Here is a 57009-nt window from a genome sequence, read left to right as displayed (position 1 = left end):
CGGTCTTCATCACCGAGCGGGGTGAGGTGCTGACGGAAACGATGGCTATCGCGGCCTGGTTAGAGGCCAGGGACGTCGAGCGGCGGATCAGCTTCGATCCGCTGTCGCGGCAAGCCGATCGCATGCATCAGTTCATGGCGTTCGTGAATACCGGTTTCACCGCCGCCTTCGCGCCGCTGTGGGCCGCAATGGAAGCCGAAGCCATGGAGCCCGCCACGAAGTCGGTCCTGCGTGCTTTTGGCACAGCAAGGGTCATCGAGCGTCATGACAAGCTCGAAGCGATGATCGAAGCGCGGCAATTCCTGCTCGGGGAGCGGCCGACCCTCGCCGACGCCGTGCTTGTCGGCGTCGCGCGCTGGCTCGACTTCCACGCAGTTGCGGAGAAGAGCCGCTGGCCGAAGCTGGCAGCGCTGCGAGCTCGCCTCGAAGCCGATCCCGCGGTCCTCTACGCCACCGCTCTGGAGGACGGCGGGTCTGATCCGGGAACGGGATCGTGCACAGGCCACGTCGCGCTGGCCGAATTGATCGCGCAGTTCGGCAAATAGCGGCCGGTGCGCACGCCTCGTTCTTCGAAACGACGCTGACGCGCCTCCTCAGGATGAGGCTCATCAGCTCAGGCTCGTTGAAAACTGCTGCCGCGCACTCCGCCTCATCCTGAGGAGCCCGCCCTAAAGCGGGCGTCTCGAAGGATGGGCCGCAGGGAATGCTCTCAAATGCGATAGCGCTCCTACTTCACCGGCCGCTTCTCGAGCTTCCTTGCCAGCGTCCGCCGGTGCATGCCCAGCCGGCGGGCCGCTTCCGAGATGTTGAAGTCGGTCTCGATCAAGGTCTGGTGGATGCGTTCCCATTCCAACGTCTTGATCGAGGTCGGCCGCGAATCGAGCGCGACCTCGGCGTTGCCTTCGGCCTTGTGGAAGGCGGCCTCGATGTCGTCGGTGTTCGACGGCTTTGCCAGATAGTGGCAGGCCCCTAACTTGATCGCCTCGACCGCGGTGGAGATGCTGGCAAAGCCGGTCAGCACCACGATCAGCATGTCCGGGTCATGCGTGTGCAGGAGCTCGACGCAGGCAAGGCCCGAGGCGCCGCCGAGCTTGAGGTCGACCACGGCATGACCGAAAGAGCGTTCCTCCAGCACCTGGCGCACCTCCTCGATCGAGGCGGCGAGTATCACCTCGTAGCCGCGGCGCTCGAACGAGCGCTTCAGCGTGCGGGCAAAACCCGCATCGTCCTCGACGACGATCAGCGAACGGTCAGGCGTCAAAATTCCCTCCGATCGCCAATGTTGCGAGCGGCAGCGTGAGGCGCACCGTGGCGCCGCGCTTCCTGTGATTCTTGGCGCTCACGGTGCCCCCCAATTTGCGCACGACGTTCACCACCAGGAACAGGCCGAGCCCGCCGCCGGCGCGGCCCTTGCTCGACTGGTAGGGCTTGCCCAGCTGCGCCAGCATCTCCGACGCAAAGCCCGGGCCGCGGTCGGAGATCGACAGCACGAGATTGTCGCCCTCGCGCTCGGCGACGAGCTCGACCCACTCGCGCGAGACCTCATAGGCGTTGTCGAGCACGTTGAAGATCACCTGCTTCAGCGCGACGTCGGAGACGATTGCGACGTCCTCGCCGAAGGTGTTGACGAAGTAGAGCGTGCGGGCGGAGCGCGCATTGCGCCATTCGTCGACCAGCGCGGTGACGAAGGCCGTCACCGTCGTCGGTGAGGAGCCTTCACCGCGCGCTTCGCCCGCCGACACCAGGATGCCTGTCACGATCGACTTGCAGCGCTGCAACGAGGTTTCCATCTCCGCGAGGTCCTCGGCAAGCTCCTGATCGGCGGCAAGATCGGGCATGCGGCGCCAGTCGCTGAGGATTACCGAAAGCGAGGCGAGCGGCGTGCCGAGCTCATGCGCCGCACCGGAGGCGAGCAGGCCCATGCGCACGATATGGTCCTGTTCGGCGGCATGCTGGCGCAGCGCCGCCAGATGCGCGTCGCGCTCGCGCAAATTCCTGTTGATGCGGGTGACGAACACGACGAGCAGCACGGCGTTGAGCACGAAGCCCAGGAGCATGCCTGTTACGGTGAGCGTATAGGTCTCGCTCAACGGATTGGGCGGCAGATCGAGCGGCCGGTAGGCCAATGTCAGCCAGACGAAGCTGGCGCAGGTCAGCGCCACCAGCGACCAGGTCGATCGGGCATCGAGCAGCACCGCACCGAGCGTCACCTGGAGCAGGAACAGCGAGGTGAAGGGATTGGTGGCGCCGCCGGAGAGATAGAGCTGCGCGGTCAGCGCGGCGACGTCCAGTATCAAGGCGACCAACAGCTCGTTGTTGGTGATCGCAGCGCGATGGCGCACCCAGACCAGGCTGGAGACGTTGAGCAGCACCAGCGCGCCGATCACCGCGCCCATCCGCTCCAGCGGCAGGGGGATGCCGAGGCCGAAATGCACGGCACCGATGGTCACGATCTGGCCGACCACCGCGGTCCAGCGCAGCTGGATCAGCAGCACCATGTTCTTGCGGTTGGTCTCGTCCTCGGTCGGCATGGTGCCGATCAGCTCGCTGCGCGCATCGGCCTGCGATTGCAGCGTGACGGCTTGCCCGTCACGCCCAAGCGTCTGGGAAAGCGTCTTCCCGTCGTCAGGTCGGCTCGACGATCGTTCCAGCATCTGATCCCGTCCTGCGGGCGACGGCATCCGAGCCGCCGGCCTTGTCGTGGACGAAGCGCTTGCGGCGGAACAGCCCGCCGCCGAATATGACGAAAAGTCTGCCGGCCAGCATGAAAGCCAGGGCAAACCACGTCAGCGCGTAGATCAGGTGGTTATTGGGAAAGCGGATCACGGTCAATCCGCCGATTGGGCCGCCGGCGATTTGTGATCCGGCGTCGGCGTCCACGAAGAAGGGCGCGACCTCGCCAAGGCCGCGCGCCGCCGCAATGGCGGCGACGTCCCGCGAGTACCAGCGGTTGTGCTGGGGCACGTTGGTCCGCAAGAAGCCGCCCTTCGGCTCGGTGATGCGCAGGAGGCCGGTGATCTCGACCCGACCTTGCGGATTGCCGTCCCGGCGCGTCGATGCGTCGCGGCGCTCGGACGGCACGAAGCCGCGATTGATCAGAACCAGCGTGCCGTCGTCGCGCTGAAGCGGCGTCAGCACCCAATAGCCGGGGCCTTCCTCGGTGACGGCCTGAACCAGCGTCTCGCTCTCATGCAGGAAGCGCCCGCTGAGGCTGACGTGCCTGTATTCGTCGCTTGTGGCGCTGACGGTGGACCACGAAGCGGGCGAGGGGATCGGCTGAGCCGGCGCGTGGACGCGCTGCTCGACCCGGTCGATCAGCGCCAGCTTCCAGGCGCGGCGCTCGATCTGCCAGACGCCAAGCGCGATCAGAAGCACGAAAGTAATGAGCGAGAGGACCGTGAGCCACAAGGACGGCGACCGCGCAGCCTTGCTGCGCGCATCTCCGTCCTCGCTCGTCACGGTCCTGGTTTCGCTCACTTCATTCCGCTCATCTGGTGCATCGGCATCATGTTGCTGTTGAGGTGGCTCATCACCCACAGCGAACCCGACAGCGCGATCACCACCATCACGATGGTGAAGATCAGCGCCATCATGGTCCAGCCGTTCTCGGAGGCCGTGTTCATGTGCAGGAAGTAGACCATGTGCACGACGATCTGCACGATTGCGAAGGCCATGATCACCAGCGCGGTGATCTGCTTGCTCGGCAGCGCGCCGCTCATCACCAGCCAGAACGGGATCGCGGTGAGCACGACCGAGAGCACGAAGCCGAGCATGTAGCCCGAGAACGTGCTGTGGGCGTGGCCGCCCTCGTGGTGGTGGTCGTGCGCGCCGGCTGCGTGGGTATCGGTGCTCATCGCAGAACTCCCAGGAGATAGACGAAGGTGAAGACGCCGATCCAGACCACGTCGAGGAAGTGCCAGAACATCGACAGGCACATCAGGCGGCGGCGGTTGGCCTCGATCAGGCCGAACTTTCCGACCTGCACCATCAGCGTCACCAGCCAGATCAGGCCGCAGGTGACGTGCAGGCCGTGGGTGCCGACCAGGGTGAAGAAGGCGGAGAGGAAGGCGCTGCGCTGCGGCGTGGCGCCCTCGTGGATCATGTGGGCGAACTCGAAGAGCTCGATGCCGATGAAGGCGAGGCCGAACAGGCCGGTGATCGCGAGCCAAACCTGCGTCTGCGCGACCTTGTTCTGCTGCATCGTCAGCATCGCAAAGCCGTAGGTGATCGACGACAGCAGCAGCATGGAGGTGTTCACCGCGACCAGGGTGAGGTCGAACAGGTCCTTCGGCGCGGGGCCGGCGGCATAGTTGCCGCCGAGCACGCCGTAGGTGGCGAACAGGATCGCAAAGATGAGACAGTCGCTCATCAGATAGATCCAGAAGCCGAGCGAGGTGCTCCAGCCTTCCGGATGCGGATGCTCGTCAGCGAGGTAGAAGACCGGCTCGCCGGTCTGCGAGGGATTGACGGCAACGGTCATTTACTTGGCTCCGGCGAGCAGCTTGGTGCGCGCGTCCTCGGTCCGGATGACGTCGTCAGCCGGAATGTCGAAGTCGCGGTGATAGTTGAAGGTGTGGCCGATCCCGACGGCGAGCATCGCGATGAAGCTCAGGGCGGCGAGCCACCACATGTACCAGACGAGAGCAAAGCCCATCGCGGTGGCGAAGCCGGCGAGGATGATGCCGGTGCCGGTGCTGCTGGGCATGTGGATCGGCTTGAACCCGGTGAGCGGACGCTGATAGCCGCGCCGCTTCATGTCCCACCACGCGTCATTGTCGTGAACGACAGGGGTGAAGGCGAAGTTGTAGTCCGGCGGCGGCGAGGAGGTCGCCCATTCCAGCGTGCGCGCGTCCCAGGGATCGCCGGTGACGTCCTTGAGCTGCTCGCGCTTGAGCAGGCTGACCGCGAACTGCATCAGCATCGCGAGGATGCCGATGAAGACGAACACGGCACCGATCGCGGCGATGACGAACCAGATCTGCAAGGACGGATCGTCGAACACGCGCAGGCGGCGGGTCACGCCCATCAGGCCGAGCACGTAGAGCGGCATGAAGGCCAGGTAGAAGCCGGTGACCCAGAACCAGAACGACATCTTGCCCCAGAACGGATCGAGCTTGAAGCCGAACGCCTTCGGGAACCAGTAGTTGATGCCGGCGAACGCGCCGAACACCACGCCGCCGATGATCACGTTGTGGAAGTGCGCGATCAGGAACAGGCTGTTGTGCAGCACGAAGTCGGCCGGCGGCACCGCGAGCAGAACGCCGGTCATGCCGCCGATCACGAAGGTCAGCATGAAGGCGATGGTCCACATCATCGGCAGCTCGTAGCGGATGCGGCCGCGATACATCGTGAACAGCCAGTTGAACATCTTCGCGCCCGTCGGGATCGAGATGATCATCGTGGTGATGCCGAAGAACGAGTTGACGCTGGCACCCGAGCCCATCGTGAAGAAGTGGTGCAGCCAGACCAGGTAGGACAGGATGGTGATGACCACCGTGGCGTAGACCATCGAGGTGTAGCCGAACAGCCGCTTGCCCGAGAAGGTCGAGGTGACCTCGGAGAAGATGCCGAAGGCCGGGAGAACCAGGATGTAGACCTCGGGGTGCCCCCAGATCCAGATCAGGTTCACGTACATCATCGGGCTGCCGCCGAAATCGTTGGTGAAGAAGTTGGTGCCGACATAGCGGTCGAGCGACAGCAGCGCGAGCACCACGGTCAGGACCGGGAAGGAGGCGACGATCAGCACGTTGGTGCAGAGCGAGGTCCAGGTGAACACCGGCATCTTCATCATGGTCATGCCGGGGCAGCGCAGCTTGACGATGGTGCAGATCAGGTTGATGCCTGACAATGTCGTTCCGACGCCGGCGACCTGCAGCGCCCAGATGTAATAGTCGACGCCGACGTCGGGACTGTAGCCGATGTTCGACAGCGGCGGGTAAGCCAGCCAGCCGGTGCGGGCGAATTCGCCGATGAACAGCGAGGCCATCACCAGCACCGCGCCGCCGACCGTCATCCAGAAGCTGAAATTGTTCAGGAACGGGAACGAGACGTCGCGCGCGCCGATCTGCAGCGGCACGACATAGTTCATCAGGCCGGTGACCAGCGGCATCGCCACGAAGAAGATCATGATCACGCCGTGGGCGGTGAAGATCTGGTCGTAGTGATGGGCGTTGAGATAGCCTTCGGAGCCGTTGAACGCGAGCATCTGCTGGCCGCGCATCATCAGCGCGTCGGCAAAGCCGCGCAGCAGCATCACGATGCCGAGGATCATGTACATGATGCCGATGCGCTTGTGGTCCACCGTGGTGAACCATTCGCGCCAGAGATAGCCCCAGAGGCGGAAATAGGTGAGGCCGCCGAGCAGCGCGGCGCCGCCGAGCGCGACCACTACGAAGGTGCCGACGACGATCGGCTCGTGCAGCGGCAGCGATTCGAGGCCGAGCCGGCCGAAGATGAGCTTGAGAAGATCAGGAGACATGCGCGTTCTCTTTAGGAATCTGACTTCAGGAATCGGACTTGGGACGCTGTCCGAGGAAGAAGGACGAGGACTTCAGCGGCGTGAACGACGGCCGCTTCAGGCCGGCACCCAGGAGCGGCGCGAAATCGGTCGGAGCCTTGATCGAGGCGGTGGTCTGCCCCTGCGGCGCATCCGGCGTGCAGGTGCCGGCGACAAAGGTCGGCTCGGGTCCGAGCACCGTGCCGCGGCGGGCATACTTGTCGTAGGCGAGCGGCAGGGTGTTGTTCAGGCCCTGATGGCCGTTGCCGCCCTTGGCGTCGATCGCCATCATCTCGCTCTGGCACATCTTGCCGGTCTCGACGCACATGTTGAGGATCAGGCGGTAGAGATCGGCATCGACGGCGCCCCAGCGCCGCACCGGCTCGTTCTGGCTGGGCTTCTCCAGCTGAAGATATTCGGCGCGGCCGAGCGAGCCGCCGGCCGACTTGGCGCTGGCGATCCAGGCGTCAAAACCCTTGTCGTCGAGCCCCTTAAAGTTGAAGTGCATGCCGGAGAAGCCGGCGCCGCTATAGTTCGCCGAAAAACCCTTGTAGGTGCCGGCGTGGTTGACGACGGCGTGGAGCTTGGTCTCCATGCCCGGCATCGCATAGATCTGGCCGGCGAGCGCGGGGATGTAGAACGAGTTCATCACCGAGGACGCAGTGATGCGGAAGGTGATCGGGCGATCGACCGGAGCTGCGAGCTCGTTGACAGTGGCGATGCCGTAGTCCGGGTAGATGAAGAGCCACTTCCAGTCGAGCGCGACGACGTCGACCTCGAGCGGGGCCTTGGACTTGTCCACGGCGCGCTCGGCATGAATGCGGCCGAGGGTGCGATAGGGATCGAGCAGATGCGTGCCCATCCAGGTCAGCGCGCCCAGGCAAATGATGATGAGAAGCGGCGCCGACCAGATCACCAGCTCGAGCTTGGTCGAGTGATCCCAGTCCGGCTCGTAGCGGGCCTCGGTGTTGGACTGGCGGTAGCGCCAGGCGAACAGCACCGTCAGCGCCATCACGGGCACGACGATCAGCAGCATCAGGACGGTGGAGATGATGACGAGGTCGCGCTGTTGCGCTGCGATATCGCCGGCTGGCGCCAGCACGACATAGTCGCAGCCGCTGAGCGCAGCAGCCAGAGGTAGTAGCGCCAGGATCTTGAGACGAGACACGGGCCGAGCCTTATGAGAATGAGTTTCCTTTGCGGGGCCAAGGGGTAGCTGCGGCGCAACAATCCGGACATTGGACAATTTGTCCAATGTTGCAGTGCGGGAGCTTGCGCCAGACAGGGTCAGATTGCCTGGCGCCCCGCCGGGCGGTCAGCTTTGGTTTTCAGGACGTTAAGGGCGCACGAATGGCGACGGCACAGACCCCCGCAATGGCAAACCTCCACACGGGCGAGCACGGCCACGACCAGGCCAGTCCCGGCGAGATCGCCATCGGCGTCATCATCGGCCGTACCTCGGAATTCTTCGACTTCTTCGTCTTCGCGATCGCCTCGGTGATCGTGTTTCCGCGCCTGGTGTTTCCGTTCGCGAGCGAGCTGACCGGGACCCTCTATTCCTTCATGGTCTTCGCGCTGGCCTTCATGGCCCGTCCGATCGGCACCGTCATTTTCATGACGATCGACCGGGAATACGGCAAGACGGCCAAGCTGATCTCGGCGCTATTCCTGCTCGGCACCGCCACCGTCGCGCTCGCGTTCCTGCCCGGATATCAGGAGATCGGCGTCGCCGCGATCTGGCTGCTGGCGCTGGCGCGCATCGCGCAGGGTCTGGCCTGGGGCGGCGCCTGGGACGGCATGGCTTCGCTGCTGGCGCTGAATGCGCCGGCCTCGCAGCGCGGCTGGTACGCGATGGTGCCGCAGCTCGGCGCCCCGCTCGGGCTGATCGTGGCGAGCGCGCTGTTCGCCTATTTCGCCGGCCTCCTCTCGGCCGATGACTTCTTCGACTGGGGCTGGCGCTATCCGTTCTTCGTCGCCTTCGCCATCAATGTCGTCGCGCTGTTCGCGCGTCTGCGTATGGTGACGACGGAAGAATACGCCACGCTGTTCGAGACGCGCGAACTCCAGCCGGCGCGGATCTCCGAGACGGTCGCGCGCGAAGGCCAGACCATCATGCTAGGGGCCTTCGCGCCGCTGGCGAGCTTCGCGCTGTTTCACATGGTCACGGTGTTCCCGCTGTCCTGGGTGTTCCTGTTCACCCACGAAAGCCCGGTGCGCTTTTTGATCATCGAGATCGTCGCCGCCGTGTTCGGCGTCGCCGCGATCGTGGCCTCCGGCATCATTGCCGACCGCGTCGGGCGCAAGTCGCTGCTGATGGGATCGGCGATCGCGATCGCAGTCTATAGCGGCTTCGCGCCGCAGCTGCTCGACGCCGGCGCGTTCGGCGAGACCATCTACATGGTGATCGGCTTCATCCTGCTCGGCCTGTCCTTCGGCCAATCCTCCGGTGCTATCGCCTCGAACTTCCGGCAGGCCTATCGCTATACGGCGTCGGCACTGACCTCCGACATGGCCTGGCTGTTCGGCGCCGGCTTCGCCCCGCTGGTCGCACTGCTGCTCGCCACCAATCTCGGCGTCATTGCCTCGGGTGCGTATCTGCTGTCCGGCGCGTTCTGGACCCTGCTAGCGCTCTGGCTCAGCGGCCAGCGCGAGGCGGGGGATATGGACGCAGGGCGCTGATCAAGCGGCGAAAGGGTGGGCAACGGCGCTGGTGGCGCCGGGCCCATCTCACCCCTGCCGCTGCCGCAACAGCGCTTCGACATCCAGCCGCTTGGTGAACATCGCGAGCTTCCCGTCAGGCCCGAACGGCCATTGCTCCCGCGGCTTGTCCCAATACAGCTCCACGCCGTTCTGGTCGGGGTCGCGCAGGTAGAGCGCCTCGCTGACGCCGTGATCGCTGGCGCCATCGAGCGCAATGCCGGCCGTGAGCACCCGATGCAGCGCATCCGCCAGCGCAGGGCGCGTCGGAAACAGGATCGCGGTGTGATAGAGCCCGGTCGCATCAGGCGGCGGCGGTGAGCCGCCCTTGCTCTCCCAAGTGTTGAGCCCGATGTGGTGGTGATAGCCGCCGGCCGCGATGAAGGCCGCCCCCGAGCCCATCCGCTGCATCAGCTCGAAGCCGAGCACGCCGCAATAGAAGCCGAGCGCACGATCGAGATCGGCGACCTTGAGGTGGACGTGGCCGATCCTGGTGCCGGCAGGAATGGTGGGGCTTTGCGACATGTGAATGCTCCCTCGAAAACATGCACGTAAGCCCCGCTTCGAGCCAGTGCTACGGCCAAACTCGAAACCCATCGTTTCTGAATGGGAAACTAAGCCAGCTCCGACACCTCGCCCTCGGGCAGGCCGAACTCGAACGTGTTCAGCGTCATCGACACCAGCGTGTAGTAGCCGCACAGCCCGATGACCTCGACGACGCCGCGCTCGCCGAGCAGCTTGACCGCTTCGTCGTAGAGACCTTTCTCGACGCCGTGGCCCTCGTGCAGCGACTTCGCGAGATCGTAGATCATCTTCCCCATGGGATCGTCGAAGTCGGGGGTGCGGCGGTCGCGGATCGCGTCGATAATCTCGGGCTTCATGCCGCCGGCGAGCGCGAGGCGCTTGTGCGCATACCATTCGCAATGCGCGGTCCAGTGCCGCGCCGTGACCAGGATCGCGATCTCCGAGAGTTCTGCGGGGAAGATCGTGTCGAAGCGCATCACCTCGCCGAGCCGCGTGGCATGCCGGGCCATCTCGGGGCTGTTCAGCCAAGCCATCATCGGAGGCGGCGGCTTGCCGCGCTTGCCGGCGATCGACTCGTCATAGGTCTGCCGCTGGCTCTCGTTCATTTCGCCAGGCGAAAGAAGTTTTAGGCGCATTGTCGTTTCCTCTTTGTTTTCAAGGCTCGCTGTCGCCGCGACTATAAATGATAAGTGGTTGAATTCCGCGGGGGCTTGGCCCAGACTCGCTGTCAACAATTCGAATGTTGGGTGATGGAAACGACCAATGACCGATCTCAAGACCAGCGATTCTGAATTCGCCGATCTCGAAACATTCCGCAACGAGACCTGCGCCTGGCTGGAGGCCAATTGCCCGCCGGAGATGCGCAAGCCCGCAACGTCCGATGCCGACGTGTTCTGGGGCGGACGCAACGCGAAATTCTCGTCCGAGCCGCAGCGCATCTGGTTCGAGCGCATGCGCGACAAGGGCTGGACCGTGCCCGACTGGCCGAAGGAGTATGGCGGCGGTGGCTTAAGCGCTGCCGAGCACAAGGTGCTGCGCGCCGAGATGGCGCGGATCGGCGCGCGGCCGCCGCTGTCGAGCTTCGGCATCTGGATGCTCGGGCCGGCGCTCTTGAAATACGGCAACGAGGCCCAGAAGAAGGAGCATCTGCCGAAGATCGCCGCGGGCGAGATCCGCTGGTGCCAGGGCTATTCGGAGCCGAACGCCGGCTCCGACCTCGCCTCGCTCCAGACCCGCGCCGAGAGCGACGGCGACGACTTCATCATCAACGGCCAGAAGATCTGGACTAGTTACGCCAATTACGCCGACTGGATCTTCTGCCTGGTGCGCACCGATCCGGCTGCGAAGAAGCACGACGGCATCAGCTTCATCCTGTTCGACATGACCTCCAAGGGCGTCTCGACCAAGCCGATCCTCTTGATTTCCGGCTACTCGCCGTTCTGCGAAACCTTCTTCGACAATGTCCGCGTGCCGAAGTCGCATGTGGTCGGCACCATCAACCGCGGTTGGGACGTTGCGAAATACCTGCTCCAGCACGAGCGCGCGATGATCTCGGGGATGGGCGAGCGCGGCGTCGGCCGGCCGCTCGGCCAGATCGCGGCCGATTCAGTCGGCACCGATGGGCAAGGCAAGCTCGACGACGCCATGCTGCGCGGGAAGATCGCCAGCTTCGACGTCGATGAAGCCGCGCTGGCTGCCTGCGCCGAGCGCGCGGTCGATCTCGCCAAGGCCGGGCAGGCGCATCCGGCGTTCTCCTCGGCGATGAAATATTACGGCACCGAGCTCAACAAGCGCCGCCACGAGATCCTGATGTCGGCGGGCGGCGTCGATGCGCTGGAATGGGAGAGCGAGCGCTCCAGGCAGGGCGCGCGCCCGCGCGCCTGGCTGCGCACCAAGGCCAACTCGATCGAGGGCGGCACGTCCGAGGTCATGCTCGGCATCGTCGCCAAGCGCATCCTGGATCTGCCGGGGGCGTGAGGTTTCCGTCATTCCGGGGCGCGACGAAGTCGCGAGCCCGGAATCCATTCATCCTCCCCCTCTGCCGCCCGATGGATTCCGGGCCTGCGCCTGCGGCGCATCCCGGAATGACGAACCAGATAGATTTCGAATCGGAAACACGCATATGGCCCTCGTCCTCACCGAAGAACAATCCATGCTCCGCGACTCCGCGCGCGGGCTGATCAGCGACAAGGCGCCGGTGTCGCACCTGCGCCACTTGCGCGACAGCAAGGACCCCACCGGCTTCTCCAAGGATCTTTGGCATTCCTTCGCCGAGATGGGGTTTGCCGGCTTGCTCGTGCCGGAAGAGTTCGGTGGCAGCGGTCTCGGTTTCGTCGAAGCCGGAATTATCATGGAGGAGATCGGCCGCACCTTGATGCCGTCGCCCTTCCTGGCGACGTCAGTGGTGGCGGCATCAGTGCTGACCCGCGGCGGCAATGCCGCGCAGAAATCGGAATATCTGTCAAAGATCGCGAACGGCTCGCTGCTCGCGACGCTCGCGATCGACGAGGGCGCCAAGCATCGCCCGCTGCAGACCAGCCTCAAGGCTGTGCGCGCCGGCAACGGCTTCAAGCTCTCCGGTGCCAAGGCGCTGGTGATCGACGGTCATGTCGCCGATCTCCTCATCGTCGCCGCGCGCACCGCGGGCTCTGCCGGCGAACGCGAGGGCCTGACGCTGTTCCTGGTCAACCCCAAGGCCAAGGGCGTTGCGATCGAGCGCACCATCATGGTCGATGCGCACAATGCGGCGCGGATCGAATTCGCCAATGTCGAGGTCACCGCCGACAGCGTGCTCGGCGAGGTCGACCAGGCGGCCGGCCTGCTCGATGGCGTGCTCGACATCGGCCGCGGCGCGGTCGCCGCCGAAATGGTCGGCCTTAGCGACGAGGTGTTTGGCCGCACTGTCGAGTATCTGAAGAGCCGCAAGCAATTCGGCAAGCTGATCGGCGAATTCCAGGCGCTGCAGCATCGCGCCGCCGAGCTCTACATCGACATCGAGATCACCCGTGCTGCCACCATGAAGGCGCTGCAGGCGCTCGATGCCGACCTTGCCAAGGCCGCACCCGCCGTCGCCGTCGCCAAGGCGCGCGCCGGCACCACCGCCACGCGCGCGGTGCAGGAAGGCGTGCAGATGCACGGCGGCATGGGCATGACCGACCAGTTCGACATCGGCTTCTTCATGAAGCGCGCCCGTGTCTGCGAGGAGCTGTTCGGCGACGCGAACTACCACACCGAGCAGCTGGCGCGCGCGCGGGGTTATTGAGATGCTCTCGTAGGGTGGGTTAGCACTGCAGAAGCGCGAAGCGCATCTGCAGTGCGTAACCCACCATCTTCGTCCGGCAAACGCGGAAGCATGGTGGGTTACGCCGAGCAATTGCGCTTAGCGCAATTGCAAGGCTAACCCACCCTACGACGTTCGCTGGAGACACCCCTTACCGCATCGGCGGTGCGTACTGCACACCGCCTGCGTTCCACAGCTGGTTCATGCCGCGCGGGATCTTCAGCTTCGACTTCTCGCCGATGTTGCGATCGTACATCTCGCCGTAATTGCCGACGTGGCGGATGATGCGCGCGGCCCAGTCCTTGTTGAGGCCGAGCTGCTCGCCGTAGCGGCCTTCGGTGCCGACGAGGCGCATCACCTCCGGCTTCTTCGACTTCAAGGCCTCGTCGATGTTCTCCGAGGTCACGCCGAGCTCCTCGGCGTTGATCATCGCGTAAAGCGTCCACTTCACGATCATCATCCAGTCGTCGTCGCGCTGGCGCACCACGGGGGCGAGCGGCTCCTTGGAGATCATGTCCGGCAGGATCATGTGGTCGCCGGGCTTCGTCAGGTTCAGCCTGAGAGCATAGAGCTGAGAAACGTCGGCGGAGAACGTGTCGCACTTGCCGGTGTCGTACGCCTTCACCACGTCGTTGAGGTTATCGAACTTCACCTCTTCATACTTCATGTTGTTGATGCGGAAGTAATCGGCGACGTTGAGTGTCGTCGTGGTTCCGTTCTGCACGCAGACCTTGCTGTCTGCCAGGTCGAGCGAGGTCTCCTTGTTGCGCGTGCGCGGCACCATGAAGCCGACGCCGTCGTAATAGGCCACGGCCGGGAAATACAAATCGTAGTCGAGCTCGCGCGCCATGCTCCAGGTCGTGTTGCGCGAGAGGATGTCCACCTTGCGGCTCTGCAGCTCCTTGAAACGCTCGTTGGCGTCGAGCGGAACGAACTTCGCCTTGCCGGGGTCGTTGAAGATCGCAGCGGCCACCGCGCGGCAGAAATCGACGTCGAAGCCGGTCCAGTTGCCCTTGTCGTCGGGGATCGAGAAGCCCGGCAGGCCCTTGTTGACGCCGCACAGCACCTCGCCGCGGCGAACCGTGCGCCTCAGGGTGCGGGTGTCGTAAAACTCGTAAATGATCGCGCCGATGGCGACCAGCACGGCGATGGCGACCCCGATCAGCAGGCCGCCACGAAAAGTGCGCATCATGTTGCTCTCTCGAAAAATCGGGAAAAGGAATCAGGCGAGGACGGAGTGCATGATCCGGATCCGGACGACCGCGTTGGCGCAAGGCACGCTGCGGCCGTCCGAAGCAATCATGCCGGGATCATGAACCTTAGAGCTCGGGCTTCTGCCGGATGACCACCTTGGTGCCGACAGGGACGCGATCGTAGAGGTCGGCGACGTCGGCGTTGACCAGGCGGAAGCAGCCCGAGGACACCTTGGTGCCGATCGTGTCGGGTCGGTTGGTGCCGTGGATGCGGTAGACGGTGGTGCCGAGATACATGGCGCGGGCCCCCAGCGGGTTGCCCGGGCCGCCGGCCATGAAGCGCGGCAGATAGGGCTGGCGCTGGATCATCTCCGGCGGCGGTGTCCAATCCGGCCACTCCTTCTTGTTGGTGATGGTCACCAGCCCCTGCCACTGGAAACCGTCGCGGCCGACGCCGATGCCGTAGCGGATGGCGCGCCCGCCGGGCTGCACCAAATAGAGGTGACGCTCGGCCGTCGAGACGATGATCGTGCCCGGCGGCTCGGTGGTGCGGAAGTAGACCACCTGCTTCTGCCATTCCGGCTCGAGCTGGTATCCGTCATCGGCGATCAGGCCCGGCTCGTCGCCGCGGTCCGGCTGCTGGGCGAAGGCGTGCGGCGTGGACAGGACCAGTCCCATCGCAGCCACGAAAATCCCGGTCAGGCGACGAAAATTCGTCATTTCAAGCTCTCCCCGCTGCCACAGCGCAAATCATTCGGAACCATCAAACCTGAGGGGCAAGTTCATGGCAAGTTGATGGCGCGCCGTCCTGGCATGTCACGAGAATGCTTTGGTTTTTTGACGGGCCCGGCGCAATGCCACGAACAGGGGATGGCGCGAAAAGCATAGGATGTGCGGCTGGGCGGGGTGCGCTCCCTTCCCCGCTTGCGGGGGAGGGTTGGGGAGAGGGTGCTTCCGCAATGGGACACTCCCCCAGAGGATAGAACCCTCACCCGCCGCTACGCGGCGACCTCTCCCGCAAGCGGGAGAGGCTTAGATCGAACGCGTGGTGAGATCGAGGCCGACAATTTGCGCCAGCTAAATCTTGTTGCTCCCCGCCGGGATCCCGAGCCGCCGGACGATCTCCGTCGCCACGGCGCGGGCTTCGACGCGCGAGCCGATGCGGGGGCTGCGAAACCGCCGCCCCGAATGCAGCCGGATCACCACGATGCAATGCTCGTCCTCGGAGCGGCCCCGGCGCTCGACCGTGATCGTTTTCACGTCGGGTCCGGCGATGCGGTCGGCGCGCAGGCTGCCGTCGCCCCACAGGCGCTCGACGCGAATATCGTTCGGCCCGATGATCCAGAACGCGCCGGTCGCAAGGTTGGCATAGCGATAGACGGCGAATGCGGCGATCGCGCCCAGCGGCAGCAGCAGGATATCGACATGGCTCGGCGAGAGGCCGCGCCACAGCTTGTAGGCATAGGGGGCCGCGGACAAAGCCACCGCGATCAGTGCGACGATGCGGATCTCCCGTGCAGGAAACGCCTCGAGAGGCTCGCCGAGATGCATCTCGGGATTGCTGGCGTCGAGCGGGTTGCTCGGCGCCTCGACATTGGGAACGTCGAAATGCGCCGCGATCCACGCCACGGTGTCGCGGACATGGGTGACATCGGAAATCGGCGGCGAGGTCAGCCGCTCGCCCGAGGCCAGGGTGAAGACGAGCTGGAAGCGGGCCTTCACCCTCTTGCTGCCGGGGACCTGCAGCGCCGTGATCTCGTCCTTCCCGACGAGGCGCGTCCTTAGTTTTCCGAACGGCCGTTGCCGGCCGATCAGGATCTCGTCCGGCGTGATGATCCACACCACCGCCGGCGCCATCATGATGCCGACGACGAATCCGGCTCCCACCAGCAGCGCCACCGTCGATATCGTGATTTCCAGGAGGTCCTGCGTGAACAGACCCGGCGTGAAGCAGAGGGCAACGGCAGCCGCACAGCCGGCCACGACCAGCCGCTGCGCGATCGAGGAACCTTCACGAAGGCGGATGTCGGTGCTGGTGGTCGCGTCCATTGCGGGCGGCTGATTGCGTCGATTGCGAAACTCCACGGACGGCTCCGTGGAGTCAAGCAACAAGGGCGACAATTGAAGCCCGCCGCGCGATGACCGTGCGGCGTCAGCTGCTCGCGTTCAGCAGCTTGGCCACCGTGCGATCGATCTCGTCATAGCTGCCTTCGCCGGCGTGCTGGAACACGATCTTGCCGCTCTGGTCGACGATGTATTGCGCCGGCCAATATTGATTGCGATAGGCGTTCCAGGTCTTGGACTCATTGTCCTGCGCCACCGGATAGGTGATGCCATGGCGCTTCAGCGCGGCCTGCACGTTGGCGGCGGAGCGCTCGAACGGGAATTCCGGCGTGTGCACGCCGACCACGACGAGGCCTCGATCCCGGTACTTGGCGTAGAGGCCGGTGACATGCGGCAGCGTGTTGACGCAGTTGACGCAGCCATAGGTCCAGAAATTGACCAGCACGACCTTGCCGCGGAGATCGGCGATATGAAGCGGCTTCGAGTTGAACCAGTTGGTGATGCCGGTGAAGTCGGGCGCGGCCTGCTGGTTCGCGGCGGCGGTGACGACAGGCGCGGCGCGTGCGGCCTCGTCGCAGATGCCGGGAATGACGGCGCCGATCACTGTGATGCCGATCAGTGCAGCAGACATTGCGAGCAGCTTGAGAGTCATGGAAAGCGTCCTCCGGTGAAGATGAGGTGGGATCACAGGCCGATCTGGCCGGTGGGGTAGAAGCCGGTGAGCCACGCCACAATCAGCGTGTCGTATTGAAAATAGGCGGCGACCGCGAAGCCGATCACGACGACGCCAAAGCCCTGCTGCAGCCGCGGTGAGATCCGGGCCAAGCTGCGTACGCGCGTGGTCGCGGCCTGTCCGCCGTAGGCTATTCCCAGCATCGGGATCGCAGTGCCAATGGCATAGGCGACCAGCAGCGTGCCGGCCCAGGCAACGTTCTTCGACGTCGCCACCAGCGTCAGGATCGAGCCGAGCACGGGCCCTGCGCAGGGCGTCCAGACCAGTCCCAAGGTGGTGCCGAGGATCAGCCCACCGAGCGCGCCCTCGCGCTGCGTGGCGCCGATGTTGCCGAGATCGAGCCAGCCGTTGATCCGGAGCGACAGCCATTCGAACGGCGCCGGCCACAGCATCAACAGGCCGAAGCCGAGCAGCAGGACCGCTGCCGCCTCGCGCAGCACGTTCGGATCGAAATCGAAGGCCCGCGTGATCGCGCCGAGCGCCAGCGCGACCGTCGAGAAGGAAAAGACGAAGCCGAGCGCGATCATCGCGGGTCGCAGATGCCCCGCGCGCCCGATCGAGGCGCCGAGCAGGATCGGCAACATCGGCAGCGTACAGGGCGCCGCGATGGTGAGGATGCCGGCGAGGAGAGCAAAGAGCAGGTCGAGCATGAGGCACTCGTGAGGGAGGTCACGAGGGCTGTTCGCGTGCGGTGGGACGGTCGTTACGCAGCGTCACGGCTTCGTGACGGGGGCTGTTGCTTTGCAGAGCACGGTGGCCGCGGGCTCCCGCCTCTCCCCTTGCCGGAGAGGCCGGCGCACTCGCAGAGTGCGGCGGGTGAGGGTTCTTTCCTCTGGGGGGAGTGCCCCGTTGCGGAAACACCCTCTCCCCAGCCCTCCCCCGCAAGCGGGGGAGGGAGCGCACCGACCGCGGAGCCGGCAACCACTCAGGCCCAAATAAAAACGACCCGGACGGGGCATCGTCCGGGTCGCTGGAGGTCTTGGGAGGTTTAACGAAACCGTATGGGAGCTTTATAGAAGGGAAGTTTTTCCGCCTGATGTTGTCGTTTGTTTCAATTGTTTCGTCAGTGGTAACGCTTCCGTGTCCGGGGAGAGGGCCAAAACGGAGGTCCTATCCCCTTGAAAACATTGTTGTTAAGCGGCGAAACGGTCGACGCCGGCGCCCTTAAGCAAATCGGCGAGTTGCTTGCGAGCATAGAACATCCGCGTCTTCACCGTGCTCTGGGGGATGCCGATGATCTGGCCGACCTCCTCCACCGACTTCTCGTGGTAATAGACGAGGTTGATGATCTCCCGATGCGCCGGCGACAGCTTCTGCACGCAGGCGCGCAGGATGGCGCTGGTGTCGCTGCGGTCGAGCGAGGTCTCCGGCGTGTCGCAACCATCAGGGATCTGACGCACGTCCTCCTGATCGATGTCCTCAAAGCGGCGCTGGCGCATCGCGGTCAGCGCCTTGAAGCGGGCGATCGAGAGCAGCCAGGTGGACACCTGCGAGCGGCCCTGGAATTGGCCGGCGGTCCGCCACACGTCCAGAAACACCTGGCTGACCAGATCTTCCGCCGTGGTGGCGTCGCGCACGATGCGCAGGATGAATCGGTACACCCGCACATTGTGCCGGCAGTAAAGGATGTGCATGGCCGTCCGGTTGCCGTCGGCAATGCTTGCGAGGAGCATGTCGTCCGAGGTCGCCTGAGCGGCAATGATGCTCTGGCTGGCTTGGGCGTTGATGGCAATGACGTTCGGCATGGACTTGGCTCCCCGTAGCGCCGCAACCGAGCGGCGTTTCCTTGGGTCAAAGTGTTAATGAGCCAACGTTTCGGGACGTCTGCACGAAAAGCGGAAAATGGTTTCGTGCGCCGTCAAATTGTTTCGCCGGACAGGGTGCGACGAAACATTCGGGGCAAAAAACCTTGTGATTTCAACGTACGGAAAATACGGGGTGGGGATTCGGGGCCGGACGGGCGCGCCGCGGAACGAATTTAGGGGGATTGCGTTTGGTCGCGCCACACCTACCGCTGTCGTCCCGGGGCGATAATCTCGTAGCCCGGATGAAGCGCAGCGAAATCCGGGGCAACTCCATCCGCGGCTACAGCACCCCGGATTGCGCTGTGCTCCATCCGGGCTACGGCAGAGCGGGTTGTGCCGCTCGCCCTACGCCTTCTCGCCCTGCGGCGAGAACAGATAGCCGCCGCCGCGGATGGTGCGAATCACGGCAGGCTTGGCCGGGTCGGGCTCGATCTTGCGGCGGATGCGCATGATGCGCAGATCGACCGCGCGGTCGAAGGCTTCGGCGTCGCGGGCGTTGGCGAGCTCGAGCAGGCGCTCGCGCGACAGCACGCGCTTCGGATTGGCCGCGAACACCTTGAGCAGCCCGAACTCGGATGCGGTCAGCGGATGCTCGTTGCCCTCGTCGTCGCGCAAGGCCTGCGCTTCGAGGTCGAGCCATTTGGTGCCGAAGCGCACCAGCTGCTCCTTGTCCGACTTCGCCGCTGGCGCCTCTGCCGCCTTGGCCGGCCCGCTCCGCCGCAGCACCGAGCGGATGCGCGCCATCAGCTCGCGCAGCTCGCAGGGCTTCGCCACGTAATCGTCCGCGCCGAGCTCGAGGCCGACGACGCGGTCGATCGGGCTCGCGGTCGCCGTCAGCATGATGACGGGCACGTTGATGCGGCTCTTGAGGTCGCGGATGATCGAGAGCCCGTCTTCCTCGGGCATGTTGAGGTCGAGCACGACGAGATCAGGCATGCTGCCCTGGATCGCGGCGCGCAAGGACTTGCCGCCGTCGCACAGCGTCACGGTGAAGCCGTGCATCTTGAGGTAATCGCCGACCATCTCCCGGGCCGGAGCCTCATCGTCGACGATCATGATGTGCTGGCTTTGGGTCATGGGCTTTGCATCATGGGCTTTGCATCACGGGCTTTGACATCACGGCGCTTCAGTCGCAGGGAGGGTGATGGTGAAGGTCGAGCCCTTGCCGGGGCCCTCGCTCTCGGCGGTCACCTCGCCGCCGTGCATGTCGATGATACGCTTGACGATGGAGAGCCCAAGTCCCGTCGAGCTCTCCCCGGCAGTCGGCTTGGCCGACAGCCGCTGGAACCGGCCGAACAGCCGGCCGAGGTCCTCCGGCGACAGCCCGGCGCCCTCGTCGCTGACGCTGACGATGGTGTCGCTGCCCTCGTGGACCACGGTGACGTCGATCTTGCCGCCGATCGGCGAGTATTTGATGGCGTTGCTGATGAGATTGTCGATCGCCTCGCGGATGCGGTCGGTGTCGCACATGGTGACGATGTTGGGCGGCGCCGTGACGCTGATCGCCTGCTGCTTGTTGACCGCGAGCGGCTGGTTGGCCTCGGCGACTTCCTTGACCAGGGCGGCGACGTCGACCGGCTCGCGGCGGATGGTGATGTCGAAGGCATCGGCCATCGCGTCCGAGATCAAATGATCGACCATCGTGGTCAGGCGCTTGGTGGCGTCGCGGATGTGGTCGACCTGGGCGACGACCCCGCTTTCCGAGGCGCCGGTCGAGATCAGCTCCTTGAGCATCTCGGTGCGGCCGAGAATGACGCCGAGCGGGTTCTTCAGGTCGTGCGCGACGGTGCCGAGAATCTCGTTCTTGAAGCCGTTGGCGCGCTGCAACCGCAGCCATTGCGCCGAGAGGCGGCGGTTGGCCTGCATCAGGGCGCGGGTGCGCTGGGCGACGCGGTCCTCCAGCTGGGTATTGGCGTCCTGCAGCTGCTGGTAGAGGATGACGTTGTCGAAGGCGATCGAGAGCCTGGAGGAGAAGATCTCGACCAGCGAACGGTCGGTCTCCGACAGCTCGCGCTCGGCCTGGAGGAGCACCACGACCTCGCGGCCCGATCCGGTGCGCAAATAGATCACGCTGCGATGGTCGGCGAACTCGTTCTTGCGGCGCTGGAACGCGGCCTCCACCATCTCGCGCAGCTCGGGGTCGAGCGCCTTCGACGAGGTGGTGCCGATGAAGCGGCTGTAGCAGCCGCTGCCGGCGAGCACCGAGAGCTCGGGATCGATGCCGCCATTGTCGCGCAGCACCAGGATGCCGGCGCAATCGACGTTGAGTAGCGAAGCGAGCTGGGTCAGGACGCCCTCGGCGAGCCGCTGCATCGACTTGAAGTCGTACAGCGTGGACGCCGCATCGATGATGATCTCCAGCCCGCGCCGCGTCTGCACCATGCGCTCGAGCTGCTGATAGGAGCGCAGCGCCGCGGTCAGCGAGGTGAACAGCTTGTCGGCGGTGAGCTCGGTCTTGGCCTTGTAGTCGTTGATGTCGTACTGAACGATGACGCGCCGCTCCGGCGCCTGGCCGGGCTGGCCGGTGCGCAGGATGATGCGCACGGTCTCGTTCCGGATCTCGTTGCGGATGAACTCGACCAGCTCGAGGCCGGCGACGTCGGTCTCCATGATGACGTCGAGCAGCACGGCGGCGACGTCGCGGTGCTCGGCCATCAGCTTGCGCCCTTCGGCCGCGGAATAGGCCGATAGGATCTCCAGGCTCTGGCCGTTCAGGCTGTAGTCCGACAGCGCGAAACGCGTACCGTCATGCACGGCCGGATCGTCATCGATGACGGCGATCTTCCATTTCCGGGCGTTGCTGTCCTCCGACGCGGTACCGGTGTCGTCGATCAGGTGGAGGACATCGTCCTGTTCGGCCATTGCGAAGATCCGTCACTTTCTGTGCTTTGCGCGCCGCCCTTGGCGACGCGGGGCATGATAATGCGAAAAGTAGTGCCTTGTCCCAGCTTGGATTCCAGCATCATCCGGCCGCCGAGCTGCTGGGTGACGAGGTTATAGACGATATGAAGGCCAAGTCCCGTGCCGCCTTCATTGCGCCGGGTGGTAAAGAAAGGGTCAAAGGCCTGGCGCTGCACGTCCGGGGTCATGCCGGCCCCGTCGTCGGAGAAGCTGATCTCGATGTCCTCGGTGCCGCGCGGCCGCGCCGAGATCGCGATCCGGCCGGCGCGGCCGTCGGCGAAGGCGTGGTTGGCGGCGTTGAGGAAGAGGTTGGTCAGGATCTGGCCGTAGGAGCCGGGATAGCCGTCGAGCAGCAGCCCCTCGGGGACATCGACCTCCAGCGTGATCGGCGAGCGCTTCAGCACCGGCTTGAGGCTGGCGATGATCTGGTCGGTGGCCTCGCTGAGCGAGAATTGCCGCCGCTCGGCATGGGAGCGGTCGACCGCGACCTGCTTGAATGACTGGATCAGCTCGCCGGCGCGGGTCAGGTTGGCGACGAGCTGCTGCGAGGCGTCGCGCGAGGACTGCACGAATTCCTCCAGCTGCGAGCGGCGCAGGCCGCCCTCGCCCTTGAGCTGGGCTTCGAAAATCTCGGTGCGCCGGGCAAAGCTCGAAGCCACCGTCAGGCTGATGCCGATCGGGTTGTTGACCTCGTGCGCAACGCCGGCAACCAGGCCGCCGAGCGCGGCCAGCCGCTCGGCGTCGATCAGGTTCTGCTGCGCGGTGTTGAGCTCGAGCAGGGCGCTCTCGGCCTTTTCCTTGGACGCGCGCAGCTCGTCCTCGGTCCGGCGCTTGGCGATCGCGTTCTCGCGGAACACCTCCACCGCGCGCGCCATGGCCCCGACCTCGTCGCGCGCTTTCGTGCCCTGCACCTCGCGGTCGAGATCGCCGAGCGTGATCGCCCGCATCGCGGACATGATCTGCTGCAGCGGCAGGCGGATCGACAGCGCGATCAGGACGCCCGCGGTGAGGATGATGCCGAGGAAGATCACCGCGATCGACAGCACCCGGCGTGAGATATCCGCCAGCGTGCGGTCGAACACCTCCTGCGCCTTCTGCTCGCGCTGGCGCATCTTGGTCGAGAGGTCGTCGATGGCGCCGATCGCCTCGGCCTGGCTGGCGTCGATGGTGTTGCGGAGCAGCTCGGTGCGGCTCGCAAGCTGCTCGGAGAGTTTTGCAAAGCCCTCGCGAAGTGCGGCGGTGCGGGCCGCGAGCCGCCGCAAGGCCATCTTCTGCAGGTCGTTGTCGGCGAGATCGATCATGACCGGGATGGTCCTCTCGATCGTCTCGGTATGGCGGCGCGCGTCGTCGGCGGCGCCCGACGACTGCGACAGGTAATAGGAATTGGCCGCGACCAGCATCGCGGTGAAGGCTTCGCGGGATTTGCCGAGTGAGGGCCAGATCAGCGCGTCGCGATGGCCGGTGGCACCCTCGATGATGGAGTAGAGTCCCGCCATGTCCCTGGCCGGGCCCTGCACCTGCTCCTCATAGGTCTTGGCGATGGTGGACTGCACGCTGCGCAGCTCGCCGAAGCCGTTGAGGAAGCGGTCGGTGGTGCGCTCCAGCTCCTCGACCGACCCTGATAGCATCGGGTCCTTGGCGGCGCGATTGGTCAGCGTGCCCAGCACCGCCTCGCGCAGCAACAGGATCTCGGCGAACAGGTCGGGGCTCGGCTGGTTGATGTAGCGGTGGATCAGGTTCTGCAGCCGCCCGGTCTCGCTCTCGAGCAGCGCCAGGATCCGATCGGACTCGCGCACCTGGCGCACATCGTCCCAGGCCGAGCCGAGCACCTTGGCGCCGTTCCAGATCATCGCCACCAGCACCACGACCACGGCGGAGTTCAGCGCGGCGATCGACAGGATGCGCCAGCGGATCGGCACCGCCCGTAAGAGGCCGACGATGCGCGCGCGCAGCTGCCCGAGCGGGCCGGGCGGCCTGTCCGCGTGTTCGCTATGTCCAAGTGCAGCCAAAAGGCCTCACTCCACCTTGCGAATGCGTTCGATCAGCGCGGCCGCGGCGGGATCGCGCGCGGCCTTGGCGTAGATCGGGGCCATCGCGTCCCAGAACGGCTTGCGGTCGATCTCCCTGACGATGGTGACGCCGGCGTCCTGCGCCTTGCGCTGCGACTGTTCCTCGAGGTCGCGCCACTTCTCGCGCATGAACCGGCTGGAGCGCTGCGCGGCCTCCTTAAAGATCGTCTGCTCCTCCGCCGACAGGCTGTTCCAGGCCTTCAGAGAGATCACCAGCACCTCCGGGCTCATCGTGTGCTCGGTCAGCGTGTAATGGCCGGCATGCTTGTAATGGTTCGTGGTCACGAAGGATGGCCAGTTGTTTTCGGCGCCGTCGATCAGATGGTTGGCAAGCCCGGTGAGCACCTGCCCGTAGGGCAGCTCGACCGGTTCGGCGCCGAGCGCGCGCATCATCTGGCTCATCAACTCCGACTGCTGCACGCGGATCCGCAATCCCTTGAGGTCCGCGATGGTCTTCACCGGGCGGACCCCGTTATAGATCGAGCGCGCACCCGAATCGTAGAAGGCGAGCCCGACGAAGCCGTAGGGCTCGAAGCTACCGAGGATCTCGCTGCCGACAGGTCCGTCCAGCACCTTCTGCATGTGCTCGATGGACCGGAACAGGAACGGCATCGCCAGCACGTTCATCGCCGGGACGAAATTGCCGATCAGGGCGACATTGGTCCGGTTGAGGTCGATCGCACCGGCCCGGGTCTGCTCGATCGTCTCCTTTTCCTCCCCGAGCTGGCGGGAGTGGAACACCTTGATCTCGTGGCGGCCCTTGGTGCGCTCGGCGATCAGGGCGCCCATGTAGCGCAGCGCCTGGACGGTCGGGTAATCTTCGGCCTGGGTGTCGGCGGCGCGAAATTCGCGCGCAACCGCACTCGTCGCGCGCATGCTCGACGAGACTGCGGCAAGCAGAAGCGCGACGAAGACCACCCCGGTCCGCGAGAGTTCGGCACGGCTCAACACTGGCACACTCAACCCCTCAGTGGTGGAGTCTATGGCGGAAGGAAAAGGTTCAATGCAATCTAAAGCGTTTTCAAGCGAAGTGGATACCGGTTCGCGTAAAGAAAACCCGTCAAATTAATAATTTAGAACCCGTTCCGATTGGAACGGGGCTGCAGCAGATGTTAAGGGAAGTCCCATCCCGCCCCCGGCCAGCGGGCTGATTGTGCGGCGCGGCCGGCGTTCATTCCCGGTTGAAACGACCAATGCCGGGCCTTAAGCAGGACAGCCGCCTCGTCGTCGCCGCGGCCTGGGAAGAGCCATCCTGATGTCAGCCTTGCGCCTTTTGCAGCTCGTTGCCGCCTTTGCGGCCCTCGCATTGGCCGCCCCTGCGCGGGCCGCCACCGAGATCGCCTGGTGGCACGCCATGTCCGGCGAGCTCGGGCGGCAGCTGGAAAAGCTCGCCGCCGACTTCAACGCCTCGCAATCCGATTACCGCATCGTGCCCGTCTACAAGGGCAATTACACCGAGACGGTGACGGCCGCGATCTTCGCCTTCCGCTCGCGCACCCAGCCCGCCATCGTCCAGGTCAACGAGGTCGCCACCGCCACCATGACCGCGGCCAAGGGCGCGATCTATCCGGTGTTCAGCCTGATGCGGGACCAGGGCGAGCCGTTCTCGCTCAGTGATTACCTGCCCGCGGTCTCCGGCTATTACACCGATGCGGCCGGCAATCTGTTGTCCTTTCCGTTCAATTCCTCGACGCCGATCCTGTACTACAACAAGACCATGTTCCGCGACGCCGGCCTCGATCCGGAGGCGCCGCCGAAGACCTGGCCGGAACTGGGAGCGGCCGCCAAGCGCCTGCGCGACCGCGGCGCTGCTTGCGGCTTCACCACGTCCTGGCCGTCCTGGATCCATGTCGAGAATTTCGCCGCCTTCCATAACCTCGCGGTCGCGAGCCGGGCGAACGGCTTCGCCGGGCTGGATGCGGAATTGACCATCAACAATCCGAGGCTGGTGCATCACGTCGCGGCGCTCAGCGAGTGGCAGAAGACCAGGCTGTTCGATTATAGCGGCCGTGGGCAGTCGGCCGAGCCGCGCTTCCAGAAAGGCGAATGCGGCATCTTCATCGGCTCCTCGGCCACGCGGGCCGACATCAAGGCGAATTCGAAGTTCGAGATCGGCTACGGCATGATGCCCTATTGGCCCGACGTGAAGGGCGCGCCGCAGAACTCGATCATCGGCGGCGCCACGCTGTGGGTGCTGCGCGACCGTCCGCGCGAGGAATACAAGGGCGTGGCGCGGTTCTTCGCCTATCTGTCCCAGCCCGGCGTGCAGGCGGCCTGGCACCAGAACACCGGCTATCTGCCGGTGACCCGCGCCGCCTTCGAGCTGACGCGCTCGCAAGGCTTCTATGAGCGCAATCCCGGCTCGGCGATCTCGTTCGAGCAGATCACGCTCAATCCGCCGACCGAGAATTCCAAGGGCGTCCGGCTCGGCTCCTTCATCCTGATCCGCGGCGTGATCGAGGACGAGCTCGAGCAGGCCTTCGCCGGCCACAAGAGCGCGCAATCAGCGCTCGATTCCGCCGTCGAGCGCGGCAACAAGCTCTTGCGCCAGTTCGAGCGCGCGAGTCCCGAGCGGTAGGGTGTGTTGCGATTATGTCTCGCCGCCGCTGCGAACGAGGTGCGCTCCCTCCCCCGCTTGCGGGGGAGGGTTGGGGAGAGGGTTCTCTCCACGTTGGGATTGTCTGAAGTCTGCGGAGAGTGTCCCCACGTGGAGAGAGCCCCCACCCGGCGCTTCGCGCCGACCTCCCCCGCAAGCGGGAGAGGTGCACCGTTTCCTTGGCTTGCACCGGGTCAACCAAAGTTGCCCCTGCATTCGATACGCGAGTGCAGATGACAATCACGCCGCAACAGCTGCCTCACTTCACCGACGCCGCAAGCTTCCGCGCCTTCCGCTCCGCCTCCGCGCAATGGCTGCCAATCGCTCTCGACATCGCACGTAGCCATGGCCTCGATGCCGGCTCGCCGCATGTGTTTGCGACCGGCACCAATCTCGTGGTCGGCCTCGGCGAGACGCTGATCCTGAAGATCTTTCCGCCGCTGCTCGCAGCGCAGTTCGTCTCGGAGCGCGCCGCGCTGACGCAGCTCAAAGGCCGTCTGCACCTGCCGATCCCCGAGATCGTCGCGGAGGGGATGCGCGACGGCTGGCCCTATCTCGTCATCACGCGCCTTGCCGGCACGCTGGGTTCGGAGGTCTGGCCATCACTGCCGGAGCCGCAGAAGGAGCGCCTGCTGCTCCAGATCGGGGAGACCATCGCCGCCGTGCAGCGCGTTCCGCTCGGGGAGCTCGCGTCCATCGAGCCGCGCTGGGATGCGTTCATGCGTCAGCAGATGCAGGGCTGCCGCGGGCGGCACGAGCGTCTCGGCCTCGCACCAAAATTCCTCGCCGGCCTCGACGATCTCCTACGTGACGCCCCGAAGCTGATCCCGATGGACGCGCCGCCCGTGATCCTGATCGGTGAATACATCCCCGAGAACTTTCTGCTCGCCTGTGACGGCCAATGGTCGCTCGGCGGCCTGTTCGATTTCGGCGACGTGCTCACGGGGTGGCGCGACTACGATCTGCTCGGCCCCAGCGCCTTCATGGCGGCGGGCCGTCCGGGCAGAGTGAAGAGCCTGCTCGAAGGCTTTGGCTATACGACACTGGATTTTACCCTCAAGCGCCGCCTGATGGCCCTGATGCTGCTGCACCGCGCCAGTGACCTCAACGCGCACATCTGCATCGAGGGCTGGCAGGAGCGGGCGGATGATTTGATCGAGCTGCAGGAGTTGATCTGGCCCAACTGAGGGCCCCCTCCGTCATTCCGGGGCGCCGCGCAGCGGCAGGCCCGGAATCCATTGTGCCGCGCGTTCTGCCGCCCGATGGATTCCGGGTTCGATGCTGCGTATCGCCCCGGAATGACTCTGGGGGGCCGGGACGAGCGCCGGCGGCTGCCTCCATAATGATCCCTCAAGTCGATCAGCCTAAGTTTTACGCAATTGTGCGTCTTTGTATGCAATTGCGCGTTGCGGTGCAGAGTGCTGAGAACAGGAATAATTTGTGATATCAGCGGCTTAGATGGACTTTAGTCTCCCGTTAAGCCTTGGCACAAACCTTGCGAATCCAGTTCCAGCCAAAACCTTTGTGTTGGAGCGATTTCATGAAGCGCCGCGATTTCCTCAAATCCGTTTCCGGGTTGGCCGCTGGCGCGGCGCTTCCGGCCATGCCGTCCGTGATCTCCTCAGCCAAGGCCGATGCCCGCTCGGAGACCTTGCTGATCGTCTCGGAAGGCGGCCCCAACAATCTCGACATCCATGGCATCGGCACCAACGTGCCCGGCTATGAAGTCTCCTGGAATTGCTACGACCGCCTGATCAGCCACGAGATGAAGAGCGGTCCCGGCGGCGTGCCCTATTACGACCGCGACAAGTTCAAGGGCGAACTCGCCGACGACATGAAGATCGACGACATGTCGGTCACCTTCAAGCTGAAGAAGAACGCCAAATTCCACGACGGCGCGCCTGTTACCGCGAAAGACGTGAAATGGTCGCTCGACCGCGCCGTCAGCGTCGGCGGCTTCCCGACCTTCCAGATGAGCGCGGGTTCGCTCACCAAGGCCGAGCAGTTCGTCGTGGTCGACGATCACACTGTGCGCGTCGACTTCCTGAAGAAGGACAAGCTGACGATCCCCGATCTCGCCGTGATCGTGCCCTGCATCGTCAATTCCGAGCTGGTGAAGAAGAATGCCAGCGAGAAGGATCCCTGGGGCCTCGAGTTTACAAAACAGCAGACCGCCGGCTCCGGCGCCTACAAGGTGACGAAGTGGACCGCCGGCACCGAAGTGATCATGGAGCGCAATGAGGATTGGGTCGGCGGTCCGCTTCCCAAGATCAAGCGCGTGATTTGGCGCATGGTGCCGCAGGCCGGCAACCGCCGTGCGCTGCTCGAGCGCGGCGATGCCGACATCTCCTATGAGCTGCCGTTCAAGGATTTCCAGGAGATGAAGGCGAACGGCAAGCTCAACGTGGTGTCGCTGCCGTTCTCCAACGGCATCCAGTATATCGGCATGAACGTCACCAAGCCGCCGTTCGACAATCCGAAAGTGCGGCAGGCCATCGCCTATGCGTTGCCGTACCAGAAGATCATGGACGCCGTGCTGTTCGGTCTCGGCAATCCCATGTTCGGCGCAAAGGACAAGGCCACCGAAGTCGCCTGGCCGCAGCCGCACAAGTACAACACCGACATGGAGAAGGCGAAGGCCCTGCTGGCTGAAGCCGGTTACGCCAACGGCTTCGAGACCACGATCTCGTTCGATCTCAACTTCGCCGGCGTCAACGAACCGCTCTGCATCCTCGTGCAGGAGAGCCTCGCCCAGCTCGGCATCAAGACCACCATCAACAAGGTGCCAGGCGCCAACTGGCGCACCGAGCTCAACAAGAAGGAGATGCCGCTGTTCACCAACGTGTTCTCGGGCTGGCTCGATTACCCCGAGTACTTCTTCTACTGGTGCTATCACGGCAACAACTCCGTCTTCAACACCATGAGCTACAAGTCGGCGGCGATGGACAAGTTCATCGACGGTGCGCGCACGGCGGCCGCCACCGGCGACAAGGCCGCTTACGATGCCGACGTGAAGGGCTTCGTCGATCTCGCCTTCGCCGACGTCCCGCGCATTCCGCTCTACCAGCCCTTCGTCAACGTCGCGATGCAGAAGAACATCAGCGGCTACCAATACTGGTTCCACCGCAGGCTCGATTATCGCGCGATGGCGAAGGGGTGAGGAAAGCGAATAGGGAGCGGCGAATAGCGAATAGGGGGACGTGATGGTTGACAGGAGCGAATATCCATTCGCCACTCGCTATTCGCCATTCGCGCGAGCGGAGCGAGCACCATGCTGACCATGATCGGCAAGCGCCTGATGTTCGCGATCCCCTCGCTGATCGGCGTCGTCATCGTCACCTTCCTGCTGACGCGCGCGCTGCCGGGCGATCCCGCCGCCTACTTCGCCGGCCCCGCCGCGACCAAGGAAGCCGTCGAGCAGATCCGGAAAAAACTCGGCCTCGACAAGCCGCTGATCGAGCAGTTCTTCCGCTATGCCAACGATCTCGCGCATGGCGATTTCGGCAACTCGCTGACGACGGGCCAGCCGGTCGCCACCGAGATTCGTAACCGCCTGCCGGCGTCAGCCGAGCTGACGCTGCTCGGCCTCTTCGTGTCCGTTGCGATCGCCATTCCGCTCGGCGTGCTGGCGGCAACGCGGCCGGGATCATGGATCGACCATCTCTGCCGGGTCACGACCACGGCCGGCGTGTCGTTGCCGGTGTTCTTCACCGGCCTCGTGCTGGTCTATGTCTTCTACTTCCGGCTCGGCTGGTCGCCGGCGCCGCTCGGCCGTCTCGACGTGTTCTACAGTGCGCCGCCGACGGTAACAGGCTTCTATCTGATCGACACTTTGATCGCGCGCGATGTCGAGGCGTTCCGCTCGGCGTTGAGCCAACTCATCCTTCCCGCAACGACGCTCGCGATCTTTTCGCTGGCGCCGATCGCGCGCATGACGCGCGCCTCGATGCTCGCGGTGCTCGCGTCCGAATTCGTCCGCACCGCGCGCGCCAGCGGCCTGTCGCCGGCAACCGTGATCGTCACCTACGCGTTCCGCAACGCGATGCTGCCGGTCATCACCACGCTCAGCATGGTGTTCTCGTTCCTGCTGGGGGCCAACGTGCTGGTCGAGAAAGTGTTCGCATGGCCGGGCATCGGCTCCTACGCGGTGGAAGCGCTGATCTCCTCCGACTTCGCGCCGGTGCAGGGTTTCGTGCTGACCATGGCCGTCATGTACGTGCTGCTCAATCTGATCATCGACATTTTGTACGGCGTGATCGACCCGCGCGTCAGGCTGGAGGGGTAGGTTATGAGCTCCGTTGCGCCTGCTGTTGAACCTGTCGGTCCCGCCCGCACGTCAGGCCTCGTCGCGGTACTCGAGCAGACCCGCTATGTCCTCGGCGAGAACAAGGTCACGGGTTTTGCCTTTGCGCTGCTCCTGATCATCGTGTTCGCCGCGCTGTTCGGCCCTTACGTGGTGCCGTACGATCCGCTCGCCTCCGACACCGCGGCTGCGTTGAAACCGCCGTCGGCGGCGCACTGGTTCGGCACCGACCAGCTGGGGCGCGACATCTTCAGCCGCGTCATCGTCGCCACGCGCCTCGACTTCTTCATCGCGATCGCTTCGGTCGCGCTGGTGTTCCTGATGGGCGGCCTTGCCGGCATCGCGGCCGGCTATTTCGGCGGCTGGACCGACCGCATCGTCGGCCGCATCGCCGATACCATCATGGCCTTCCCGCTATTCGTGCTCGCGATGGGCATCGTCGCCGCGCTCGGCAACACCGTGCAGAACATCATCCTGGCCACCGCGATCGTGAACTTCCCGCTCTATGCCCGCGTCGCGCGCGCGGAAGCCAATGTCCGCCGCAATGCCGGCTTCGTGCAGGCCGCGCGTCTGTCAGGCAACGGCGAGTTCCGCATCCTCCTGGTGCACATCCTGCCGAACATCATGCCGATCATGATCGTGCAGATGTCCCTGACCATGGGGTACGCCATCCTCAACGCCGCCGGCCTCTCCTTCATCGGCCTCGGCGTCCGTCCGCCGACTGCCGAATGGGGCATCATGGTCGCCGAAGGCGCGGGCTTCATGGTGTCGGGCGAATGGTGGATCGCGCTCTTTCCCGGCCTTGCCCTGATGATCGCCGTGTTCTGCTTCAACCTGCTCGGCGATGGCCTCCGCGACATCGTCGATCCCCAGCGGAGGACGTGATGGCAGACGTACGTCAGAAATTCTCCAATGATTTCAGTCGCCATTCTACTGTGCATGGGGTTGTTTTCGACCGCTTGAGTGACGGGAGCCGTCCATGACGGCCCAGCCCCTGCTCGACGTCCAGGACCTCACGGTCGAATTCACCACCCGCCGCGGCATCGTCAAGGCGGTGCAGCACGTCAACATCTCCGTCGCGAAGGGCGAGACGCTCGCCATCGTCGGCGAGTCCGGCTCCGGCAAGTCGGTGACCTCCTACGCGGTGATGCGCATCCTCGACCGCGCCGGCAAGATCGCCGAGGGCTCGGTGATGTTCTCCGGCATCGACGTCAAGGCCGCCACCGAAGACCAGATGCGGGACTTGCGCGGCCGCGAAGTCTCGATGATCTTCCAGAACCCGCGCGCCGCGCTGAACCCGATCCGGAAAGTGGGCGATCAGATCGAGGACGTGCTGCGCACCCATGTGCAGCAGGCCCAGGTCGCCGATCACGGCGAGAAGGCGATCGAGGCGCTCGAGCAGGTCAAGATCGCCCGCCCGCGCGAGCGCTATCACGCCTATCCGTTCGAGCTGTCGGGCGGCATGTGCCAGCGCGTCGTCATCGCGCTCGCGCTGGCCTGCAATCCGCAGCTGCTCATCGCCGACGAGCCGACGACCGGATTGGATGTCACCACGCAGAAGGCGGTGATGGACCTGATCGTCGAGCTGACGAAACGCCGCGCGATGTCGACCATCCTGATCACGCACGATCTTGGCCTCGCTGCCGCCTATTGCGACCGCGTCGTCGTCATGGAGAAGGGCCGCGTCGTCGAGACCGCCACCGCCGCCGACATTTTTGCCAACCCTCAGCACCCCTACACCAAGAAGCTGATGCGCGCGACGCCGCGGCTCGGGGTGAGCTTGCGCGATCTGCTGCCGGAAGAGGAGACTCTTGCCTCTCCCCGCGCGCGGGGAGAGGCCGACGCGCGAAGTGCGGCGGGTGAGGGGGACTCTCCACGAGCCGAGTTCGCAGAGGCAGCCCCTCACCCCAACCCTCTCCCCGTGAAGGACGGGGAGAGGGAGCAGAGCGGTGCAAGCGGTGAGAGGGAGAAGACGCTCCTCCTCCGCGTTGAAAAGCTCGTCAAGGAATATCCCCGTCAGGGCGCGACCGCCGTGCTCGGCAAGCTGTTCGGCCGCAAGCCGCCGGTCGAGCCGGACGTGTTCCGCGCCGTCGACGGCATCAGCTTCGTGATCGGTCATGGCGAGAGCGTCGGTCTCGTCGGCGAATCCGGCTGCGGCAAATCGACCACGTCGATGATGGTGATGCGTCTGCTCGACCAGACCTCCGGCCTGATCCAGTTCGACGGCGAGGACATCGGCGGCATTCAGCCTGCCGCCTTCGCCCGGCTGCCGCAGCGTAGCCGCATCCAGATGGTGTTCCAGGACCCGACCGACAGCCTCAACCCGCGCTTCACCGCCGCGCGCGCGATCGCCGACCCGATCATGCAGCTTGGCGATATCAAGGGCCGCGACGCGCTCCGCGCCCGCTGCGAGGAACTCGCCACCATGGTCGGCCTGCCGCACAATCTGCTCGACCGCTTCCCGCACCAATTGTCCGGCGGCCAGAAGGCCCGCGTCGGTATCGCCCGGGCGATCGCGCTGCATCCCAAGCTCGTCATCCTGGACGAGCCGACCGCGGCGCTGGACGTTTCCGTGCAGGCTGTCGTCCTCAACCTGCTGCAGGACCTCAAGGCGAGGCTAGGTATGAGTTATCTGTTCGTCTCGCATGATTTGAACGTGGTGCGCTTGTTGTGCGATCGTGTCATTGTGATGCGGACCGGACGGATCGTCGAGGAAGGCTCTTCCGAGCAGGTTCTCGGCGATCCCAAGGACGACTACACCAAGGAGCTGCTGACGGCGATCCCGCATCCACCGTTGCCGATCCACTGAGACTGCACTGATTGCTTGAGAGCGTGATGGCCGAACCCCTGGACGACTATATCGACGCCGTATCGAAGGCGCTGGCGCTGCCGATCGAGGAGGCCTGGCGGCCTGCCGTGCGCGCCAACCTCGAGGTCTCGTTGCGGCTTGGCCGTCTGGTCGACGAATTCGCGCTGCCGGACGAAACCGAGCCGGCGCCGATCTTCACGGCCTGACGCCATGTCCGCCAAGCCAGAGATGACGGCCTCCGAGATCGCAAGTGCGGTTGCGGGGCGCAAGATGTCCGCGCTCGATGCCACCGAAGCCGCGCTCGCGCGCATCGAGCGGCATGACGGCATCCTCAATTCCTTCACCGACGTCACCGCCGAACGCGCCCGCGCGAAAGCGCGCGCGATCGATGCCGACATCGCCGCGGGCAGGAATGTCGGTCCGCTCGCCGGCGTCCCCTTCGCCGTCAAGAACCTGTTCGATGTGGCGGGCCTTTCAACGCGCGCCGGCTCGAAGATCAACCGCGACCTCGCGCCCGCCAGGCGCGATGCGACCTTGATCGAGCGGATGGAGGCGGCCGGCGCCGTTCTCGTCGGCGCGCTCAACATGGGCGAATACGCCTACGATTTCACGGGCGAGAACATCCACGACGGTCCCTCGCGCAATCCGCACGACACCACGCGGATGAGCGGCGGCTCCTCCGGCGGCTCGGGCAGCGCCGTCGGCGGCGCGCTGGTGCCGATCGCGCTCGGCTCCGACACCAACGGCTCGATCCGCGTGCCGTCGTCCTTCTGCGGCATCTTCGGCCTGAAGCCGACCTATGGCCGGCTGTCACGTGCGCGCTCCTTCCCGTTCGTGGCGAGCCTCGATCATCTCGGCCCGTTCGCGCGCTCCGTCGCCGATCTCGCGCTCGCCTATGACGCGATGCAGGGTCCGGATGCCGACGACGGCGCCTGCACCACGCGCGGGTTGGAGCCCGTCACGCCGCGGCTCGATGAGTCCATCTCCGGCCTGCGCGTTGCGATCGCCGGCGGACACTTCCAGAAGAACGTGTTTCCGGAAGCGGTCGAAGCCGTCAGCCGCGTCGCCCAGGCGCTGGGCGCGACGCAAGTGGTGGATGTTCCCGAAGCATCGCGCGCCCGTGCGGCGGCTTACGTCATCACCACCACCGAAGGCGCTTCGCTCCATCTCGATCGCCTGCGCAAGCGTCCCAACGATTTCGATCCGGCGGTGCGCGACCGGCTGATCGCGGGCGCCATGGTGCCGGCCCCGCTGGTCGACCGCGCCCAGAAATTCCGCCGCTGGTATCGCGCGCAGCTTGCCGAGATCTTTCGGTCGGTCGACGTGCTGCTGGCGCCGGCGACGCCCTGCACCGCGCCGAAGCTCGGCCAGGTCAATTTCAATCTCGACGGCGTCGAGCTGCCGGTGCGCGCCAATATCGGAATCCACACCCAGCCGATCTCCTTCATCGGCCTGCCGGTGGTCGCGGTCCCCGTGCCGCTCGAGCCGCTGCCGATCGGCGTGCAGATCATTTGTGCGCCCTGGCGCGAGGACATCGCGCTGCGCGTCGCGCACGCATTGGAGAAGGTGGGCGTCGTCGCTGCGCCCGCGCCGAGAGGGTTCTAAGATGCAGATCGATCTCCCCGAGGTGATCGCGGAAGTCAAAGCCGCGTTCGAGCGCTATGAGCAAGCCCTCGTCAGCAACGACGTCGCTGTGCTCGGCGAGCTCTTCCGCAACGATCCGCGCACCTTGCGCTACGGCATCGGCGAGAACCTCTATGGCTACGAGGCAATCTCCGGTTTCCGCGCCGGCCGTTCGCCGGTCGGGCTGAACCGCCGCACCGCCAAAACCGTGATCACCAGCTATGGCCGCGACACGGCCGTGGCGTCCACCTTGTTCTATCGCGATACGGCTCCCGGCAAGGTCGGCCGGCAGATGCAGACGTGGATACGTTTCCCGGAGGGCTGGCGCGTCGTTGCCGCTCATGTCAGCATCATCGAGGGGCCGAAAGAGACCGTATGACGCTTGATGATCTTCCGCAGGGCGCATTGCCGGCCGAGCCGGTGGTGCCGCGCGTCGACCGTGCATCGCCGTCGCTGCTGAAGGTCACGCGCGCCGAGGAGCTGCGGCTGCAGCTTGCCGACGAGATCGTGCGGGGAACGCTGGCGCCGGGCTCGCCGCTGGACGAGACCGACATCGCGCGGCGCTTCAACGTCTCGCGCACGCCGGTACGCGAGGCACTGCGCCAATTGGTGGCGAGCGGCCTCGTCGAGGCGCGGCCGCATCGCGGCGCCGTGGTGGCGCGGCCATCCGTCGAGCGGCTGAAAGGCATGTTCGAGGCGATGGCGGAGCTCGAGGCCTTGTGCGCGGGTCTTGCCGCCGAACGCATGTCGGCGGCCGAGCGTCACGGCCTGGAGGCCGTCCACGAGGAGCTGCGGGTGCTGAGCTACACCGGCAATCCCGAGCGTTTCCACGAGGTCAACGAGCGCTTCCACAATGCGATCTATGCCGGCTCGCAGAACGGTTACATCGCCGAGATCACGCTCGCGACCCGCGTCCGCGTGCAGCCGTTCCGCCGCGCCCAGTTCCGCAACCTCGGCCGCCTCGCCAAGTCGCAGGCCGAGCACGACCGCGTCGTCGTCGCCATCATGCGCGGCGACAAGCAGGGTGCCGCCGCCGCCATGCGCGCGCACATCGAGCTGGTGCGCGGGGAGTATGAGATCTACGCGGTGTCGGTGTGAGTTGCGTGTTCACCACGAGGTGAAGGAGAGGCGTCGGTTCTCAGGAACCCGGCTTTGCACCGATCGTTTCCTCCCATCGATCCGATAAGGAGAAAACACCATGGCCTCCTCCGAGAAAGATCCGCGCCATCACACCCAGAAGATGAAGCAGCGTCTACAGGAGACGGTGACGCATCTGCGCGAAGACATCCGCAAGGTCGACGAGCCCCAGCTCACCGCGATGTTCGAAACGTCCGCAGAGGTGCTGTCCGGCCTCGTCAAGGCGTTCGACGATTACGAGAAGAAGAACGAAGCCGCCTGGCGCAAGTCGGCGTGAGGCCGCGGTCGCTGTCTACGCCGTCGTAGCTTCAGCCATAAACTTGCGCCAGCCGCCATAGGCGGTGATGTCGCGAGCTTCGCCCAGCACTTCCGGCTCGACCAAAAATCCCTTCACGCTGCGGCCGTCGGCGAGCCTGATCGTGCCGATCGCCATCGGCGCGGGGATCGCGTTGACGAACTTGCCGAAGGCGGAGGACGACAGCGACCAGATCTCCAGCTCGATCGCAGCGCCTTGGCCGGCCTCGACGCGCAGCATGCCCGGCTTCGGCGGCGTGGTCTGGAGTGCATAGAGCTTGTAATCGGCGGCCGTCCTGGTGGCCTCGATCATGTGTGCGTTCAGCGCCGTCAGCTCGCCGTTCAGCGCCATGCCGGACAGATGTGCGCCGACCACCGCAATCGGGATTGCATCGCCGTTGCTTGCGGGCAGTGGCGCGAGCGGGGCCTGTGCCACACCCTTCGCGCCGACCGTCAGTTTGGTATCGGCATGGAACACGCGGCCGATGCTGGCCAGCAGCGCGTCGCGCCCTGCAGGCGCCAGCAGCGTGATGCCGAACGGAATTCCGTCGCTGCGCATCGCAGCCGGCACAGCGAGACCGCAGAGGTCGAGCAGGTTGACGAAATTGGTGTAGGTGCCGAGCCGGCTGTTGAGCTCGATCGGATTGGCCAGCACCTGCGCGGTCGTATAGGCCGTCGGCGCCGTCGGCAGCACCAGCGCGTCGATGTTGGCGAACGTGCGCTCGGCGATCTTGCGCAGGCCCTGCAGGCGATAGAGCGCCGAGAAGGTTTCCGCCGCGGTCAGCCGCGCGCCGGCCGCGGTGATCTCCCGCGTGACGGGGTGGATCGTGTCAGGCGCGGACGCCAGCAGGTTCTTGATCACGAGGTAACGCTCGGCGACCCAGGGGCCCTCATAGAGCAGCCGCGCCGTCTCGTAGAACGGCTCGAGGTCGAACTCGACCAGCTTTGCCCCGAGCGCGGTCCATCGCTTCAGCGCATCGTTGTAGGCGGCTTCCGCTTTCTTGTCGCCGAAGAAGATCAGCTGGCCGTTGCGCGGCACACCCAAGCGCAGGTTTGCCGGCATCGGCGTGATCGCGCCGAACGGCCGGTCGCGCGAGAATGGATCGGCCTGGTCGGGGCCGGCCATCACCGACAGCGCGAGCGCGGCATCGTCCACCGTCAGTGCGAACACCGAGATGCAGTCGAGCGTGCGGCAGGCCGGCACCAGGCCTGCGGTCGAGATCATGCCGAGGCTCGGCTTCAGCCCGACGATGTTATTGAGCATCGCCGGTACGCGGCCCGAGCCGGCGGTATCCGTGCCGAGCGACAACGGCACGAGCCCGGCGCCGACCGCGGTGGCCGAGCCCGAGCTCGAGCCGCCGGGAATCAGATCCTCGCGGATCGAATTCCGGGGAATGCCGTAAGGCGAGCGGACGCCGACGAGGCCGGTCGCGAACTGGTCGAGATTAGTCTTGCCGATGATGATCGCCCCCGCTGCGCGCAGGCGCTCGACGGCGGTCGAGTCGTGCGTGGGCCTGTAGGAGAAAGCCGGGCAGGCGGCGGTGGTCGGGAAGCCCAGCGCGTCGATATTGTCCTTCACTGCGACCGGCAAGCCGTAAAGCGGCAGGCTGGCAGCATCCGCGCGGGCCGCGAGCTTCTCCGCTTCCGCGATCGCGTCCTTCTCGTCGCGCAGGCTGATGAACACGGCGGGATCGTCGTAGTCGCGGATGCGCTGATAGGTCCGCGCGACGGTCTCTGCCGGCGAAGACCGGCCCGCGCGGTGCGCGGCCACAATCGCGGCGATCGTTTCAGGCTGCTCGGCCCCCATGGCGGCAAAACTCCGGCAATTCGACTTCGCCCGGAGCGAAGCAAGCGATGTGCCATTGTGTACAGAATCCGGGCAGGATGATCGTGCCGGATCTTATCGTGCGATCAGTGGCTTGGGGGACATTTCGGCCGGCGCCCGGCCGGTCGCCTCAGGGACCTATCTGCCCAAATCATAGGCAGTCGGGCTCAGGTGAAGCCGGAGAGGATCCGGAGCAGCTGTGCCCGGTTCTCCTTGCCGATCTTCGCCTCGACGTGCCGCTCGTGCTCGGCCGCGAGCCGCTTGAATTTCGTCAGCGCCGTCTCGCCCTGCGCAGTGAGGTGCAGCGCATGCGAGCGCCGGTCCTGCTTCGACTTGATCCGCTTCACCAGCTTGCGCTGTTCGAGGCCGTCGAGCAGGTGCACCAGCCGGGCGCGCTCGATGCCGAGGCGTTTTGCCACCGCCATCTGCGACAGGCCCGGATTGGCGCCGATCACGGTCAGCACCGAATATTGCGTCGGCCTGATGTCGACCTCGCCGAGCGTCTTGATGAAGTCCTGAAAGATCCAGATCTGGAAGCGCCGCACTGCATAGCCGGCGTGGCCGACCAGCGCGTCGAGGCCGACGCCGTCGGCGCCATCGCCTGGTGCCGCGCCGTTGCCGGCGCGCTTGCGTGGGGCGTGGCGGCCGTGGGCCCGGGATGCTGTGGCTGTCACGTCGTGTCTCCTGTCGCGCAACCCTAGCGCCCTTGGGCTAAGAGCGAAAGATTGTTGTTGACGACAACAATTGCCACGCCAACATTATGACCAAAGCGGCCCGGAACGAGGCTGCGCCGATCCTGTAAACCGGGATGGAGGAGGAAACACATGACAGCCGCCTCACATGGTGACGTTGCAGGCCTGTTCGCAGTCCCAAGGACCGTCGCGGAGCATCGGCCCGACGGCAGCATCGTTCTGCGCTCGCCCGAGCCTCTCGGCGAGACTGCGCGCTGCACCGGCGATTGGCTGGAGCAATGGGCGCAGCAAAGGCCGGATGCGATCTTCCTCGCCGAGCGCGGCAATGTCGAAATGCCCTGGACCACCGTCACCTATGCGCAGGCGCTTCGCAAGGTGCGCGCCGCCGCGTCCTGGGTCCTGGCACAAGGGCTCAGCGCGGACCGCCCCGTCGCGATCCTCTCGGACAACAGCATCGATCATGCGCTGCTCGCGCTCGCCGCCCAGCATGTCGGCGTCCCCTCGGCGGCGATCTCGCCGGCCTATTCGCTGATGTCCAAGGATTTCGACAAGCTCAAGAGCATGATCGCGCTGCTCGATCCTGGCGCGATCTACGTCTCTGCGCTTCAGCCGTTCGCACCGGCGCTGGCTGCCATCGAGCCGCTGCACAACGCGCAGATCATCAGCGGCAATGCCGATGACACTGAGGTGCTCGCGTTCCGCGCCGTTGCGGCCACCCCCGAGACGGCCGACGTCGCAAGAGCCTTTGCGGCACTCACGCCTGATACGATCGCGAAATTCCTGTTCACCTCGGGCTCGACGGGCACGCCGAAAGCCGTCATCAACACCCAGCGCATGCTGACGTCGAGCCAGCAGGCCAAGGCGCAGACCTGGACCTTCCTCGAACGGAGCCGCGATCTCGTCATTCTCGATTGGCTGCCCTGGAGCCACACCTTCGGCGCCAACCACAATTTCAACCTCGTGCTGCGCAACGGCGGCGCGCTCTACATCGACGGCGGCAAGCCCGCGCCCGGCCTGTTCGCGACCTCGCTCGCCAACCTCAGAAGCGTGATGCCGACGGTCTATTTCAACGTGCCGCGCGGCTTCGACATGCTGATCGCCGCGCTGCGCAGCGACGAGGAATTGCGCCGCCGCTTCTTCGACGAGGTGAAATTCGCGTTCTATGCCGGCGCGGCATTGCCGCAGAATCTGTGGGATGCTCTCGAAGAGCTCTCGCTCGAGACGGTCGGCCGCAAGCTGCCGATGGTCTCGGCCTGGGGCTCGACGGAAACCTCACCGCTCGCCACCGACTGTCATTTTCTCGCCGAGCGCTCCGGCAACATCGGCGTGCCCATTCCCGGCACCGAGCTGAAGCTCGTCACCTCCGGCGACAAGCTGGAGGTGCGGGTGCGCGGCCCCAACGTCACGCCCGGCTATTGGAAGGCACCCGAGCTGACCAGGCAAGCGTTCGACGAGGAGGGCTTTTACTTGATCGGAGATGCGGTGAAGCTTGCCGATAGCGCGCGCCCCGAGCGCGGCCTGTTCTTCGACGGCCGCGTTGCCGAAGACTTCAAGCTCAATTCCGGCACATGGGTCAGCGTCGGCGGCTTGCGCGTTGCCGGCATCGCCGCGCTGGCGCCGCTGGCTCAGGACATCGTCGTCGCCGGCCACGGCGGTGACGAGGTGCGTTTCCTCGTGTTTCCGAACATCGTGGCCTGCCGCGCCCATGCCGGTCTGCCCGAAACGGCGGCGGCCAGCGACGTGCTGGCACACGACAAGGTCCGCAGCGCCATCGCGCAGGGTCTGGCGAAGCTGAAACAGCAGAGCGCCAACTCGTCCGGACACGCCACCCGCGCGCTGCTGCTCGCCGAGCCACCGTCGGTCGACGGCGGCGAGATCACCGACAAGGGCTACATCAACCAGCGCGCCGTGCTGACGCGCCGCGCCGATGCGGTAGCGCGGCTGAACGATGATGCGTCGGGTGAGTGGATCGGATTGTAAAGGCCGAGTTAGCGACGCCACACTCCGCTGTCATTCCGGGGCGCGCCTCTTGGCGCGAGCCCGGAATCCATTTCACCGTAGGGGTGGTGCACGATGGATTCCGGGTTCGCGCTACGCGCGCCCCGGAATGACGAGTGGGATACGCCAACAACCCTGTCGCAATATCCTGCCGATTCTTTTGTTGCCTAAGCAACTAATCTGTGCGAACCGTTCCAGACAGAGATGACGGCGGGCGAACCGCCGCGTTCTTTTCTGGAGGAAGCAATGCGCGGCAGAAGGGGTGCCGTCGGCAAATGCCGGCGCATGATCGGGAGTGACGGGAGCTTGCGCGCCGCGCGCGACCCGTCAGGTGTCGACGCTGCCGGTGACTGCGCCGAGATTTTCGTGCAGCCGGCGCAAGAGATCGATCAGCACCTCGCGTTCGTCCTTGCTGAGGCAGGACAACAGCCGTCGCTCGCGTTCGAACGCAGCGACGATCACCTTGTCATGGGTGGCGCGGCCCCTTGCCGTCAACGAGATCGAGTGGGTGCGGCCGTCGTTCGGGTCGGTGCGGATCGACACCAGCCCGCGCTTTTCGAGGCCGGCAAGCGTCCGGCTCACCGGCCCCTTGTCGAAGCCGATGACGTGGCAGATGCGCGAGGCCGGGATGCCGGGTTCGATCGCCAACAGCGACATGATCCGCCATTCGGTGACGTTGACACCGAACTCGCGCTGATAGAACGCGGTCGCGCTGTTCGAGAGCTTGTTGGCGATGAAGGTGATGAACGCCGGGACGTAACGGTCGAGATCGAGCGTCGGCCCTGCATCATGGGGCGCGGGCTTGTGGCGGGCTTTGGTCGAGGACGGCGGCATATCGGGTTTCTGACTCGCGGCGGGCCCAAAGACCTAAGGGCATGCGTCGTCCTTTCACAAGATCAAAATGAGGGAGGTCTTCCATGACCGCATCCGGCTGCGCGGGATCGGGTGTCCCGCATCTCGACGTCGACCCCTTCGACATGAGCTTTTTTGCCGACCCCTATCCGGCGCATGAGCTGCTGCGGGAAGCCGGCCCCGTGGTCTATCTCGACAAGTGGAACGTCTATGGCGTGGCGCGCTATGCCGAGGTCCACGCTGTGCTGAACGATCCCGCAACCTTCTGCTCCAGCCGCGGCGTCGGCCTTTCCGACTTCGAGAAGGAGGCGCCGTGGCGACCGCCGAGCCTGATCCTCGAGGCCGATCCGCCGGCGCACACCCGCACCCGCGCCGTCCTGTCAAAAGTGTTGTCGCCGACCGTGATGAAGCAGGTCCGTGACCGCTTTGCCGAGGCGGCCGAGGCGCGTGTCGATGCCCTGCTGCAGATGCGCAGCTTCGATGCGATCGCGGATCTCGCCGAGGCCTACCCGCTCTCGATCTTTCCGGATGCGCTGGGCCTGAAACCGGAGGGGCGTGAGCATCTGATTCCTTATGCCAGCGTCGTGTTCAACGCCTTCGGTCCACCCAACCGGTTGCGCCAGGAGGCGATCGAACGCTCGGCGCCGCATCAGGCATACGTCGCCGAGCAGTGCCAGCGCGAGAATCTGGCGCCCGGCGGCTTCGGCGCCTGCATCCATGCACAGGTCGACGAGGGCGCCATCACGGCCGCCGAAGCGCCGCTGCTGGTGCGCTCGCTGCTGTCGGCCGGACTCGACACGACAGTCAACGGCATCGGCGCTGCGGTGTATTGCCTCGCGCGCTTTCATGATCAATGGCAGCGGCTGCGCGACGACCTCACGCTCGCACGCGGTGCTTTCGAGGAGGCCGTGCGTTTCGAGAGCCCCGTGCAGACCTTCTTCCGCACCACCACCCGTGAGGTCGAGATCTCCGGTGTGCGAATCGGCGAGGGCGAGAAGGTGCTGATGTTCCTTGCCGCCGCCAACCGCGATCCGCGGCGCTGGGATGCCCCTGACAGGTACGACATCACCCGCCGCACCTCCGGCCATGTCGGCTTCGGCTCCGGCATCCACATGTGCGTCGGCCAGCTCGTCGCCCGCTTGGAAGGCGAAGTGATGCTGACCGCGCTGGCCCGGCGCATCGCAAAGCTCGAGATCACGGGCGAGCCGAAGCGCCGTTTCAACAACACGCTGCGCGGGCTCGACAGCCTGCCTGTGACGATCACCCCGGCCTGACGAGGAGCTTGATGCCTGCCATTACCTTCATCCATCCCGACGGCAAGTCCGATCGCGTCGAGACCGCAGGCGGCGAGAGCGTCATGCAGGCCGCGACCCGTCACGGCCTCGACGGCATTCTGGCCGAATGCGGCGGCAACGCGATGTGCGCGACCTGCCATGTCTATGTCGACGAGAGCTGGCTCGCGCGCCTGCCAGCGATGGCCGACGACGAGGATGCGCTGCTCGATGGCACCGCCGCTGAGCGGCGACCGACGAGCCGACTGTCCTGTCAGATCACGATCACGCCCGATCTCGATGGACTCGTCCTGAAGTTGCCAGAGCGGCAGGTCTGATCTGCCAAGCCGTCGGATCTTCGCAAAATATCAAACAGGGAGGGAATGATGAAACATCTGAAGTGGACGCTCGCGCTGGCTGCGAGCTTGGTGACCGGCGCGGCCAATGCCGAAATATCGGACAACGTCGTGCGCATCGGCGTGCTCAACGACATCTCCGGCATCTTCCAGGACACCAATGGCATGGGCTCGGTCGAGGCCGCGCGGATGGCGGCGGAGGATTTCAACGGCGGCGGCAAGGGCATCAAGGTCGAGATCGTCTATGCCGATCACCAGAACAAAGCCGATGTCGGCAACGCCATCGCGCGCAAATGGCTCGACGTCGAAGGCGTCGACGCGATCGTCGACGTGCCGAACTCGGCCGTCGGTCTTTCCATCAACGCGCTTCTGCGCGACAGCCGCATGACCTTCCTGGCGTCCTCGACCGCAAGCTCGGACCTCACCGGCAAGGCCTGCTCGCCCAACACGATCCAATGGGTCAACGACGCCTGGGCGACCGGCAACACCACCGCAGCCGCCATGGTGTCGCGCGGCGGCAAGGATTGGTATTTCCTCACGGTCGATTACGCGCTCGGCAAGGGCATCGAGGCGGAGGCGCAGAAATACATCGAGGGGCACGGCGGCAAGGTGATCGGCTCGTCCAAGCATCCGCTCGGCACCTCCGATTTCGCGTCCTTCCTGCTGCAGGCGCAAAGCTCGAAGGCGCAGGTCATCGGGCTCGCCAATGCAGGCGGCGACACCATCAATGCGGTGAAACAGGCCGCCGAATTCGGCATCCAGCAGAGTGGGCAGAAGCTCGTCGCCTTCCTGCTCTTCATCAACGACGTTCACGGCATGGGCATCAAGGTCGCGCAGGGCCTCCAGCTCATGGAAGCCTTCTACTGGGACATGAACGATGATACCCGCGCGTTCGCCAAGCGTTTTGCTGCACGGCCCGGCATGAACGGCAAGATGCCGAGCGGCAATCAGGCCGGAGTCTATGCTTCCACGCTCGCTTATCTCAACGCCGTCGCCGCCACCGGCAGCGACAATGCCAAGCAGGTCGTGCCCGAGATGAAGAAGTTCAAGGGCAAGGACAAGCTGTTCGGCGACACCGCGATCCGTCAGGACGGTCGCGTCGTGCATCCGATGTACCTGTTCGAGGTGAAGAAGCCGGAGGAGTCGAAATATCCGTACGACTATTACAAGCTGGTCGCGACGATTCCGGCAGACCAGGCGTTCCGCCCGCTCGCGGAAGGCGGGTGCGAGCTGGTGAAGTAGCGGCCGCGAGCGCGGCGCAATTGCACCCTCTCCCCTTGTGGGAGAGGGTGGCTTCGCGAAGCGAAGCCGGGTGAGGGGTCTCTCTCCTCACGAACAATCGCGAGAGTTGAGAGAACCCCTCATCCGGCGCCGTAGCCGAAGCTCTGCTTCGGCGTTCTTAAGAACGGCGGCCGAAGGCCGCCTATGCCACCTTCTCCCACAAGGGGAGAAGGAAGTAAGACTACACCACCTTGCTCGACCCCTGCGTGATCAACCGCGCTGCGCGCTGGTCTCGCGCGTAGATCCACAGCCAGCTCAGCGCGACGCTGAGCCGGTGGCGCAGGCCGATCAGGAAGTAGATGTGGGCGATGCCCCAGATCCACCACGCGATGGTGCCGCGCAGCTTGATCTTGCCGAAATCGATGATTGCGAGCCGCTTGCCGATCTGCGCGAGGTTACCAGAATGCTTATAGCGGAACGGACCCGCTGCAGCGCCGCGCAGGCGCGCTTTGATGGTCTCCGCGACGTGACGGCCCTGCTGCTTGGCGGCCGGCGCGATGCCGGGCACCGGCTTGCCGTCCCAGGCGTTGATGCTGACGGTATCCCCGATCGCGAAGATCTCGGGATGGCCTGATATGGTGAGGTCGGCCTCGACCAGCACGCGCCCGGCGCGATCGTGCGCTGCGCCGAGCCATTCGGCAGCGGGCGAGGCGCGCACGCCGGCGGCCCAGATCCGTGTCTTGGCCTCGAGCAGTTTGCCGCCGAACACGACGCCCTCGCGATTGATCTCGGTGACGGCCTGCCCGAGCACGACCTCGACGCCGATCTTTTCCAGCGAGGCCTGCGCATAGGCTGATAGCTCGTCGGGAAAGCCGGCGAGCACGCGCTGGCCGGCCTCGATCAGCACGACACGGGCCTTGTGCGTGTCGATGTTGCGGAAATCGGCGGGCAGGGTGTGATGCGCCATCTCGGCGATGGTGCCGGCGAGCTCGACGCCGGTCGGGCCGGCGCCGACGATCACGAAGGTCAGCCGTGCCGCGCGCCGCTTTGGATCGATCTCGCGCTCGGCGCGCTCGAACGCCACCAGGATGTGCCGGCGCAAGGTGGTCGCATCCTCCAGCGTCTTCAGGCCGGGCGCGAACTGCTCCCATTCATCGTGGCCGAAATAGGCGTGCCGCGCGCCCGTGGCCAGCACCAGCGTGTCGTAGGGCACCTCGCTGCCGTCGTCGATCAGCACGCAGCGTCGTTCGGCATCGACGCCGCTCACGGTGGCGAACAGCGTCGTCACCTCGCGCCGGTCGCGCATGAGATGACGGATCGGCCAGGCGATCTCGCTGGTTGCGAGCGAGGCGGTCGCGACCTGGTAAAGCAGGGGCTGGAACAGATGATGATTGCGGCGGTCGATCAGCGTGATCTCGACGGGAGCGCCCGCAAGCCGGTAAGTCGCCTCCAGCCCGCCGAAGCCGGCGCCGACGATGACGACGCGATGGGGATTTGCGGCCATGATTTAACCCTCGAATCTCGCTGCTGCTCGCCTTCATTTAAGTGCGGATTGGGCGCCGCGGTCCAATAGAGGTCATCAATCGTCGCATAGGCCTGATGTATCGATCCGGCGCGAAAAAGCGCCACAGCCTCCCGGACCGGCCCTGAGTCGGCCTCGGCCGAAGTGAGTAGAATTATAATTCTTGCCATCTCCAATCGGGGCGAAATATGGTGCAGGGCGGGCGCTGAGCCATTGGCGGCGCGACATATTTTGCGTTCAATAGAGACAGGCCTGGAGCGGCGATCACCCCGCTTCCAGGACCGATAATTAAGGAGGGAGTGTTATGAGGACGGCATTCTGGCTGGCGGGCGCAGCGGCGCTGGTGCTGGCAAATCAGGCATTCGCCGGAGACACCATCAAGATCGGTTTCGTCTCGACCTTCAGCGGCCCGACCGCCGTGATCGGCAACGACATGCGCAATTCCTTCGAGCTCGCGCTCGATCATCTCGGCCGCAAGATGGCCGGCAAGCCGGTCGAGGTGCTCTACGAGGACGACGGGCAGAAGCCCGACGTCGGCAAGCAGAAGACCGAGAAGCTGGTGCAGTCGGACAAGGTCGATTTCATCGTCGGCTATATCTGGTCGAACGTGCTGCTCGCCTCGCTCAAGACCGCGGTCGATTCGAAGACCTTCCTGATCTCGGCCAATGCCGGGCCGTCGCAGCTCGCGGGCGAGCTGTGCTCGCCTTACGTGTTCTCGACCTCCTGGCAGAACGACCAGACCCCGCAGGCGGTCGGCACCTATATGAACCAGAAGGGTGTCAAGTCGGTGTTCCTGATCGGCCCGAACTATGCCGCCGGCAAGGACATGCTGGCCGGCGTCAAGAGCACCTTCAAGGGTCAGGTCGTGGGTGAGGAATATACGGTGTGGCCGAGCCAGCTCGACTTCTCCGCCGAGCTCTCCAAGGCGCGTGCCTCCGGCGCCGAGTCGATCTTCGTGTTCTACCCGGGTGCTGCTGGCGTGCAATTCCTGAACCAATATGCACAGGCCGGGCTAAAGAGCACGATGCCGCTCTACACCGCCTTCACCATCGACGAGCTCTCGCTGCCGCTCCAGAAGGAGAACGCGCTCGGGGTGCCCGGCGCGCAGCAATGGGTCAACGACCTCCCCAACGAGCAGAACAAGCGCTTCGTCGCCGACTACCGCAAGAAGTACCCCGGCCTGCGCCCGACCTTCTACGGCGCGCAGTCCTATGACGCCGCGAACCTGATCAACAGCGCCGTCGTCGCCGTGAAGGGAGACACCTCCAAGAAGGACGAGATGAAGGCCGAGATGGAGAAGGCCAACTTCAAGTCGGTGCGCGGCGCGTTCAAGTTCGGCAACAACCACATCCCGATCCAGAACTTTTATCTGCAGGACGTGGTCAAGGATTCCGAAGGCCAGCTCGCCTTGAAGACCGTCGCCACCATCGTCGAGAACGATCAGGATCGCTTCCACGAGAAGTGCAAGATGAAGTGAGCCACAAGCGACGTAGCCCCTTCTCCCCTTGTGGGAGAAGGTGGCGCGGAGCGCCGGATGAGGGGTTCTCTCCCCTTGCAAGATTGTCCGTGAGGAGAGAGACCCCTCACCCGTCTCGCCGCTTTGCGGCGAGCCACCCTCTCCCGCAAGGGGAGAGGGGAAGCAGAATTGCCTACACCCTCGGCATGCTTGCCGGGCGCACCTCGCGCGCTTGCGCTGCGAGCCTGATGCCGGCGTTGGCGGCGCCAAAACCCTGATAATTCCTGCGTTCGACGATCTCGAAGAAGAAGCGCTCGTCGAAGATGTGGGTGTAGACCTGGAAGAACTCGCCGTCGCCCTCGCGGTCGTAGAGGATGTGGTTGGCGCGCAGCTGCGCCATCAGTTCGGGCGAAAGATCGTATTTGGCTTCGATGTCGTCGTAGTAATTGTCGGGGATGTCCAGGAAGCCCGCGCCGCGCTGGCGCATCGCGCCGACGGTCGCAAAAATATCCTGACACGCGAAGGCGACATGCTGCACGCCCGAGCCGAAGAACTCCGAGATGAAGCGTGCCGGCAGGGTGCGGTTGGCGGAGGAGCCGTTGAGCACGAAGCGCAGGCTCTGGTCGGCGTTGATGACGGCCTGGCTCTGCACGAGGCCTCTGGGGTCGGCGATCTCTATCTGCGGCAGGCGTTTCAGATCGAGAATGCCGGTGTAGAACAGCAGCCAGGTCAGCATCTCGTCATAGGGCATCGACTGCGCGATGTGGTCGACGGCGACCAGCGCATCGGCGCTTGAATCGCTTGCGACAGGCTCGAAATCGGTGTCCCAGTTCTTGCCGGCTTGGTCGAGAAAATAGAGCAGGCTGCCGCCGACGCCATGGATCGCGGGAATCTCGAGTTCACCCGGTCCGACCGGCTGGTAGAAGGTGCGCGCTTTCAGCGTCTCGGCACGCTGCATGGCGCGGTCGGCGTCGTCGACGTCGAGCGCGATGGCGCAGACGCCGGGCCCGTGGGTGACATAGTGCGAATGCGCAAAGCCGTCGGTCTCGCAATTGATGACGAGCTCGACCTTGCCCTGCGACCAGCGCTCCACCGCCTTGCTGCGGTGCTGGCCGCTCTTGCGGAAGCCGAGCTGTGAGAACAGGCGGCCAAGCTCGCCGGCCTTGCTCTCGTTCACGGCAAATTCGATGAAGCCGGTGCCGCGGCTCTTCGCCTTCGGGGCCAGCGCCTTGCCGGCGAAATTCTGCCAGTCCGGTGCGAGCTGGTCCTCCAGCAGAATCAGCGAGCGCAGGCCATCTACGGCGGTCTGTGCGGCCGAGCCGGCGCGGAACTGGTCGTTGAAGATTTCCAGCGACAGCGGTCCGGCATAGCCGGTCGCTGCGATCGCCGCCATGAACGCGCCGACCGGCAGGTCGCCCTGGCCGGGGAAGGAGCGGAAGTGCCGGCTCAATGACAGGATGTCGAGCTCGAGCCTTGGCGCGTCGGAGAGCTGCACCAGAAAGATCTTGTCGCCGGGGATCGAGGCCATGGCGCGGGTCGGAAAGCCAGGTGCCAGCGCATGAAAGCTGTCGAGGATGACGCCAATCGCGGGATGATCGGCGCGGCGCACGATCTCCCAGGCGTCGCGATAATCGTTGACGTGACGGCCCCAGGCCAGCGCCTCATAGCCGACGCGCAAACGACGTTTCGCGGCGCGCTCGCCAAGCTCGCGAAAATCGTCAGCCGCGCGGTCGATGCCGCCGAGCGCGGCGGGCGAGACGTTGGAGCAGATCAGCAACAGATCGGTGCCGAGCTCCTGCATCAGATCGAACTTCCGCTCCGCGCGGGCGAAGTTGCGCGCACGCTGCGGCTCCGGCATGCCCTCGAAATCGCGGAACGGCTGGAACGCACAGATCTCGAGATTGAGGTCCGTGCACATCTTCGCGATATCGCGTGGGCCGGCGCCGAACGACAGCAGATCGTTCTCGAAGATTTCGACCGCATCGAAGCCCGCGGCGGCGATGGCGCGGAGCTTTTCGTCGAGGCTGCCTGAGAGGGAGACGGTGGCGATCGAGCGCTTGTTCATGCGGCCTGCTCCATGATCTGCCCCGGCGAGATCGTTTGCCCGGTACGGGCGGCCTCGCTGACGGCTTCGACGACGGCAAGCGTTCCCATTGCGTCCTCGACCGAGATCAGCGGCTGTTCACGGCCGGCAATCATTGCGCAGAAATGCCGGAGCTGCTCGACCAGCGGATCGAACGCGGGCGGCGCGATGGTCGCGCGCGACAGCGGCGCGTACCAGCCGGGCTGCTCCGTGTATGACCACAGCTCCATGTTCGGCACGGAGAGCGAACCCGCAGTCCCTGCGAAGATGTAGCAGGGCTGATCCTGCCTGGGATAGGCCGGGTTCTCGCCCGAGGAGAGCTCCCAGCTCCACGGCGCCGGCGTCGCATCCGACACGGTCACCGTGCCCAGCGCGCCGTTGGCGAAGCGCAGCAGCAGCGCGGCGGTGTCCTCGACCGCGAAGCCGCGCACCTTGTTCGAGGTCAGCGCCTGCACCTCGACGATCTCGCCGCAGATGAAGCGGAGATTGTCGATGTCGTGGATGAGATTGATCAGCAGTGGCCCGCCGCCTGCCTCACGCCGCCAGGCGACCTCGAAATAATCGTCGGGCTTCTTGAGGAGCCACAGCCCGACCACGGCCGTGAGCTGGCCGAGCTTTCCGTTCGTCACGGCCTCGCGGGCCGACTTGATGACGGGATTGTGCCGCCGGTGGTGGCCGACCAGCATCGGCACGCCGGTGCGTCTCACCGCCGCGCACAGGCGTTGCGCGGTGGCAACCGTCTCGGTCACCGGCTTTTCGACCAAAGCCGGCACGCCGGCTTCGGCGCAGTCGAGCGCCATCGGCAAGTGCAGCGTGTTGGGCGAGGCAATGATGAGGCCGTCGGGCTTCTCTTCCGTCAGCAGGGCACGATGGTCCGCATAGCAGGGCACGCCATGCGCCAGCGCATATTCCTTCGCGGCGGGCGAGGGCTCCGCGATGCCGGCGAGCACGCAATCCCCGGCGGACTCGATCAACTCGATATGTCGGCGGCCGATCAGGCCGGCGCCGGCCACGGCGATCCGCATCTTCGCGCTCATGCCGCGCTCTCCTCCATGGCGCCGCCGAGGAAGAGCTGCCCGATGCGCGGATCGTTCAGAATGCGCCTGGCGTCGTCGACCATGCGGGTCTGGCCAAGCTCGAGCACGATGCCGATGTCGGAGATCTCCAGCGCCGAGCGCGCGTTCTGTTCGATCATCAGGATGGTGACGCCGCGATCGCGCAAGCTCTTGAGGATGTCGAAGGTCTGCTGCACCATCAGCGGCGACAGGCCGATCGAAGGTTCGTCGACCAGCACCAGCTTCGGCTCGAGCAGCAGCGAGCGGGCGATCTCGAGCTGCTTCTGCTCGCCGCCTGATAGCGTGGAGGCCTGCTGCGCGGACTTGCGCCGCAATGCCGGAAACAGGTCAAGCGCCGCCTCGATCCGCTTGGGCAGGTCGAGGCCCTTGTCGGCGGCGACGCCGCCGAGCTCGATATTGTGGCGCACCGACAGCTCGGGAAAGATGTTGCGGCCCTGCGGCACATAGCAGATGCCGGCGTTGAGCAGCGCGCGCTGGCTCAAATTGGTAACGTCGCGGCCGGCGAAGCTGATCTTGCCTTCGCGCAGCTTGAGCAGGCCGAAGATGGCCTTGAACACCGTCGATTTGCCGGCGCCGTTCGGACCGATGATCGTCGTGATCGTGGCTGGAGGAACGGCAAACGTCGTGCCGTTCAAGATCGTCATCTTGCCGTAGCCGCCGACGAGATTGTGGACCGAGAGAATGGGATCGCTCATTAGGCGCTCCTAATGTCCGAGATAGGCTTCGATCACGGCGGGGTTCTTGCGGACCTCGTCGGGCCGGCCCATCGCCAGCACCTTGCCTTCCGCCATCACCATCACGCGCGAGCACAGCGACATCACGAACTCCATGTTGTGCTCGATCACGACGAAGGTGGCGTTCTTCTCGCGGTTGATCGCGACCAGGCGCTCCTTGAGGTCCGCCAGCATCGACGGGTTGACGCCGCCGGCTGGCTCGTCGAGCAGCACCAGGCGCGAGCCCCCCATGAAGGCCATGGCGGCATCGAGCAGTTTTTGCTGACCATAAGAGAGACCCCCAGCCGGCTCGTCGGCGAGATGGTCGAGCTTGAAGAAGCCGATCATCTGGTTCGCGGCCTCCGTCAGCCCGGCATCGGAGCGGCCGACCAGGCGCGAGGCCATGTTGCCCTGGTGCTCCTGTCCGGCGAGGATCAGGTTCTCGCGCACCGAGAGCTTTGGGAACACCTGCAACAGCTGGAAGGTGCGGCTGACCCCGAGCTTGTTGAGCTCGGAGGGACGCAAGCCCGTGACGACCTGTCCGTCGAGCTTGACTTCGCCGCCGGTCGGCGTGAGCTGGCCGAGGATGCAGTTGAACAGCGTGGACTTGCCGCAGCCGTTCGGCCCGATCAGGCCGAGGATCTCGCCCTCGCGCACGTCGAACGAGACCCCGTTGACGGCGTGAATGCCGCCAAAGCTCTTCTTGATGTCGGTGACTTCGAGGACCGCACTCATTGCGCCGTCTCCAGGCGCGACTTTGCGACGGCGCGCAGCGCGGACGCCGCCTTGGTGCGGCGTTCGGCAAGATATCGGTCGAGGATTCCGAGAATGCCGGTCGGCGACCAGATCAGCAGCAGCATCACCGCCACCGCGTAGAGCATCAGATAATAGCCTTCCGTGAAGCGCAGCCATTCCGGCAGCAGCACCGCGATCATCGCTCCCAGGAACGGACCGAAATAGAAGCCGGCGCCGCCGACGATCACCATCAAGAGGAGGTCGAGCGAGAGCGACAGGTTGAACGGCACGGGATCGATATATTGCGTCAGCGGCGCATAGAGCGCTCCGGCGACGCCGCCGAGCGCAGAGCCGATCGCGAACGCCATCAGCGTGTAGCGGCGGGTGTCGACGCCGAGGGATTGCGCGCGCAACGGATTCTCGCGCAGCGCCATGAAGGCACGGCCCCAGGGCGAACGGATCAGCCACCACACCGCAAGCGAGACGATCGCGAGCGAGCCGAGGCAGACATAGTAGAACGGCAGCGGCTTGTTGGTCGCGATGCCGAAGATGTGCGGACGCGGGATGTTGGAGATGCCGTAGATGCCGCCGGTCAGCCAGCTCTCGTTGCGGAACACCAGGAAGGCGAGGGTGGAAAAGGCGAGGGTGACGAAGGCGAGGTAATGGTGCTGCACGCGCAGTGCGGGATAGCCGAGCACCCAGCCGATCGCAAAGCTCAAGACGATCGCCACCAGGATCGCCGCCGGCAGCGGCCAGCCATGTGTGGTCATGATCGCGGCGGCATAGGCGCCGATGCCGACGAAGGCGCCTTGCGCCAGCGAGACCTGGCCGGCATAGCCGAGCGTGAGATTGAGCCCCATGGCCGCGATGCTCATCACCGCCCATTGGCTCAGGATGAACAGGCCGTAGCGGTTGAAGTTCATGGGGACGATGATCAGCGCGGCGATGATGGCAAGGCCGAGCGCGATCTTCAGGGGTTTGGCGATGCCGCTCATACGGTGCGCTCCTCGGCACGGCCGAGCAAGCCCTGCGGCCGGAACAGGATGACGGCGATCAGGAACATCATCGGCACGGCGGCGCGATACTGCGTCGAGACATAGGCCGCCGCGAGATTGTCGAGCACGCCGATCAACAGGCCGCCGGCGATCGCGCCGCGCACCTGGTTGAAGCCGCCGACGATCGCGGCGATGAAGGCGGCCTGGCCCAGCACCTCGCCGGACGAAAATTTTGCGAGGTAGATCGGCGTGATCAGCAGCGAGGCCAGCGCGACCAGAAAGGCGTTGATCAGAAAGGTCAGCAGGATCATGCGCTCGACCGGGACGCCGATGATGCGGGCCACCGTCGGGTTCTGCGCCGCCGCCTGCATCTGGTGGCCGAGCGAGGTACGGCTCAGCAGCGTGGTCAGGCCGAGAACGGCGAGGATGGCAACAGTGAGCACGCCGATGCTCTGCAGCGACACCGCATGGCCGAGGATGGAGATGTCGCCGGTCGGCACGATCGAGGGGAAGGGCGAAGCCTCCGCGCTGTAGAACTGCTTGACCGATTCCTTGATGCCGATCGCGAGCGCCATGGTCGCGATCGCCAGCGGTAGCACACCGTGACGCATCATCGGGTCCACCAGCAGCATCTTGAAGGCGAGCCCGAGCAGGATCAGCGAGAGCAGGATGCCGAGGATGATCGCGAGCCAGAACGGCGCGCCCACATGCATCGCGGCCAGCATCAGGAACGCCGGCAGCATCACGAACTCGCCTTGCGCGAAATTGATAGTCTGCGAGGTCTGCCACAGCAGCGTGAAGCCGACCGCGACCAGCGCGTAGATGGCGCCGGTGGCGAGCCCCGCGACCAGTAGATCGAATAAGTTGGACATGTTCCCCTCTTTCCTCTCCCTCTCCCCGCTCTCTTTCTTCTCCCTCTCCCCGTACTTACGGGGAGAGGGTTGGGGTGAGGGGCTGTCTCCGCGTACTCGATTGTCACCGTCGTCGCGGAAGCAGCCCCTCACCCCGCCCTCTCCCCGCGAAGGGGCGGGGAGAGGGAGACGAAAGATCTCTCCCCGCGTAGAGCGGGGCGAGGGAGAAGGGCCACGCTTCACTTCACCTTGGGCAGCACCTGCTTCACCACCTGCTTGCCTTCGACCACCTCGACCAGGAAGCTCTGGCGGTCGATGTCGCCGGTGTCGCTGAAGGTGACGTCCATCAAAATGCCCGGCTCGTCCGCGGCCTTGATGGTGAGGCCGTGCAGCGTGTCGGCGAACTTCTTCGGGTCGACCTTGCCCATCTTTTCCGTGGTCGCCTTCACCATGTAGACGGCGAGGTAGCCCTTCAGGCCGTTATGATCGGGGACGTAATTGTACTTCTTGGAGAACTTCTCGCGGAACGCCTTGACCAGATCGACCGGCGCGTCGGTGGTGAGGCCGACATGGCCGCGCGCGCCGTTGGCGGCATCGCCCGCGAGCTCGATCACCTTCTGGCCGATCAGCGTGGTCTCGCCCATCAGCGGCGCGGTGACGCCCTGGCGCTTCAGCTCTTTCAGGATGCGCGCGCTCTCTTCCTCGTTCAGATAGACGAACACGGCGTCGGGATTGGCGGCCTTGATCTTGCCGACGTCGGCGGCGAAGTCGGCCTGGCCCGCTTCGGTGGAGAGATCGGCGACGACCTTGGATCCGAGCCGGTCGAGCTCCTTGACCACGACGTCGCGGCCACCGCGGCCGAAGTCGTTGTTGACCCAGACCACCGCAACGGTCTTCGCCTTCATCTCGTCGTGGATGTACTTTGCGACCTTCGGCATCGAGGATTGCTGGCCGAAGGAGGTGCGGAACAGGAACTTGTTTCCTGTCTGCGTCAGCTCGGCGGCTTCGCCGCCCATGATCTGCGCGATGCCGGCTTCGGCCGCGAGCGGCGCGGTCACCTTCACCGAGCCGGAATAACCGGGCCCGAGCAGCACATAGGGCTCGGCGTCGAGCGCCTTCTGCACCTGGGCGCGCGCCACCCCGGGGTTGGACTGCGAGTCGGCGTGGCTGACCTCGAGCTTGCGGCCGAGCACGCCGCCCTTGGCGTTGATCTCCTCGATCGCGAGGTCGATGCCGTTCTTCCAGTTCGTGCCGACGGTGGCGCCGCCGCCCGAGAGCTCCGCGACGTTGGCGAGCTTGATTGCCTGGGCAAAGGCGCCCGTTGCGGTCATGACGGTGAGCAATGCGCCCACCACTAGCGTTGATTTCATCGTCCTCTCCTCCCGTTTCAAATCTTGCAAGCGGCCTTGTATCCGGCCGCTTCGCCTCAAGCTGCCTGATAGGCGGCGCTGCGCGCTGCCATCACGGCGTCGAAAGCCTCTCCCATGATCTCGGTGGATGGGGCAAGGCCTGTGAACAATTCGAAGGCGTCGGCGGCCTGGTAGATCGCGAGGTCGCGGCCGGTCATGATCTTCGCGCCCTTCTCTCGCGCTGCGGCCAGCAGCGGCGTGATCAGCGGCGAGTAGACGGCGTCGGCGACCCAAAGGTCCGCCCTGAGCAGTCCCGCCGGCACCGGCGTGTCACGGTTCGGCAGCATGCCGACCGGCGTGCCGTTGACGAGACCGGTCGCACCCTCGAGCGCATCCTCGACGCTGGCGGCGACGCGGGCGCCGCGCGGGGCGAGCATGGCGGCCAGCTTCTCGGCGCGCGCCGGCTCGCTGTCGAAAATGCGGATGTCGGCCACGTTCAGGCTCGCCAGCGCAAACGCGATGGCCTTGCCGACGCCGCCGGCGCCGATCAGGGCGATGGCGTTGCCGGAGGGCGCCAGCAACGGCGTCACCGCCCGCACGAAGCCCGTGGTGTCGGTGTTGTGGCCGGTCAGCCGGCCGTCCCTGACCACGACGGTGTTGACCGCGCCCATGCTGGCTGCGCCCGGCGCCAGCGCGTCCAGCAGCGGCACCACCGCTTCCTTGTAGGGGTAGGTGACATTGACGCCGGCAAAGCCGAGCCGCCGGACGCCCTCGAGCATCATGCGCAGCCCGGCCGCATCGGCCCCGGCGACCTCGATAAGCTGGTAATGGCCGCGCAGGCCGAGCGCCTCGGCGGCGCGCTCATGCATGGCGGGCGAGGCGGAATGCGCGATCGGGGCGCCGATCAGGCCGGTAAGGAGTTTCTTGCTGGCGGCGTATCCGCGTTTCGACATGGTTCGCTATCGTCTCAAAGGGAGCGTCCGGACCCGGCCATTAGCGGGGAAATCCGTGCAATTCCAGCTGCGACGATAGCCTTTCCCCCGCCTAACACAATTACCCTTTTATCTGGCAAACCTAACATCATGTTATTTCTTCCGCCCGCGGGCAGGGACGGTCTTGCCACTGCCGCGGGACGGCTCGACCGCGCGCATCTCGGTGCGCAGAGATTCGATGAAGTACTCCGCATGCAGCGACAACGGCGTGCCGCGCTTGACTGCGATGTAGGTGTCGAAGCGCGTCGGCTCGGCGATCTTCAGAAGCTCGATCCCGGGATAGCCGCCATGGGCGACGGTGAACTGGTCGATGATGGCGATGCCGAGCCCCGCCTTCACCAGCGCGCAGACGGTGGTGCCGAAGCGCGCGCGGATCGTGATGTTGTAGTCGAGCCGGTGGCGCGCGAAGATCCCGGCCATGATCCGGCCGTAAGGATCGTTGGGATCGATGCCGATCAGCGGATAGCGCGTGATCTCGGCGGCGGAGACCTGCTTGC

52 protein-coding genes (2 of these 52 only partly in view) are annotated in these 57009 nt (G+C 65.2%); 20 read left to right on the top strand and 32 right to left on the bottom strand.

The features are described from left to right. Positions 1-545, top strand: the 3' portion of a protein-coding gene (locus I6F37_RS28315; protein WP_225153296.1) for a glutathione S-transferase family protein. Its footprint begins 160 nt before the window's first position; only the last 545 of its 705 coding nucleotides appear in the window; the start codon falls outside the window, past its left edge; its stop codon occupies positions 543-545. A gap of 182 nt (positions 546-727) precedes the next feature. Here the strand turns inward: I6F37_RS28315 and I6F37_RS28310 are convergent, their stop codons facing one another. The 7 genes from I6F37_RS28310 to cyoA are packed head-to-tail and all read right to left on the bottom strand — an operon-like array spanning position 728 to position 7664. Beyond that, positions 728-1261 carry a response regulator transcription factor gene (locus I6F37_RS28310; protein WP_225153295.1) on the bottom strand — a complete coding sequence of 178 codons (534 nt, stop codon included), beginning with the start codon at positions 1259-1261 and terminating at the stop codon, positions 728-730. Beyond that, a complete protein-coding gene (locus I6F37_RS28305; protein ID WP_225153293.1) occupies positions 1251-2654 on the bottom strand; it encodes an ATP-binding protein in 1404 nt (467 codons plus the stop codon). Before I6F37_RS28305 ends, I6F37_RS28310 begins: the two co-directional genes overlap by 11 nt. Further along, entirely contained in the window at positions 2626-3477 is an 852-nt protein-coding gene (locus tag I6F37_RS28300) for an SURF1 family protein (protein WP_225153291.1), read from the bottom strand. The genes I6F37_RS28305 and I6F37_RS28300 overlap by 29 nt, the downstream gene beginning before the upstream one ends. Further along, entirely contained in the window at positions 3474-3854 is a 381-nt protein-coding gene (cyoD, locus tag I6F37_RS28295) for a cytochrome o ubiquinol oxidase subunit IV (protein WP_225134383.1), read from the bottom strand. Before cyoD ends, I6F37_RS28300 begins: the two co-directional genes overlap by 4 nt. Further along, entirely contained in the window at positions 3851-4480 is a 630-nt protein-coding gene (gene cyoC, locus I6F37_RS28290; protein WP_109142141.1) for a cytochrome o ubiquinol oxidase subunit III, read from the bottom strand. Before cyoC ends, cyoD begins: the two co-directional genes overlap by 4 nt. Then, a complete protein-coding gene (cyoB, locus tag I6F37_RS28285; RefSeq protein ID WP_109142142.1) occupies positions 4481-6478 on the bottom strand; it encodes a cytochrome o ubiquinol oxidase subunit I in 1998 nt (665 codons plus the stop codon). Positions 6479-6503: 25 nt separating this feature from the next. Further along, positions 6504-7664, bottom strand: a complete 1161-nt coding sequence (gene cyoA, locus I6F37_RS28280) for a ubiquinol oxidase subunit II (protein ID WP_225153289.1) — start codon at positions 7662-7664, stop codon at positions 6504-6506. A gap of 182 nt (positions 7665-7846) precedes the next feature. Between cyoA and I6F37_RS28275 the strand changes: the two genes are divergently transcribed. Beyond that, positions 7847-9175, top strand: coding sequence for an MFS transporter (locus I6F37_RS28275; RefSeq protein ID WP_225153287.1), 1329 nt, complete (start codon positions 7847-7849; stop codon positions 9173-9175). 48 nt (positions 9176-9223) lie between these two features. Here the strand turns inward: I6F37_RS28275 and I6F37_RS28270 are convergent, their stop codons facing one another. Then, a complete protein-coding gene (locus I6F37_RS28270; protein ID WP_225140618.1) occupies positions 9224-9718 on the bottom strand; it encodes a VOC family protein in 495 nt (164 codons plus the stop codon). An 89-nt stretch (positions 9719-9807) separates the two neighbouring features. Next, entirely contained in the window at positions 9808-10353 is a 546-nt protein-coding gene (locus I6F37_RS28265) for a carboxymuconolactone decarboxylase family protein (protein ID WP_225153285.1), read from the bottom strand. A gap of 127 nt (positions 10354-10480) precedes the next feature. Between I6F37_RS28265 and I6F37_RS28260 the strand changes: the two genes are divergently transcribed. Beyond that, entirely contained in the window at positions 10481-11695 is a 1215-nt protein-coding gene (locus I6F37_RS28260; protein WP_225153283.1) for an acyl-CoA dehydrogenase family protein, read from the top strand. Positions 11696-11840: 145 nt separating this feature from the next. Next, complete coding sequence (locus tag I6F37_RS28255) at positions 11841-12980, top strand: acyl-CoA dehydrogenase family protein (protein ID WP_225153281.1); 1140 nt, start codon at positions 11841-11843, stop codon at positions 12978-12980. Positions 12981-13149: 169 nt separating this feature from the next. On the opposite strand, the gene I6F37_RS28250 is transcribed toward I6F37_RS28255, so the two are convergent. The 10 genes from I6F37_RS28250 to I6F37_RS28205 all read right to left on the bottom strand — a co-directional run bounded on the left by I6F37_RS28250 (position 13150) and on the right by I6F37_RS28205 (position 24720). After that, the gene (locus tag I6F37_RS28250; protein ID WP_109145580.1) at positions 13150-14187 is read right to left on the bottom strand and encodes an amino acid ABC transporter substrate-binding protein; all 1038 of its coding nucleotides are present in this window, start codon (positions 14185-14187) and stop codon (positions 13150-13152) included. Positions 14188-14317: 130 nt separating this feature from the next. Beyond that, positions 14318-14911, bottom strand: a complete 594-nt coding sequence (locus I6F37_RS28245; protein WP_036001920.1) for a L,D-transpeptidase — start codon at positions 14909-14911, stop codon at positions 14318-14320. A 357-nt stretch (positions 14912-15268) separates the two neighbouring features. Beyond that, a complete protein-coding gene (locus tag I6F37_RS28240) occupies positions 15269-16240 on the bottom strand; it encodes a hypothetical protein (protein WP_036001914.1) in 972 nt (323 codons plus the stop codon). 103 nt (positions 16241-16343) lie between these two features. Further along, complete coding sequence (locus I6F37_RS28235; RefSeq protein WP_036001911.1) at positions 16344-16907, bottom strand: thioredoxin family protein; 564 nt, start codon at positions 16905-16907, stop codon at positions 16344-16346. A 32-nt stretch (positions 16908-16939) separates the two neighbouring features. Next, on the bottom strand, positions 16940-17638 hold the full coding sequence (locus I6F37_RS28230) for a cytochrome c biogenesis CcdA family protein (protein WP_036001908.1): 699 nt from the start codon (positions 17636-17638) through the stop codon (positions 16940-16942). Positions 17639-18121: 483 nt separating this feature from the next. After that, the gene (locus I6F37_RS28225; protein ID WP_036020284.1) at positions 18122-18733 is read right to left on the bottom strand and encodes a sigma-70 family RNA polymerase sigma factor; all 612 of its coding nucleotides are present in this window, start codon (positions 18731-18733) and stop codon (positions 18122-18124) included. 405 nt (positions 18734-19138) lie between these two features. Continuing rightward, positions 19139-19870 carry a response regulator gene (locus tag I6F37_RS28220; RefSeq protein ID WP_036001902.1) on the bottom strand — a complete coding sequence of 244 codons (732 nt, stop codon included), beginning with the start codon at positions 19868-19870 and terminating at the stop codon, positions 19139-19141. Positions 19871-19909: 39 nt separating this feature from the next. Continuing rightward, complete coding sequence (locus tag I6F37_RS28215; RefSeq protein WP_074447643.1) at positions 19910-21655, bottom strand: DUF3369 domain-containing protein; 1746 nt, start codon at positions 21653-21655, stop codon at positions 19910-19912. Then, the gene (locus I6F37_RS28210) at positions 21625-23703 is read right to left on the bottom strand and encodes an ATP-binding protein (protein WP_036001883.1); all 2079 of its coding nucleotides are present in this window, start codon (positions 23701-23703) and stop codon (positions 21625-21627) included. The genes I6F37_RS28215 and I6F37_RS28210 overlap by 31 nt, the downstream gene beginning before the upstream one ends. A 6-nt stretch (positions 23704-23709) precedes the next feature. Continuing rightward, positions 23710-24720: a TRAP transporter substrate-binding protein gene (locus I6F37_RS28205; RefSeq protein WP_036001891.1), complete on the bottom strand. Its 1011-nt coding sequence runs from the start codon at positions 24718-24720 to the stop codon at positions 23710-23712. Positions 24721-25018: 298 nt separating this feature from the next. On the opposite strand from I6F37_RS28205, the gene ugpB reads away from it, so the two are divergent. The 11 genes from ugpB to I6F37_RS28150 all read left to right on the top strand — a co-directional run bounded on the left by ugpB (position 25019) and on the right by I6F37_RS28150 (position 36508). Beyond that, entirely contained in the window at positions 25019-26341 is a 1323-nt protein-coding gene (gene ugpB, locus I6F37_RS28200; RefSeq protein ID WP_193374946.1) for a sn-glycerol-3-phosphate ABC transporter substrate-binding protein UgpB, read from the top strand. A gap of 251 nt (positions 26342-26592) precedes the next feature. Then, the gene (locus I6F37_RS28195) at positions 26593-27546 is read left to right on the top strand and encodes a phosphotransferase (protein ID WP_036001878.1); all 954 of its coding nucleotides are present in this window, start codon (positions 26593-26595) and stop codon (positions 27544-27546) included. Positions 27547-27899: 353 nt separating this feature from the next. Next, positions 27900-29519 carry an ABC transporter substrate-binding protein gene (locus I6F37_RS28190; protein WP_036001875.1) on the top strand — a complete coding sequence of 540 codons (1620 nt, stop codon included), beginning with the start codon at positions 27900-27902 and terminating at the stop codon, positions 29517-29519. A gap of 111 nt (positions 29520-29630) precedes the next feature. Continuing rightward, a complete protein-coding gene (locus tag I6F37_RS28185; RefSeq protein ID WP_036001872.1) occupies positions 29631-30644 on the top strand; it encodes an ABC transporter permease in 1014 nt (337 codons plus the stop codon). A gap of 3 nt (positions 30645-30647) precedes the next feature. Then, positions 30648-31547 carry an ABC transporter permease gene (locus I6F37_RS28180; RefSeq protein WP_036001868.1) on the top strand — a complete coding sequence of 300 codons (900 nt, stop codon included), beginning with the start codon at positions 30648-30650 and terminating at the stop codon, positions 31545-31547. Between the two features lie 94 nt (positions 31548-31641). After that, complete coding sequence (locus I6F37_RS28175; protein ID WP_036001864.1) at positions 31642-33471, top strand: ABC transporter ATP-binding protein; 1830 nt, start codon at positions 31642-31644, stop codon at positions 33469-33471. 26 nt (positions 33472-33497) lie between these two features. Beyond that, positions 33498-33677 carry a DUF4089 domain-containing protein gene (locus I6F37_RS28170; protein ID WP_036001861.1) on the top strand — a complete coding sequence of 60 codons (180 nt, stop codon included), beginning with the start codon at positions 33498-33500 and terminating at the stop codon, positions 33675-33677. 4 nt (positions 33678-33681) lie between these two features. Further along, positions 33682-35076, top strand: coding sequence for an AtzE family amidohydrolase (locus I6F37_RS28165; protein WP_225153278.1), 1395 nt, complete (start codon positions 33682-33684; stop codon positions 35074-35076). 1 nt (position 35077) lies between these two features. Next, a complete protein-coding gene (gene hpxZ / locus I6F37_RS28160; RefSeq protein ID WP_036001854.1) occupies positions 35078-35473 on the top strand; it encodes an oxalurate catabolism protein HpxZ in 396 nt (131 codons plus the stop codon). Continuing rightward, complete coding sequence (locus I6F37_RS28155; RefSeq protein ID WP_025033634.1) at positions 35470-36192, top strand: GntR family transcriptional regulator; 723 nt, start codon at positions 35470-35472, stop codon at positions 36190-36192. Before hpxZ ends, I6F37_RS28155 begins: the two co-directional genes overlap by 4 nt. A 100-nt stretch (positions 36193-36292) precedes the next feature. Next, positions 36293-36508, top strand: a complete 216-nt coding sequence (locus I6F37_RS28150) for a hypothetical protein (protein ID WP_029673845.1) — start codon at positions 36293-36295, stop codon at positions 36506-36508. A gap of 15 nt (positions 36509-36523) precedes the next feature. Here the strand turns inward: I6F37_RS28150 and atzF are convergent, their stop codons facing one another. Beyond that, positions 36524-38332: an allophanate hydrolase gene (gene atzF / locus I6F37_RS28145; RefSeq protein ID WP_225153276.1), complete on the bottom strand. Its 1809-nt coding sequence runs from the start codon at positions 38330-38332 to the stop codon at positions 36524-36526. Positions 38333-38517: 185 nt separating this feature from the next. Further along, entirely contained in the window at positions 38518-39024 is a 507-nt protein-coding gene (locus tag I6F37_RS28140) for a MarR family winged helix-turn-helix transcriptional regulator (protein ID WP_036001842.1), read from the bottom strand. A gap of 150 nt (positions 39025-39174) precedes the next feature. On the opposite strand from I6F37_RS28140, the gene I6F37_RS28135 reads away from it, so the two are divergent. Continuing rightward, the gene (locus tag I6F37_RS28135; protein WP_036001840.1) at positions 39175-41022 is read left to right on the top strand and encodes a feruloyl-CoA synthase; all 1848 of its coding nucleotides are present in this window, start codon (positions 39175-39177) and stop codon (positions 41020-41022) included. A gap of 345 nt (positions 41023-41367) precedes the next feature. On the opposite strand, the gene I6F37_RS28130 is transcribed toward I6F37_RS28135, so the two are convergent. Then, a complete protein-coding gene (locus tag I6F37_RS28130; protein ID WP_036001836.1) occupies positions 41368-41874 on the bottom strand; it encodes a MarR family winged helix-turn-helix transcriptional regulator in 507 nt (168 codons plus the stop codon). A gap of 83 nt (positions 41875-41957) precedes the next feature. Between I6F37_RS28130 and I6F37_RS28125 the strand changes: the two genes are divergently transcribed. Genes I6F37_RS28125 through I6F37_RS28115 form a run of 3 tightly spaced genes read left to right on the top strand, consistent with a single transcriptional unit; the run spans position 41958 to position 44761 of the window. Beyond that, positions 41958-43166, top strand: a complete 1209-nt coding sequence (locus I6F37_RS28125; protein WP_225153274.1) for a cytochrome P450 — start codon at positions 41958-41960, stop codon at positions 43164-43166. A gap of 11 nt (positions 43167-43177) precedes the next feature. Further along, the gene (locus I6F37_RS28120; RefSeq protein ID WP_036001831.1) at positions 43178-43501 is read left to right on the top strand and encodes a 2Fe-2S iron-sulfur cluster-binding protein; all 324 of its coding nucleotides are present in this window, start codon (positions 43178-43180) and stop codon (positions 43499-43501) included. A 48-nt stretch (positions 43502-43549) separates the two neighbouring features. Next, entirely contained in the window at positions 43550-44761 is a 1212-nt protein-coding gene (locus I6F37_RS28115; protein WP_036001888.1) for an ABC transporter substrate-binding protein, read from the top strand. Positions 44762-44981: 220 nt separating this feature from the next. Here I6F37_RS28115 and I6F37_RS28110 read toward each other — a convergent pair whose 3' ends face one another. Beyond that, positions 44982-46244, bottom strand: a complete 1263-nt coding sequence (locus I6F37_RS28110; protein ID WP_036001827.1) for an NAD(P)/FAD-dependent oxidoreductase — start codon at positions 46242-46244, stop codon at positions 44982-44984. Between the two features lie 322 nt (positions 46245-46566). Between I6F37_RS28110 and I6F37_RS28105 the strand changes: the two genes are divergently transcribed. Continuing rightward, on the top strand, positions 46567-47739 hold the full coding sequence (locus I6F37_RS28105) for an ABC transporter substrate-binding protein (RefSeq protein WP_036001824.1): 1173 nt from the start codon (positions 46567-46569) through the stop codon (positions 47737-47739). Positions 47740-47911: 172 nt separating this feature from the next. Here the strand turns inward: I6F37_RS28105 and I6F37_RS28100 are convergent, their stop codons facing one another. The 9 genes from I6F37_RS28100 to I6F37_RS28060 form a co-directional block, all read right to left on the bottom strand. After that, positions 47912-49783: a bifunctional sugar phosphate isomerase/epimerase/4-hydroxyphenylpyruvate dioxygenase family protein gene (locus I6F37_RS28100; RefSeq protein ID WP_225153272.1), complete on the bottom strand. Its 1872-nt coding sequence runs from the start codon at positions 49781-49783 to the stop codon at positions 47912-47914. Continuing rightward, entirely contained in the window at positions 49780-50838 is a 1059-nt protein-coding gene (locus tag I6F37_RS28095; RefSeq protein ID WP_225153270.1) for a Gfo/Idh/MocA family protein, read from the bottom strand. The genes I6F37_RS28100 and I6F37_RS28095 overlap by 4 nt, the downstream gene beginning before the upstream one ends. Further along, positions 50835-51572 (bottom strand): ABC transporter ATP-binding protein, encoded by a 738-nt coding sequence (locus I6F37_RS28090; protein WP_225140643.1) that lies wholly within the window; start codon positions 51570-51572, stop codon positions 50835-50837. Before I6F37_RS28090 ends, I6F37_RS28095 begins: the two co-directional genes overlap by 4 nt. Before the next feature lie 9 nt (positions 51573-51581). Next, complete coding sequence (locus tag I6F37_RS28085) at positions 51582-52325, bottom strand: ABC transporter ATP-binding protein (protein WP_036001814.1); 744 nt, start codon at positions 52323-52325, stop codon at positions 51582-51584. After that, entirely contained in the window at positions 52322-53320 is a 999-nt protein-coding gene (locus I6F37_RS28080) for a branched-chain amino acid ABC transporter permease (protein WP_036020342.1), read from the bottom strand. Before I6F37_RS28080 ends, I6F37_RS28085 begins: the two co-directional genes overlap by 4 nt. After that, positions 53317-54192, bottom strand: a complete 876-nt coding sequence (locus I6F37_RS28075) for a branched-chain amino acid ABC transporter permease (protein ID WP_036042799.1) — start codon at positions 54190-54192, stop codon at positions 53317-53319. Before I6F37_RS28075 ends, I6F37_RS28080 begins: the two co-directional genes overlap by 4 nt. 218 nt (positions 54193-54410) lie before the next feature. Then, the gene (locus tag I6F37_RS28070) at positions 54411-55541 is read right to left on the bottom strand and encodes an ABC transporter substrate-binding protein (RefSeq protein ID WP_036001805.1); all 1131 of its coding nucleotides are present in this window, start codon (positions 55539-55541) and stop codon (positions 54411-54413) included. 56 nt (positions 55542-55597) lie between these two features. Then, a complete protein-coding gene (locus I6F37_RS28065; RefSeq protein WP_225153268.1) occupies positions 55598-56473 on the bottom strand; it encodes a shikimate dehydrogenase in 876 nt (291 codons plus the stop codon). A gap of 132 nt (positions 56474-56605) precedes the next feature. Further along, positions 56606-57009 carry the final stretch of a LysR family transcriptional regulator gene (locus I6F37_RS28060; RefSeq protein WP_225153266.1) on the bottom strand. It continues 535 nt past the right edge of the window, so only the last 404 of its 939 coding nucleotides appear in the window; the start codon falls outside the window, past its right edge; its stop codon occupies positions 56606-56608.

The sequence above is a fragment of the Bradyrhizobium sp. NBAIM08 genome, from assembly GCF_020193935.1.
Lineage (GTDB): Bacteria > Pseudomonadota > Alphaproteobacteria > Rhizobiales > Xanthobacteraceae > Bradyrhizobium > Bradyrhizobium yuanmingense.
The sequence above is the reverse complement of the archived record's forward strand: the minus strand, read 5'-3'. Positions and strand labels throughout refer to the sequence as shown.

Excerpts from the sequence above, each read along its gene's own strand:
- I6F37_RS28305 (WP_225153293.1), bottom strand. The coding sequence starts at position 2,654 with ATGCTGGAACGATCGTCGAGCCGACCTGACGACGGGAAGACGCTTTCC.
- cyoD (WP_225134383.1), bottom strand. The coding sequence starts at position 3,854 with ATGAGCACCGATACCCACGCAGCCGGCGCGCACGACCACCACCACGAG.
- cyoC (WP_109142141.1), bottom strand. The coding sequence starts at position 4,480 with ATGACCGTTGCCGTCAATCCCTCGCAGACCGGCGAGCCGGTCTTCTAC.
- cyoB (WP_109142142.1), bottom strand. The coding sequence starts at position 6,478 with ATGTCTCCTGATCTTCTCAAGCTCATCTTCGGCCGGCTCGGCCTCGAA.
- I6F37_RS28275 (WP_225153287.1), top strand. The coding sequence starts at position 7,847 with ATGGCGACGGCACAGACCCCCGCAATGGCAAACCTCCACACGGGCGAG.
- I6F37_RS28270 (WP_225140618.1), bottom strand. The coding sequence starts at position 9,718 with ATGTCGCAAAGCCCCACCATTCCTGCCGGCACCAGGATCGGCCACGTC.
- I6F37_RS28265 (WP_225153285.1), bottom strand. The coding sequence starts at position 10,353 with ATGCGCCTAAAACTTCTTTCGCCTGGCGAAATGAACGAGAGCCAGCGG.
- I6F37_RS28260 (WP_225153283.1), top strand. The coding sequence starts at position 10,481 with ATGACCGATCTCAAGACCAGCGATTCTGAATTCGCCGATCTCGAAACA.
- I6F37_RS28255 (WP_225153281.1), top strand. The coding sequence starts at position 11,841 with ATGGCCCTCGTCCTCACCGAAGAACAATCCATGCTCCGCGACTCCGCG.
- I6F37_RS28250 (WP_109145580.1), bottom strand. The coding sequence starts at position 14,187 with ATGCGCACTTTTCGTGGCGGCCTGCTGATCGGGGTCGCCATCGCCGTG.
- I6F37_RS28245 (WP_036001920.1), bottom strand. The coding sequence starts at position 14,911 with ATGACGAATTTTCGTCGCCTGACCGGGATTTTCGTGGCTGCGATGGGA.
- I6F37_RS28240 (WP_036001914.1), bottom strand. The coding sequence starts at position 16,240 with ATGGACGCGACCACCAGCACCGACATCCGCCTTCGTGAAGGTTCCTCG.
- I6F37_RS28235 (WP_036001911.1), bottom strand. The coding sequence starts at position 16,907 with ATGACTCTCAAGCTGCTCGCAATGTCTGCTGCACTGATCGGCATCACA.
- I6F37_RS28230 (WP_036001908.1), bottom strand. The coding sequence starts at position 17,638 with ATGCTCGACCTGCTCTTTGCTCTCCTCGCCGGCATCCTCACCATCGCG.
- I6F37_RS28225 (WP_036020284.1), bottom strand. The coding sequence starts at position 18,733 with ATGCCGAACGTCATTGCCATCAACGCCCAAGCCAGCCAGAGCATCATT.
- I6F37_RS28220 (WP_036001902.1), bottom strand. The coding sequence starts at position 19,870 with ATGACCCAAAGCCAGCACATCATGATCGTCGACGATGAGGCTCCGGCC.
- I6F37_RS28215 (WP_074447643.1), bottom strand. The coding sequence starts at position 21,655 with ATGGCCGAACAGGACGATGTCCTCCACCTGATCGACGACACCGGTACC.
- ugpB (WP_193374946.1), top strand. The coding sequence starts at position 25,019 with ATGTCAGCCTTGCGCCTTTTGCAGCTCGTTGCCGCCTTTGCGGCCCTC.
- I6F37_RS28195 (WP_036001878.1), top strand. The coding sequence starts at position 26,593 with ATGACAATCACGCCGCAACAGCTGCCTCACTTCACCGACGCCGCAAGC.
- I6F37_RS28190 (WP_036001875.1), top strand. The coding sequence starts at position 27,900 with ATGAAGCGCCGCGATTTCCTCAAATCCGTTTCCGGGTTGGCCGCTGGC.
- I6F37_RS28185 (WP_036001872.1), top strand. The coding sequence starts at position 29,631 with ATGCTGACCATGATCGGCAAGCGCCTGATGTTCGCGATCCCCTCGCTG.
- I6F37_RS28180 (WP_036001868.1), top strand. The coding sequence starts at position 30,648 with ATGAGCTCCGTTGCGCCTGCTGTTGAACCTGTCGGTCCCGCCCGCACG.
- I6F37_RS28175 (WP_036001864.1), top strand. The coding sequence starts at position 31,642 with ATGACGGCCCAGCCCCTGCTCGACGTCCAGGACCTCACGGTCGAATTC.
- I6F37_RS28170 (WP_036001861.1), top strand. The coding sequence starts at position 33,498 with ATGGCCGAACCCCTGGACGACTATATCGACGCCGTATCGAAGGCGCTG.
- I6F37_RS28165 (WP_225153278.1), top strand. The coding sequence starts at position 33,682 with ATGTCCGCCAAGCCAGAGATGACGGCCTCCGAGATCGCAAGTGCGGTT.
- hpxZ (WP_036001854.1), top strand. The coding sequence starts at position 35,078 with ATGCAGATCGATCTCCCCGAGGTGATCGCGGAAGTCAAAGCCGCGTTC.
- I6F37_RS28155 (WP_025033634.1), top strand. The coding sequence starts at position 35,470 with ATGACGCTTGATGATCTTCCGCAGGGCGCATTGCCGGCCGAGCCGGTG.
- I6F37_RS28150 (WP_029673845.1), top strand. The coding sequence starts at position 36,293 with ATGGCCTCCTCCGAGAAAGATCCGCGCCATCACACCCAGAAGATGAAG.
- atzF (WP_225153276.1), bottom strand. The coding sequence starts at position 38,332 with ATGGGGGCCGAGCAGCCTGAAACGATCGCCGCGATTGTGGCCGCGCAC.
- I6F37_RS28135 (WP_036001840.1), top strand. The coding sequence starts at position 39,175 with ATGACAGCCGCCTCACATGGTGACGTTGCAGGCCTGTTCGCAGTCCCA.
- I6F37_RS28130 (WP_036001836.1), bottom strand. The coding sequence starts at position 41,874 with ATGCCGCCGTCCTCGACCAAAGCCCGCCACAAGCCCGCGCCCCATGAT.
- I6F37_RS28125 (WP_225153274.1), top strand. The coding sequence starts at position 41,958 with ATGACCGCATCCGGCTGCGCGGGATCGGGTGTCCCGCATCTCGACGTC.
- I6F37_RS28120 (WP_036001831.1), top strand. The coding sequence starts at position 43,178 with ATGCCTGCCATTACCTTCATCCATCCCGACGGCAAGTCCGATCGCGTC.
- I6F37_RS28115 (WP_036001888.1), top strand. The coding sequence starts at position 43,550 with ATGAAACATCTGAAGTGGACGCTCGCGCTGGCTGCGAGCTTGGTGACC.
- I6F37_RS28110 (WP_036001827.1), bottom strand. The coding sequence starts at position 46,244 with ATGGCCGCAAATCCCCATCGCGTCGTCATCGTCGGCGCCGGCTTCGGC.
- I6F37_RS28105 (WP_036001824.1), top strand. The coding sequence starts at position 46,567 with ATGAGGACGGCATTCTGGCTGGCGGGCGCAGCGGCGCTGGTGCTGGCA.
- I6F37_RS28100 (WP_225153272.1), bottom strand. The coding sequence starts at position 49,783 with ATGAACAAGCGCTCGATCGCCACCGTCTCCCTCTCAGGCAGCCTCGAC.
- I6F37_RS28095 (WP_225153270.1), bottom strand. The coding sequence starts at position 50,838 with ATGAGCGCGAAGATGCGGATCGCCGTGGCCGGCGCCGGCCTGATCGGC.
- I6F37_RS28090 (WP_225140643.1), bottom strand. The coding sequence starts at position 51,572 with ATGAGCGATCCCATTCTCTCGGTCCACAATCTCGTCGGCGGCTACGGC.
- I6F37_RS28085 (WP_036001814.1), bottom strand. The coding sequence starts at position 52,325 with ATGAGTGCGGTCCTCGAAGTCACCGACATCAAGAAGAGCTTTGGCGGC.
- I6F37_RS28080 (WP_036020342.1), bottom strand. The coding sequence starts at position 53,320 with ATGAGCGGCATCGCCAAACCCCTGAAGATCGCGCTCGGCCTTGCCATC.
- I6F37_RS28075 (WP_036042799.1), bottom strand. The coding sequence starts at position 54,192 with ATGTCCAACTTATTCGATCTACTGGTCGCGGGGCTCGCCACCGGCGCC.
- I6F37_RS28070 (WP_036001805.1), bottom strand. The coding sequence starts at position 55,541 with ATGAAATCAACGCTAGTGGTGGGCGCATTGCTCACCGTCATGACCGCA.
- I6F37_RS28065 (WP_225153268.1), bottom strand. The coding sequence starts at position 56,473 with ATGTCGAAACGCGGATACGCCGCCAGCAAGAAACTCCTTACCGGCCTG.